The sequence below is a fragment of the Pseudomonas muyukensis genome, from assembly GCF_019139535.1.
Taxonomy (GTDB): Bacteria; Pseudomonadota; Gammaproteobacteria; order Pseudomonadales; family Pseudomonadaceae; genus Aquipseudomonas; species Aquipseudomonas muyukensis.
Genome location: NZ_CP077073.1, coordinates 5483766 through 5527654 on the forward strand (window position 1 = coordinate 5483766; position 43889 = coordinate 5527654).

General features: G+C 66.9%; 40 protein-coding genes and 1 pseudogene (1 of these 41 only partly in view). 17 read left to right on the plus strand and 24 right to left on the minus strand.

Annotated features, from left to right (window positions below; genetic code table 11):
• Window positions 1-1155, minus strand: the 5' portion of a protein-coding gene (gene gabP / locus KSS95_RS24310) for a GABA permease (protein ID WP_217850403.1). 231 nt of this gene lie to the left of the window's left edge; 1155 of the gene's 1386 nt are visible here — the first part of the coding sequence; it begins with the start codon at window positions 1153-1155; the stop codon falls past the left edge of the window.
• A 427-nt stretch (window positions 1156-1582) separates the two neighbouring features.
• Between gabP and KSS95_RS24315 the strand changes: the two genes are divergently transcribed.
• Window positions 1583-2476: a GNAT family N-acetyltransferase gene (locus tag KSS95_RS24315; RefSeq protein ID WP_217850405.1), complete on the plus strand. Its 894-nt coding sequence runs from the start codon at window positions 1583-1585 to the stop codon at window positions 2474-2476.
• Between the two features lie 142 nt (window positions 2477-2618).
• Here KSS95_RS24315 and KSS95_RS24320 read toward each other — a convergent pair whose 3' ends face one another.
• The 4 genes from KSS95_RS24320 to KSS95_RS24335 form a co-directional block, all read right to left on the minus strand.
• The gene (locus tag KSS95_RS24320) at window positions 2619-3629 is read right to left on the minus strand and encodes a zinc-dependent alcohol dehydrogenase family protein (RefSeq protein WP_217850407.1); all 1011 of its coding nucleotides are present in this window, start codon (window positions 3627-3629) and stop codon (window positions 2619-2621) included.
• 553 nt (window positions 3630-4182) lie between these two features.
• Complete coding sequence (locus KSS95_RS24325; RefSeq protein ID WP_217850409.1) at window positions 4183-4782, minus strand: HAD family hydrolase; 600 nt, start codon at window positions 4780-4782, stop codon at window positions 4183-4185.
• Window positions 4779-5648: an acyl-CoA thioesterase II gene (gene tesB / locus KSS95_RS24330; RefSeq protein ID WP_217850411.1), complete on the minus strand. Its 870-nt coding sequence runs from the start codon at window positions 5646-5648 to the stop codon at window positions 4779-4781. Before tesB ends, KSS95_RS24325 begins: the two co-directional genes overlap by 4 nt.
• A gap of 90 nt (window positions 5649-5738) precedes the next feature.
• Window positions 5739-6308: a GNAT family N-acetyltransferase gene (locus KSS95_RS24335; protein WP_217850413.1), complete on the minus strand. Its 570-nt coding sequence runs from the start codon at window positions 6306-6308 to the stop codon at window positions 5739-5741.
• 173 nt (window positions 6309-6481) lie between these two features.
• Between KSS95_RS24335 and pmrG the strand changes: the two genes are divergently transcribed.
• The 3 genes from pmrG to KSS95_RS24350 all read left to right on the plus strand — a co-directional run bounded on the left by pmrG (window position 6482) and on the right by KSS95_RS24350 (window position 9644).
• Entirely contained in the window at window positions 6482-7168 is a 687-nt protein-coding gene (pmrG, locus tag KSS95_RS24340) for a lipopolysaccharide core heptose(II)-phosphate phosphatase PmrG (protein ID WP_217850415.1), read from the plus strand.
• A 169-nt stretch (window positions 7169-7337) separates the two neighbouring features.
• Window positions 7338-8252 (plus strand): histone deacetylase family protein, encoded by a 915-nt coding sequence (locus KSS95_RS24345; RefSeq protein ID WP_217854080.1) that lies wholly within the window; start codon window positions 7338-7340, stop codon window positions 8250-8252.
• A 150-nt stretch (window positions 8253-8402) separates the two neighbouring features.
• Window positions 8403-9644 carry a TIGR03862 family flavoprotein gene (locus tag KSS95_RS24350; protein ID WP_217850423.1) on the plus strand — a complete coding sequence of 414 codons (1242 nt, stop codon included), beginning with the start codon at window positions 8403-8405 and terminating at the stop codon, window positions 9642-9644.
• A 70-nt stretch (window positions 9645-9714) separates the two neighbouring features.
• Here the strand turns inward: KSS95_RS24350 and rhlE1 are convergent, their stop codons facing one another.
• Both rhlE1 and yedA read right to left on the minus strand, forming a co-directional pair.
• Window positions 9715-11046 carry an RNA helicase RhlE1 gene (gene rhlE1, locus KSS95_RS24355; RefSeq protein WP_217850425.1) on the minus strand — a complete coding sequence of 444 codons (1332 nt, stop codon included), beginning with the start codon at window positions 11044-11046 and terminating at the stop codon, window positions 9715-9717.
• 55 nt (window positions 11047-11101) lie between these two features.
• Window positions 11102-12022 (minus strand): drug/metabolite exporter YedA, encoded by a 921-nt coding sequence (gene yedA, locus KSS95_RS24360; protein ID WP_217850427.1) that lies wholly within the window; start codon window positions 12020-12022, stop codon window positions 11102-11104.
• Window positions 12023-12176: 154 nt separating this feature from the next.
• Here yedA and KSS95_RS24365 point away from each other — a divergent pair, with 154 nt between their 5' ends.
• Window positions 12177-12632 (plus strand): Lrp/AsnC family transcriptional regulator, encoded by a 456-nt coding sequence (locus KSS95_RS24365; protein ID WP_217850429.1) that lies wholly within the window; start codon window positions 12177-12179, stop codon window positions 12630-12632.
• Window positions 12633-12794: 162 nt separating this feature from the next.
• Here KSS95_RS24365 and KSS95_RS24370 read toward each other — a convergent pair whose 3' ends face one another.
• Entirely contained in the window at window positions 12795-13271 is a 477-nt protein-coding gene (locus KSS95_RS24370) for an NYN domain-containing protein (RefSeq protein ID WP_134692319.1), read from the minus strand.
• Between the two features lie 80 nt (window positions 13272-13351).
• Entirely contained in the window at window positions 13352-14095 is a 744-nt protein-coding gene (locus KSS95_RS24375; RefSeq protein WP_217850431.1) for a DUF2076 domain-containing protein, read from the minus strand.
• Between the two features lie 157 nt (window positions 14096-14252).
• Between KSS95_RS24375 and KSS95_RS24380 the strand changes: the two genes are divergently transcribed.
• Window positions 14253-14909, plus strand: a complete 657-nt coding sequence (locus KSS95_RS24380; RefSeq protein ID WP_217850433.1) for a YciC family protein — start codon at window positions 14253-14255, stop codon at window positions 14907-14909.
• Window positions 14910-14928: 19 nt separating this feature from the next.
• On the opposite strand, the gene hrpB is transcribed toward KSS95_RS24380, so the two are convergent.
• Window positions 14929-17457: an ATP-dependent helicase HrpB gene (gene hrpB / locus KSS95_RS24385; protein WP_217850434.1), complete on the minus strand. Its 2529-nt coding sequence runs from the start codon at window positions 17455-17457 to the stop codon at window positions 14929-14931.
• Window positions 17458-17575: 118 nt separating this feature from the next.
• Here hrpB and pmcY point away from each other — a divergent pair, with 118 nt between their 5' ends.
• Window positions 17576-17995 (plus strand): periplasmic Zn2+ metallochaperone PmcY, encoded by a 420-nt coding sequence (gene pmcY, locus KSS95_RS24390; protein ID WP_217850436.1) that lies wholly within the window; start codon window positions 17576-17578, stop codon window positions 17993-17995.
• Window positions 17996-18020: 25 nt separating this feature from the next.
• Window positions 18021-18890, plus strand: coding sequence for a cation diffusion facilitator family transporter (locus KSS95_RS24395; RefSeq protein WP_217850438.1), 870 nt, complete (start codon window positions 18021-18023; stop codon window positions 18888-18890).
• An 8-nt stretch (window positions 18891-18898) separates the two neighbouring features.
• On the opposite strand, the gene KSS95_RS24400 is transcribed toward KSS95_RS24395, so the two are convergent.
• Complete coding sequence (locus KSS95_RS24400; protein ID WP_217850440.1) at window positions 18899-19711, minus strand: DUF6515 family protein; 813 nt, start codon at window positions 19709-19711, stop codon at window positions 18899-18901.
• Between the two features lie 164 nt (window positions 19712-19875).
• On the opposite strand from KSS95_RS24400, the pseudogene KSS95_RS24405 reads away from it, so the two are divergent.
• The 3 genes and pseudogenes from KSS95_RS24405 (at window position 19876) to KSS95_RS24415 (ending at window position 22115) form a co-directional block, all read left to right on the plus strand.
• A pseudogene (locus KSS95_RS24405) lies at window positions 19876-21069 on the plus strand (MFS transporter).
• 312 nt (window positions 21070-21381) lie between these two features.
• Window positions 21382-21858, plus strand: coding sequence for an Lrp/AsnC family transcriptional regulator (locus KSS95_RS24410; protein WP_011535815.1), 477 nt, complete (start codon window positions 21382-21384; stop codon window positions 21856-21858).
• Window positions 21859-21911: 53 nt separating this feature from the next.
• A complete protein-coding gene (locus KSS95_RS24415; RefSeq protein WP_023631482.1) occupies window positions 21912-22115 on the plus strand; it encodes a DUF2788 domain-containing protein in 204 nt (67 codons plus the stop codon).
• An 86-nt stretch (window positions 22116-22201) separates the two neighbouring features.
• On the opposite strand, the gene KSS95_RS24420 is transcribed toward KSS95_RS24415, so the two are convergent.
• The 5 genes from KSS95_RS24420 to leuS form a co-directional block, all read right to left on the minus strand.
• Window positions 22202-23518: a lytic murein transglycosylase gene (locus tag KSS95_RS24420; protein ID WP_217850441.1), complete on the minus strand. Its 1317-nt coding sequence runs from the start codon at window positions 23516-23518 to the stop codon at window positions 22202-22204.
• 62 nt (window positions 23519-23580) lie between these two features.
• Entirely contained in the window at window positions 23581-23745 is a 165-nt protein-coding gene (arfA, locus tag KSS95_RS24425) for an alternative ribosome rescue factor ArfA (protein ID WP_134692271.1), read from the minus strand.
• A gap of 196 nt (window positions 23746-23941) precedes the next feature.
• Complete coding sequence (gene holA, locus KSS95_RS24430) at window positions 23942-24979, minus strand: DNA polymerase III subunit delta (RefSeq protein ID WP_217850443.1); 1038 nt, start codon at window positions 24977-24979, stop codon at window positions 23942-23944.
• 37 nt (window positions 24980-25016) lie between these two features.
• Entirely contained in the window at window positions 25017-25622 is a 606-nt protein-coding gene (locus KSS95_RS24435) for an LPS-assembly lipoprotein LptE (protein WP_217850445.1), read from the minus strand.
• Window positions 25623-25683: 61 nt separating this feature from the next.
• Window positions 25684-28290 (minus strand): leucine--tRNA ligase, encoded by a 2607-nt coding sequence (leuS, locus tag KSS95_RS24440; protein ID WP_217850447.1) that lies wholly within the window; start codon window positions 28288-28290, stop codon window positions 25684-25686.
• Window positions 28291-28528: 238 nt separating this feature from the next.
• On the opposite strand from leuS, the gene KSS95_RS24445 reads away from it, so the two are divergent.
• Window positions 28529-28843 (plus strand): hypothetical protein, encoded by a 315-nt coding sequence (locus KSS95_RS24445; RefSeq protein WP_134692278.1) that lies wholly within the window; start codon window positions 28529-28531, stop codon window positions 28841-28843.
• A gap of 115 nt (window positions 28844-28958) precedes the next feature.
• Window positions 28959-29720 (plus strand): YdcF family protein, encoded by a 762-nt coding sequence (locus tag KSS95_RS24450; RefSeq protein WP_217850449.1) that lies wholly within the window; start codon window positions 28959-28961, stop codon window positions 29718-29720.
• 143 nt (window positions 29721-29863) lie between these two features.
• Here KSS95_RS24450 and lnt read toward each other — a convergent pair whose 3' ends face one another.
• From lnt to KSS95_RS24490, 8 genes are all read right to left on the minus strand, one after another.
• Entirely contained in the window at window positions 29864-31381 is a 1518-nt protein-coding gene (gene lnt, locus KSS95_RS24455; protein WP_217850450.1) for an apolipoprotein N-acyltransferase, read from the minus strand.
• Between the two features lie 8 nt (window positions 31382-31389).
• Window positions 31390-32229, minus strand: a complete 840-nt coding sequence (locus KSS95_RS24460; RefSeq protein ID WP_134692284.1) for a CorC family transporter — start codon at window positions 32227-32229, stop codon at window positions 31390-31392.
• A gap of 27 nt (window positions 32230-32256) precedes the next feature.
• Complete coding sequence (ybeY, locus tag KSS95_RS24465) at window positions 32257-32730, minus strand: rRNA maturation RNase YbeY (protein WP_217850452.1); 474 nt, start codon at window positions 32728-32730, stop codon at window positions 32257-32259.
• On the minus strand, window positions 32723-33721 hold the full coding sequence (locus tag KSS95_RS24470; protein ID WP_217850458.1) for a PhoH family protein: 999 nt from the start codon (window positions 33719-33721) through the stop codon (window positions 32723-32725). Before KSS95_RS24470 ends, ybeY begins: the two co-directional genes overlap by 8 nt.
• 183 nt (window positions 33722-33904) lie before the next feature.
• On the minus strand, window positions 33905-34450 hold the full coding sequence (locus KSS95_RS24475) for a tetratricopeptide repeat protein (RefSeq protein ID WP_217850459.1): 546 nt from the start codon (window positions 34448-34450) through the stop codon (window positions 33905-33907).
• Between the two features lie 289 nt (window positions 34451-34739).
• Complete coding sequence (gene hemL / locus KSS95_RS24480) at window positions 34740-36023, minus strand: glutamate-1-semialdehyde 2,1-aminomutase (RefSeq protein WP_217850461.1); 1284 nt, start codon at window positions 36021-36023, stop codon at window positions 34740-34742.
• Window positions 36024-36040: 17 nt separating this feature from the next.
• Window positions 36041-36664 carry a thiamine phosphate synthase gene (gene thiE, locus KSS95_RS24485; RefSeq protein ID WP_217850463.1) on the minus strand — a complete coding sequence of 208 codons (624 nt, stop codon included), beginning with the start codon at window positions 36662-36664 and terminating at the stop codon, window positions 36041-36043.
• A gap of 14 nt (window positions 36665-36678) precedes the next feature.
• Entirely contained in the window at window positions 36679-37476 is a 798-nt protein-coding gene (locus KSS95_RS24490) for a hydroxymethylpyrimidine/phosphomethylpyrimidine kinase (protein ID WP_217850470.1), read from the minus strand.
• A 265-nt stretch (window positions 37477-37741) separates the two neighbouring features.
• On the opposite strand from KSS95_RS24490, the gene KSS95_RS24495 reads away from it, so the two are divergent.
• The 4 genes from KSS95_RS24495 to KSS95_RS24510 all read left to right on the plus strand — a co-directional run bounded on the left by KSS95_RS24495 (window position 37742) and on the right by KSS95_RS24510 (window position 43864).
• Complete coding sequence (locus tag KSS95_RS24495) at window positions 37742-39733, plus strand: sensor histidine kinase (RefSeq protein WP_217850472.1); 1992 nt, start codon at window positions 37742-37744, stop codon at window positions 39731-39733.
• Between the two features lie 272 nt (window positions 39734-40005).
• The gene (locus tag KSS95_RS24500; protein ID WP_217850479.1) at window positions 40006-41658 is read left to right on the plus strand and encodes an acyl-CoA dehydrogenase family protein; all 1653 of its coding nucleotides are present in this window, start codon (window positions 40006-40008) and stop codon (window positions 41656-41658) included.
• Window positions 41659-41764: 106 nt separating this feature from the next.
• Window positions 41765-43228 carry an AMP nucleosidase gene (amn, locus tag KSS95_RS24505; protein ID WP_217850481.1) on the plus strand — a complete coding sequence of 488 codons (1464 nt, stop codon included), beginning with the start codon at window positions 41765-41767 and terminating at the stop codon, window positions 43226-43228.
• Window positions 43229-43234: 6 nt separating this feature from the next.
• Window positions 43235-43864 carry a pseudouridine synthase gene (locus KSS95_RS24510; RefSeq protein ID WP_225935546.1) on the plus strand — a complete coding sequence of 210 codons (630 nt, stop codon included), beginning with the start codon at window positions 43235-43237 and terminating at the stop codon, window positions 43862-43864.
• The last annotated feature ends 25 nt before the right edge of the window (window positions 43865-43889 follow it).

The window sequence follows — 43889 nt, forward strand, 5'->3', positions numbered from 1 at the left end:
GCGCAGCTGCGAAATGGCGATCACCAGGTACACCAGCAAGGCGATGGCGCCGGAACTGGCCAGCAGGAACTCGAACACGCCCTTGGGCGCGAAGTAGTTGAGGATGGCGATGGCCGCGCCGATCAGCGTGCTGCCGAACACCGCCGCGCGCGGTACGCCAACCTTGGAGGTGTGCTTGAGCATGGCCGGGGCGTCACCACGCTTGGCCAGCGAATACATCATCCGCGAGGCGATGTAGATCGATGAGTTCATGCAGCTGGTCACCGCGATCAGCACCACGAAGTCGACCATCAACGCGGCGTTGGGGATGTTCATGATTTCCAGCGCCCGCTGGTACGAACCCACCACGGCCAGCTGCGGATCGTTCCACGGCACCACCGAAATGATCACGAAGATCGACAGGATGTAGAAGGTGCTGATGCGCCAGATCACCGAGCGGGTGGCCTTGGCGATGTTGCGCGCCGGGTCGCTGGACTCGGACGCCGCGATGGTCACCGCCTCGGTGCCGATGAAGCTGAACATCACGGTGATGAACGCCCCCACCACCGCCGACCAACCCTTGGGCGCGAAGCCGCCGTGCTCATCCATCAAGCTGCTCAGGCCGCTGACCTCGCGCGCGGGCAGCCAGCCCATCAGCGCGGCGAAGCCCAGCCCGATGAAGCCGAGGATCGCGGTGACCTTGAGGATGGCGAACCAGAACTCGAACTCGCCGTACTTGGCCACGCTGAACAAGTTGGTGCAGGCCAGCAGCAGCACCGAGCCCAAGGCGAAGATCCAGCTGTCCACCTGGGGGAACCAGGCATTGAGCACATGCCCGGCGGCCAGCGCCTCGATGGGGATCACCAGCACCCAGAACCACCAGTACAACCAGCCGATGGTGTAGCCGGCCCAGCGGCCGATGGCCTGGTCGGCATAGGTGGAAAACGAACCGGTATCGGGGTGGGCCACGGCCATTTCGCCGAGCATGCGCATCACCAGCACCACCAGGGTGCCGGCCACGAAATAGGAAAGAATGGTGGCGGGCCCGGCGGCCGCGATAGCGTGGCCGGAGCCTACGAAAAGTCCGGCACCGATGATGCCGGCGATCGACAGCATCGTTACATGACGTGGCTTGAAACCTTGTGCAAGGTTGCCATCAGTTCCCACGGTGTTCATTGATATTGTTCTCTTTTTGCGGACACAAGGACGGGATGGGCAGGCGTAGGCGAAACAGTATCTCCTTGAAAAGCAATAAGAATGACACGTCGCTCACGCTCTGTTGTTGACCTTGTTCACGCTTTCACAGAGCAACGCACCGGCGATTTCGGGGTTCATTTAAGCCCCCCAGGCGGTGGGAAAATTGTTCGAGAACGTCCCATAGGTGCGCGATCACGACACCCCATGCTTGATCGCGGCAGATGTCGCGTTCGGCTTGTCCATTTGCGTCAATCCGGGTCGCGCCAGGGGTTCCCTCGTCAAGAATGGCTGGCGATGAGCACGCTGCCGGCACTGTCTCGGGGCAAGCCCGCCGCACAAAGCCTTACAGTTTTACAAACGCGCGGCAGGTAACGTTCATCCCACTTCACCGACAGCAAGGGATGCCATGACCGTCATTCTCGATGACCCCAGCCTGCGCCTGGTCGAGCACTACCGCGACGACCCGCACCTGCGCGGCGCACTCAATGCCCTCACCCGGCAGACCTACGGCTTCGATTTCGAAGCCTGGTACCAGGCCGGCTTCTGGCCGGACGACCACCAGCCTTGCTCGCTGGTGCGCCAGGGCCAGATGCTGGCCAACGCCTCGAGCAACCGGCTCGACTTCAGCCTCGACGGCCAGCACCTGCGCACGGTGCAGATCGGCACGGTGATGACCGCGCCCGAGGCCCAAGGCAACGGCTACAGCCGCTACCTGATGGAGCGCCTGGTGTCGCGCTGGGCCGAGCGCTGCGACCTGTTGTACCTGTTTGCCAATGGCACGGTGCTGGAGCTGTACCCCAAGTTCGGTTTTCGCCGGGTACTCGAGCATGAGCATTACCTGCCGTGGTCGGCCTCCCCGCGTGCCAGCAGCTTCAAACCGGTCGACCTCGATGACAACGATCAACGCCGCCATTTCATGGCCACGGTCGCCAGCAGTTGTCCACAGGCACGCTTGAGCCTGCAGCCCCATGTGTCGCAGACCATGTTCTATTGCCAGGGCCCCTACCGCGAAGCGTTGCACTATTCGACGACGCACGACGCCTATGTGGTGGTGGAGCACGAGCAGGGGCAGATGCTGCTGGCCGAGGTGTACTGCGCGCGACCGGTGGTGTTGCTGGCGCTGATCGGGGAACTGGTGCGCGACACGACCCGCGAGGTGGTGCTGGGTTTCACCCCGTTGCAGGCCGACGGGTTCGCCACCCGGGTTGTGGATAACGACGATGCGTTGTTCGTCTGGGGTTCGACCGCCACCGCCCTGGACGCGCAGCCGCTGATGTTCCCACGGCTCTCACATACCTGAAGCGCTCCACCTGTAGGAGCCAGCCTTGCTGGCGAACCAGGCGCCGCGGTGTCTGCCACCCGCCGCGCCGGTGTTCGCGGCCCGCTCCTGCAGGCATTGCGCCAGCAACGCCGACAAGATCGCCCGCAAGCCATCTGCGGCATCACCAGGTCAGGCAGATCTTGCCGAAATGCCGGTTGCTCTCCTGGTAGCGGAACGCCTCGACGATCTGCTCCAGTTCGAAGTGCTTGTCCACCACCGGCCGCAGGCCGTTGGCGTCGATGGCGCGGACCATCGCCTGCTGCTGCGCCCGGCTGCCCACCAGCACCCCTTGCAGGCGGATCTGCCGCACCAGCGCCTGGACCAACGGCAACTGCCCGGCAACACCGGTGAGGATGCCGATCAACGACACATGCCCACCGATGCGCGCGGCGATCATCGATTGCTCCAGAGTGGCCGGGCCGCCGACTTCGATCACATGGTCCACGCCACGGCCGGCGGTGAGCTCTCGCACTTTCTCGCCCCAGGCCGGGGTGGATTGGTAATTGATCAGGTGGTCGGCGCCCAGCGCCTTGAGGCGCTCGAGCTTGGCATCGCTGGACGAGGTGGCGATCACCGTGGCACCGGCCAGCTTGGCGAACTGCAAGGCAAAGATCGACACGCCGCCGGTGCCCTGCACCAGCACGCTGTCACCCGGCTTGAGGTGGTCATCGCTCATCAGCGCGCGCCAGGCGGTCAGCCCGGCGGTGGTCAGGGTCGCCGACTCGGCATGGCTGTAGCCCCGGGGTGCATGGGTGAAGGAGGTGGCGCGGGCGGTCACCTGCTCGCGGGCGTAGCCGTCGATGCCATCGCCCGGCACGCTGGCAAAGCCTTCGACCTGGGCCTGGCCGTCGAGCCAGTCGGGGAAGAAGGTGCTGACCACCGCGTCGCCGACCTGGAACTCGCTGACACCCGCGCCCACCGCGATGACCTCGCCGGCGCCGTCGGCCATGGGGATACGTCGCTCACTGGGGCCCCACATGCCGCTGACCACGGCGAAGTCGTGGTAGTTGAGGGAGCTGGCGTGCAGGCGCACGGTGATCTCACCGGCCTTGGGCGCGGCGGCCTCGCTGGTGCCGACCTGGACCTTGTCGTAGCCGCCGCCTGGTTGGATGTAGATGGCTTTGCTGCTCATGAGAGGCGTCTCCATCGGGGGGAAAGGTGCAGTGCAGCTTAGACAGGTCTTCAGCCTGGTGTGCGGCCATCGCCAATGGCGAACCGGCACGGTCCCTGGAGGAGCGGCTTTAGCCGTGAACACCGGCATAGCCGGTGCCATCCACCGCGTCGCCTGGTTCGCCAGCAAGGCTGGCTCCTACAGGTATTGCAGGTCGCAGACGGCGTAGGCGCCGGCCTTGCCGGCGAACACCGGCGCAGCCGGTGCCATCCTCCGCGTCGCCTGGTTCGCCAGCAAGGCTGGCTACAGGTGTTGCAGGCCGTACGCGTTGTAGGAGCCGGCTTGCCGGCGAACACCGGCGCAGCCGGTGCCATCCTCCGTGGCGCCTGGTTCGCCAGCAAGGCTGGCTACAGGTGTTGCAGGCCGTACGCGTTGTAGGAGCCGGCTTGCCGGCGAACACCGGCGCAGCCGGTGCCATCCACCGCGTCGCCTGGTTCGCCAGCAAGGCTGGCTCCTACGGGTATTACAGGCCGAAAGCGTTGTAGGCGAACACCGGCGCCAGGAAAACCCAGTGTCACTGAGCGTCCAGCAGCAACCCCTTCAGCGCCCGGCAGTCCGCCGCATGCCAATCGGTCAAATGCGGCCAGGGATTGTCCGGCAGATTCACCAGCACAGTGCGGGTGCCAGCGGCGCGGCCGCAATCGAGGTCGAAGCGGTAGTCGCCGACCATCACCATCTCGCCAGGCGCCACGCCCCAGGCCCGGGCAATCTGCAGCAGCCCATCCGGGCTGGGCTTGGGCGCGGCCTCGTCACGGCCAAGAATCTGCTCGACCGGGAAGCAGTCGGCCAGGCCGATGGCTTGCAGGGTCACGTGGGCCAGCTCGCGGGCGTTACGGGTGAGGATCGCCAGCCGGCAATCGCGCGCGGCCAACTCACGCACCAGCTCCACCGCCCCGACCGCAGCCTGCGAGGCCAGCGCCAGGTCGCGCTCGTGCTCCAGCAGCCAGGCATGCTTGGCCGCCGCCTCGTCCGCCGGCAACGCGGCCAGGTGGGTGAGGATGTCGTGCGCGGCCGGGATGCCCAGGGCTTGGCGAATGGCCGCGAAATCATGCACGGCCACGGTCAGGGTGCCGTCCATGTCGAACACCCAGTGACGGATATCGCCCAGGCTCATGCCCAGTCCTGGCGATGGCGGATCAGCCCTTCCTGGGTCGACGAGGCCACCAGCTGCCCGGCGCGGTTGAAGATGCTGCCGCGGCAGAAACCACGGGCATTGCCGGCCCAAGGGCTGTCGGTGGCGTACAGCAGCCATTCGTCGGCGCGCAGGTCGCGGTGGAACCACAGCGAGTGGTCGAGGCTGGCGATCTGCATGTCCTTCTGCCACACCGAGCGGCCATGGGGCAGCAGCGAGGTGGTCAGCAGGCCGAAGTCCGAGGCGTAGGCCAGCAGGTACTTGTGCAGCGCGGGGATGTCCGGGAGCGTGCCGTCGGCACGGAACCAGGCGTACTTGACCGGGTCGCCCGGCTTGGGGTCGAACGGGTCGCGCTCGGTCACCGGGCGGATCTCGATGGGCTTGGCGCATAGCACCTTCTCGCGGATGCGTTCGGGCAGCTTGTCGGCCAGCTTGTGGGCCAGCTCGACCTCGCTGGGCAGGTTCTCCGGGCCAACCACATCAGGCATCTGCGCCTGGTGCTCGAATCCCTCTTCGTCGTACTGGAACGACGCGCTGCAGGTGAAGATCGGCTGGCCCTTCTGGATCGCCGTCACCCGCCGGGTGCTGAAGCTGCCGCCATCGCGCACGCGGTCCACCGAGTAGACCACCGGCATGCTGGCATCGCCTGGGCGCAGGAAATAGCCATGCAGCGAATGTACATGGCGCGCGTCCTCGACCGTCTGGCTGGCCGCCGACAACGACTGGCCGAGCACCTGGCCACCGTACAGCTGGCGAAAGCCCAGGTCCTGGCTGCGTCCGCGGAACAGGTTCTCCTCGATGGACTCGAGGCTCAGCAAATCGACCAGATCGTCGAGTACATGGCTCATGGGCATCTCCTGGCAAGGCGTCACGGTGCTGTTATGTCGGCAAATGATACAAGGTTTGTCATACAACCCGTCGATTGGATGGCCCTGCACTCAACCGCGCTGGTTCTCCTGCCAGCAGGCGCGGTCAATGCGGTACAGCACATGCGGGCGCAACGGGTCCCCCGCCGGCAGGCGTGGGTGTTCGAAGCTGCCGGCCGGGTCATGGCGCATGCCGATGGCTTGCATGACTTTCTGCGAGGGCACGTTGCTGGCGGTGGTGAACGACACCACCTCGTCCAGCTGCAGCTGGGCGAAGGCGCAGCGCAGGCAGGCCCACGCCGCCTCGCTGGCAAAGCCCAGGCCCCAATGGCGACGGGCCAGGCGCCAGCCGATCTCCACGGCCGGGGCGAAGGCGGCGTCGAAATTGACGTTAAGCAGCCCGGTCATGCCGATGAAGGCGCCAGTGTCCTTGCGCTCCAGGGCCCACAGGCCGAAGCCGTATTCGTTGAAGTGGCCGCGGATCCGACCGATCAGCGCGGCGGCCTCGACCCGCGTCATCGGTGCCGGGAAGTAGCGCATCACCTGCGGGTCGGCGCACAGCGCGGCGAATTCGCGCAGGTCGTCGTCCTGCCATTGGCGCAACACCAGGCGCGGGCTTTCCAGTTCGAGGATGGGGGGCATCGCAGGGCTCCAGAATCGCAGTGCGCCAGTGTACAGCGTAGGCCGATCCGCGCGCCCGTACCCAGAGCGATGCTTTTTTCACATCGGCTTCACCGCCCTCCGACAGCCGGCTGCGCAGAATGCCGGCAGACACCGCGGCCACCGTCGACGCCGCACTGCCATCGGAGTGACGCATGCTTCCCAGCAACACCTTGCCCAACCCGGCCATCCTGGCCCGCCCTCGGCGCCGCCGTTCGCCCATGACCCTCGGCGCCGCCTTCGGCCTGGTTCTGGCCCTGGTCGGCGGCGGGGCGTGGCTAGCGACGAGGACACCCATCGTGAACCTTGGCAACGAGCAACAATTGAGCGACAGCGGCCTGCTGCAAGCCTGGAAGGACGGCGCGGTGATCGTGATGATCCGCCACGCCGAGCGTTGCGACGCCGCCCCCGGGCCGTGCCTGGCTGAACCCGACGGTATCACCGTGGCCGGCAGCCAGGCGGCGCAGCGGGTCGGCCAGGGGCTGCACGAACTGGGGCTCAACGGCGCCGACCTGCTCAGCAGCCCCAAGCTGCGCACCCGCCAGACCGCGCATTTCATTCTCGGCCAGGCGCTGGCCAGCGCAGACTGGCTGGGCACCTGCGACCCGCAGTTCCCCGCCGAAGCCATGGCCCACAAGCGGCCGGGGCACAATTTGGTGCTGGTGACCCACAACGGCTGCATCGACCATTTCGCCCGCCAGCAGCATGTCCCCGGTGGCGAGCGTGCAAGCGGCTATGCCAGCGCGCTGTTCGTTTCGCTGGATGGCAGCGGCAAGGCGCGTATTCTCGGGCGCCTGAACGAGCCGGACTGGCAGCGGGTGCTGGCCTCCAGCGGCCGCTGAGCTCACCTCCCCTGTAGGAGCCAGCTTGCTGGCGAGCCCCTCGACGCGGCGGGTAGCACCGGCTGTGCCACTGTTCGCCGGCAAGCCGGCGCCTGCCACGCTCGATTGCATTGGCATCGGCGCCAGCAATACTGGCAAGATCGGCACTCGCCCTCACCGCGCCGACACCATGCCCCTGCCGCTGATCTACCACGACGACTACAGCCCTGAATTTCCCCCCGACCATCGCTTCCCGATGGACAAGTTCCGCCTGTTGCGCGATCACCTGGTGGACAGTGGCCTGACCACCGATGAGGCCTTGCTGCGCCCGCAGGTCTGCCCCAATGACATCCTCGCCCTGGCCCACGACCGCGGCTACATCGAGCGCTACATGAATGGCGAGCTGTCCCGCGAGGACCAGCGCCGCCTGGGCCTGCCCTGGAGCGAAGCCCTGGCCCGGCGCACCGTGCGCGCGGTCGGCGGCTCGCTGCTGGCCGCCGAGCAGGCGTTGCAGCATGGCATCGCCTGCCACCTGGCCGGCGGCACCCACCATGCCCATTACGATCACCCCGCAGGCTTCTGCATCTTCAATGACCTGGCGGTGATCAGCCAGTACCTGCTGCAGGCCGGGCGGGTGCAGCGGGTGCTGATCTTCGATTGCGACGTGCACCAGGGCGACGGCACCGCGCGCATCCTCCATGACACCCCCGAGGCGGTGACCGTGTCGCTGCACTGCGAGCAGAACTTCCCGGCGCGCAAGGCCCACAGCGACTGGGACATCCCCCTGCCGCGCGGCATGAACGACCAGGCCTACCTCAAGGTGGTGGAAGACGCGCTGAACTACCTGCTGCCGCTGTACCAGCCCGACCTGGTGCTGTACGACGCCGGGGTCGACGTGCACCAGGACGATGCCCTGGGTTACCTGCAGTTGACCGACGCGGGCCTGGCCGCCCGCGACGAGCACGTGCTGCGCCAGTGCCTGGGCCGCGACATCCCGGTGGTGGGGGTGATCGGCGGTGGCTACAGCAAGGACCGCCTGGCCCTGGCCCGGCGCCACGGCATCCTCCATCACAGCGCCGCGCGGGTCATGGGTTGTTCACAATGACTGTGGAACCGCCTGTGGATAACCTGCGGGAAAGCCGCGCCAGCCCTTTAACTACCTGAGCTGCAAAGGCTTGATCATTTTTTGAGCAGTACCTGGGCAGGGCGCGCTGGGGTAGAATGCGCGCTCTTTTCCACAGCCTGTCGCCCCGCCATGAACGATCCCCGCCCCAGCTCCCGTCCCCTTGTCGCCGTGATCGGTGGCGGCCCTGCCGGCCTGATGGCCGCCGAGGCCCTGGCCCGACGCGGGGTGGCGGTCGAGGTGTTCGATGCCATGCCTTCGGTGGGCCGCAAGTTCCTGCTGGCCGGGGTCGGTGGCATGAACATCACCCATTCCGAGCCCTACCCCGCCTTCATCGGCCGCTACGCCGAACGCCAGGGCGACATCGACGCGCTGCTGCGCGGCTTCGACGCCCAGGCCCTGCGCCAGTGGATTCACGGCCTGGGCATCGAAACCTTCGTCGGCACCTCGGGCCGGGTGTTCCCCCGCGACATGAAGGCCGCGCCGCTGCTGCGCGCCTGGCTCAAGCGCCTGCGCGAGGCCGGGGTAGTTATCCACACCCGTCACCGCTGGCTCGGCTGGAACGCCGACGGCACCTTGCAGATCGCTTATCCACAGGGTGAATTGCAGCTGCGCGCCGACGCCGTGGTACTGGCCCTGGGCGGTGGCAGCTGGGCGCGCCTGGGGTCGGACGGCGCCTGGGCGGCGCTGCTGGCCGAGCGCGGTGTGGATATCTCGCCGTTGCAGGCGAGCAACTGCGGCTTCGAGGTGGCGGGCTGGAGCGACCTGCTCAAGCACAAGTTCGCTGGCGCGCCGCTGAAGAACATTGCCCTGGCCGTGCCGGGCAGCGCGCCGCGCAAGGGTGAGTTCATCCTCACCGCCCAGGGCGTGGAAGGCAGCCTGGTGTATGCCTGGTCGGCGCCGTTGCGCGAGGCGATCAATCGCGACGGCCAGGCGACCTTGCTGCTCGACCTGCTGCCGGACCGGCCTGTGGACAAGATTGCCCAGGCCCTGGCCAAGCCCCGGGGTTCGCGGTCGATGGCCAAGCACCTGCAAGGCCAGCTGGGTATCGACGGGGTGAAGGCTGCGCTGTTGCGCGAGCTTACCGACCCGGCGACCTTCGCCGAGCCACAGCGGCTGGCGGTGGCGATCAAGGCATTGCCGATCACCCTGGTGCGCGCGCGGCCGCTGGACGAAGCGATCAGCAGCGCAGGTGGCGTGCGTTTCGAAGGGTTGGACCCAGGCTTGATGCTGACGGGCTTGCCCGGGGTGTTCTGCGCCGGCGAGATGCTGGACTGGGAGGCGCCGACCGGCGGGTACCTGCTGACGGCGTGTTTCGCCAGTGGTTTGCGCGCGGGAAATGCCGCGGCGGATTGGCTGATGCGCCCGGCGTAAGGCCCTGTTCGCCAGCAAGGCTGGCTCCTGCGCAGTCACCTGCAGGAGCCAGCCTTGCCGGCGAAGCGCTTCAGGGCTTGCGCTTGCCCGGCTTGGCGCCGAAGCTCGGGACCTTGCGCACCGCTTTCACCGGCGGCTGCGCAGCGCCGCCCTCGGCGCTGTCCATCCAGCGCCCCAGGCCGCGCTTGGCGCTGTTCTCCTTGGGCTTTTTCGGCTTCTTCGGTTTCTTCACCACCTGGCCGCTGGCGTCGATCTGCGGCACCCGGTGGTCGGGGATGAAGTCCGGTTCTTCATGGCGCGGCAACTGCTGGCGAATCAGCGTCTCGATCGAGGCCAGCAGGTTCACCTCATCGGCGCACACCAGCGAAATCGCCTCGCCCTTGTTGCCGGCACGGCCAGTGCGGCCGATACGGTGCACATAGTCCTCGGCGACAATCGGCAGATCGAGGTTGACCACCAGCGGCAGATCGTCGATGTCCAGGCCGCGGGCAGCGACATCGGTGGCCACCAGCACCTGGATTTCACGGGCCTTGAAGCTGTCCAGCGCCCGCTGGCGAGTCGCTTGCGGGCGGTCGCCGTGGATGCCGTCGGCATTCACGCCCTCGGCCAGCAGGCGCTCGACCAGTTGGTCCACGCCATTGCGGGTCTTGGCGAACACCAGCACCTGCTTCCAGCGCTGCTTGCGCATCAGGTGGATAAACAGGTCGGCCTTGCGCTTTTTATCCACAGGCACCAGCCACTGCTTGACCGTGGTCGCGGCGGCGTTGCGTGGGCTCACTTCGATGCTCAGCGGATCGTTCAGCGCAAGGCCTGCGAGCAGGCGGATCTGCTCGGAGAAGGTGGCGGAGAACAGCAGCGTCTGGCGCTTGCGCGGCAGCGCGGCGTACACCGCCTGCAACTCTTCGGCGAAGCCCAGGTCGAGCATGCGGTCGGCTTCGTCGAGCACCAGGGTCTGCACCTGGCCGAACTTGATGGCGTTCTGACGGAACAGGTCGAGCAACCGCCCTGGGGTGGCCACCAGCAGGTCGACGCCACGACGCAGGCGCATCATCTGCGGGTTGATGCTGACCCCGCCGTATACCGCATAGGTGGACAGCGGCAGGTTCTCGGCATACTCGCGCACATTGGCGTGCACCTGCTCGGCCAGCTCGCGGGTCGGCACCAGCACCAGCGCGCGGATCGAATTACTGGCCACCTTCTCCCCTTCCAGGGCCAGGCGCTGCAACACCGGCAGGGCGAAGCCGGCGGTCTTGCCGGTGCCGGTCTGGGCCGCGGCCATCAGGTCGCGGCCGGCGAGCACGGCGGGAATGGCCTTGGCCTGGACCGGGGTGGGGGTGGTGTAGTCCAGCGTCTGCAGGGTGCGCAGCAGCGGTTCGATCAGGCCGAGTTGGGCGAAGTTCATGGCAATACCGTCAGGGGGTTCAGCGAAGGCGGCAAGTTTACCGCAACGTCCCTGCCTACTTGCACATTTCGCCTTTCAACGCTGCCGGCGGCTGCGGCGCCTTGCGCCATTGCGGCAGGCCGATCAGCACCACCGCGCCGATGATCACCGCCATGGCTACGCACTCTTCGGCGCCGATCTGCTCGCCGGCGAACACAATCCCCAGCAGCACCGCCACCGCCGGGTTGACGTAGGCGTAGCTGGTGGCCGCCGCCGGGCGCACGTGCTTGAGCAGGTACAGGTACGAGCTGAACGCCAGGATCGAGCCGAAGAACACCAGGTAGGCCAGCGCGCCCCAACCGGCGGCGGTGGGCATCTGGGTCAGGCGTTCGCCGCTCACCGCGCTGCCGATCAGCAACGCGGCGCCGCCCACCAGCATTTGCGCGGCGCTGGCCATGGCGCCCTGGGGCAGCGGCAGGCTCTTGCTCCACACCGAACCGAAAGCCCAGGCCGCCGCGGCGAACAGGATCAGCGCCGCGCCCATGGGGCTGGCCTGCAGGTTGGAGCCCAGGTTGAGCAGGCCGATGCCGACCAGGCCGAGGACGATCCCCGCCCACTCCAGGCGTGAGTTGCGATGGCCGAACAACAACCCGAACACCAGGGTGAACAGCGGCACGGTGGCCACCGCCAGGGCGGCCACGCCCGAGGCCACCCCAGCGTGCTCGGCCAGGGTCACGCCGCCGTTGCCGCAACTGAGCAGCAAGAAGCCAATGGCCCCGGCCGCACGCCATTGTGGCCAGGTCGGCGCCGGCGCCCCGCGCCAGCGCAAAAAGCCATAGAGCAGGCTGCCGGCGATGACGAAGCGCACCCCGGCCATCAGCAGCGGCGGCCAGGACTCCACGCCGATGCGAATGAACAGGTAGGTCGAGCCCCAGACCAGGTACAGGGCAAGGAAGGCACCGATAAGCAACAGTGGAAAGCGACGAGAGGCAGGCATGGAGAAGGGCTCGAAATCCGTTTACGGGTGACTTAGTTTAGAAAGGGTCACCGGCAAACTTAAGTTACAAAACGGCTTTAAAACACCAAAACACTTTTAAATGAATGGTTGTGCACGCGCTTTACCATCGATTGCAAAGCCACCAGGAATCGCCATGGACAAATATGACCGCATGCTCCTCGCCGCCTTGCTGGAAAACGGCCGGGCCACCTACGCGCAGCTGGCGCGCCAGGTCAACCTGTCGGCCCCGGCAGTGGCCGAGCGGGTGGCCAAGCTTGAGGCCAGCGGGGTGATCAGCGGCTACACGGCCAAGGTCGACCTGGAGAAGATCGGCCTGCCGATCCAGTGCGTGATCGAATTGCGCCTGGCCAGCCATGGCAACCAGCAGGCCTACGAGGCATTGGAGAAGATCCCCGAGTTGACCGAGTGCCACCGGGTAACGGGCGACCCCTGCGTGATCATGCAGGCGGCGGTGGCGTCGATGGGTGAGCTGGAAGCCTTGATCAACCGGGTGTCGCAACTGGGCTTCAGCAAGACCTCGATCATCCTCTCGAGCGCGGTGCAGCGGCGGGTGCCGCTGGGGCATCTGGACAGCAAGTCGAGCCGATAGGCGGTGCCGTCGAGGGTGATAGCGCGGCGCCTGCTTCGCCAGCAAGGCTGGCTCCTACGGGCCAGGCCGGTCGCACGCCCCGTAGGAGCCGGCCTTGCCGGCGAACACCGGCGCAGCCGGTGCCATCCTCCGCGTCGTCTGGTTCGCCAGCAAGGCAGGGGGTCAGCGCAGCAGCAGCTTGCCCTCGATCGGCACGTAGCGGCTGGCCGCGCGAATCACCGACAGCGCGGTCAACCCCGGCACGCCGTACACCACGGTTTCCACGCCATGGCGCTGCATCGCCCGCTCCAGCAACAGGTCGAAGTCACCGTCGCCGGAGGCCAGCACCACCTGGTCGACCCGCGCCGCTGCCTCGATCACATCCAGGGTGATGCCGACGTCCCAGTCGCCCTTGGCCGAACCGTCGGCACGCTGGATATAGGGCTTGAGGCGCACCTCGAAGCCGAGGTTGCGCAAGATCTGCTGGAACTGTTGCTGCTTGCTGTCGCCACGGTCGATGGCATAGGCCAGCGCCTCGACGATCTGCCCTTCGCGGCTGACCTCGGCCCACAGCGCGGCATAGTTGAAGTGGCAGCCATGGCCCTGGCGAACCGTGTAGTAGAGGTTCTGCACGTCGGCGAACAGCGCGATTTTCTTCACGTGGGCTCTCTCTGGCGGTGGAGCAGTATCGCCGGGCAAGCCACTGCCCCGCGATCTGGACCGGCAGTATGCCAGAGCCCTCAGACGTAGTCGTCGTCCGAGAAGAAGCCGCCGCCGTCGCCACTGTAGTCGCTGTCGGCGAAACCGCCCTGGTCACTGCCCCAGCCACCGTTGTCGGCCACCTGGCGCTGGCTGTCCTGGTCGTTCCAGGCGCTTGGTTCGCTGGCCGGTGCCGGCTCTTGCTTGATCACCTCGACCACCTCTTCAGGCTGCGAGTGATGGTTGAACAGGCTGCTGATGCCCTGGGCCAGCAACACACCACCGGCCACCCCCGCGGCGGTCTGCATGGCGCCGCCGAGGAAGCTGCTGGCCCCGCCGCGCGCCGGCGCGGGCGCCGCACCGAACCCTTGTGGCGCAGCTGGCGGGGCATAGGCCTGGGGCGCCGGCTCACGCCAGCCACCGCCGGTGGATGAGGTCGGCGCCACCGCGCGCTGCGGCTCTGGCGCCGGGCTGCGGGCGCCGGCACCGAAGATGCTCGAAAGGAAACCGCCACCGCCACTGGGGCTGCTGGCGCGGGTCGCCTCGAGCTGGGCACGGGCCTGCTTGAGCTCGGCCTCGAGCTGCTTGTTCTGTTCGTCCAGGCGCTTGATCGCCGCTTCCTGCACCAGGATCGCCTGGGCCATGTAGTAAGGCGCGGCCGGCTGCTCGCGCAGGTGCTCCTCGATCCGCGCCTGGGCCTGGGCATCGCGCGGCTGGGCCGGATCCTCGGCGTGCTTGAGACGGCCGAACAGGCCATCGATCAGGGTTTGTTCTTCAGTGTTCATCGGGGCAACCTCGTGGGCCGAACAGGACATCGGACAGCGTCAAAGATGGGGGCCGGGAGCCGGCGTTGCAATTGCCTGGGCCATGAAACTTTTTTCAGCAAGAGGGCCGACTGGGCTACAGTTACGCCCTGCTTTTTCTGCCATGCGATGTTGACCGATGAATCCGCTGAGCGTTCTGCGCGACTCCCTGTACTTCTTCCGCCGCCACCTGGCGAGCATCCTCCAGCTGTGCCTGCCGCTGGTGGTGCTCGAGGCCCTGGCCAGCCAACTGCTCTACCGGCAACTGGGCGAACAGGCCTCGCCGGCCTACGGCATGCTGGTCAGCCTGCTGTTCTACCCGCTGTACAGCGCCGCGCTGATCCTTTACCTCGATACTCGCAGCAACGGCCAGAGCATCGCCAAGCGCGACCTGTTCGCCCGCGCCTTGCAGCTGTGGCCGGCGCTGGCGCTGCTGGTGGTGATCAGTTCGCTGCTGATCATGGCGGGCCTGGCGTTGTTCATCTTCCCCGGCGTGTGGATCATGGTGAACCTGGTGTTCGCCGAGTACCTGCTGATACTGCGCGGCCTGCCGGTGATCGAGGCGATGCGCACCAGCGCACGCATGACCACCGGGCACTTCCTGCGCATCATGGTCTGCATGCTGTCGGTGCTGGCGCCGCTGTGGCTGCTCGAAGGCCTGCTGCTGGGCCTGTTCCCCGAGCCGCAGCCCGGCGTGCAACTGGCGCTGGACAGCCTCAATGGCTTCCTGCAGTTGTTCAGCACCGTGGTGCTGTATCGCCTGTTCATGCTGCTGGAGAGCGAAGCGAGCGCCTGAGCCCCCGGGCCATGCAGGGTCAAGTCCCCCGCGGCTTGGCCCGGGCAGTGGCCTCGGCCACCAGCGGGTCATCCGGCCAGTAGTGCTTGGGATAGCGCCCCTTGAGGTCTTTCTTCACCTCGGCATAGGTGGTGCGCCAGAAGTTGGCCAGATCCTGGGTCACCTGCACCGGGCGGCGCGCCGGTGACAGCAGGTGCAGCTTGACCTGCTGGCGACCGTTGGCGATGCGCGGGGTGTCGGCCAGGCCGAACAGCTCCTGCAGGCGCACCGCCAGGATCGGCGGCTGCTCGCTGTAGTCCAGGCGAATGCTCGAGCCCGACGGCACGCTCAGGTGCGCGGGGGCCAGTTCGTCCAGGCGCTGGGGCAGCGGCCAGGGCAACAGGTTGCGCAGCAGCGCCGGCAGGTCCAGGGCGGCGAAGTGGCTCAGGCGCGAAACCTTGCCCAGGTAGGGTTGCAGCCAGTCTTCCAGGTTGGCCAGCAAGGCGTGGTCGCTCAGGTCTGGCCAGGGGCTGTCGCTGTCCTTTTCCAGGTCGAGCTGGCGCAACAGCGCAACCCGGGCCTGCCACTGGCGCAGTTCGGGGGTCCAGGTCAGCAGGTTCAGGCCCTTGCGCCGCACCAGGCCAAGCAATGCCTTGGCCCGCGCCTGGTCATCCAGCCCAGGCAGGGGTTCGCGGCTGAGCACCAGTTCACCGACCTTGCGCTGGCGCTCGGCGCGCAGCACTTGCTCGCGATCATCCCAGTCGAGCAGGTCGAGCTGTTCGACTTGCTCGGCCAGTACATCGTCGAGCAACGCCGGGTCGAACTCGGCGGCCAGGTAGATACGCTCCTCGCGCTGGCCCTGCCGGCTGCCCAGGTCGGCAATCACCAGCCATGGGCTTTTCATCAACGCGTCGACTTCACCGAACAGCGCCGCACGGCCATTGGCCAGGCGGTACTCGGCACCGCCTGGGCGACGCTGTTGCGCCACCCGGTCGGGATAGGCCAGCGCCAGCAACGCCCCCAGCCAACGGGGATGGTCAGGCTCGGCCACCGGGCTGCGCGGTTGACCGCGCAGTTGCCCGCGATACTGCCGGGCCAGTTGCCGGGCGCGCTGCACGCCGCCCTGGCCGCCCCGCGAAGCGCGGGCTTCACCGCTGAGCAGGGCCAGCCGGCTGTGCAGGTCGGCGCCGCCACCGCGCAGGATGTCACGCTCGCCAAGCAGCGCGGCGAGGTCGCAGGCCATGTCGGCCAGGCCCAGGTCTTGCCCGCGCAACAGCAGGTGGGCGATGCGCGGATGTGCCGGCAGTTCGGCCATGGCCTGGCCGTGAGCGCTGAGGTTGTCGCGGCTGCCCGGCTTGAACGCGCCAAGCCGGGCCAGCAGGTCCTGGGCCTGGGCGTAGGCGGTGGCCGGCGGCTGGTCGAGCCAGCTCAACTGCTCCGGCGGAACGCCCCAGCGCGCCAGTTGCAGGGCCAGCCCAGCCAGGTCGGCCTGGAGGATCTCGGCGCTGCCGTGGGCCGCCAACTGCTCGTGCTGGGCCTCGGACCACAGCCGGTAGCACACCCCCGGCTCCAGGCGCCCGGCCCGGCCGGCACGCTGGGTGGCGCTGGCGCGGGAGATACGCTGGGTGTCCAGGCGGGTCATGCCGCTGCCGGGGTCAAAGCGCGGCACCCGCGCCAGCCCGGCGTCGATGACCACACGCACGCCATCGATGGTCAGGCTGGTCTCGGCGATATTGGTCGCCAGCACCACCTTGCGCTGGCCCTTGGGCGCCGGCTCGATGGCGGCGCGCTGGGCGTTGAGGTCAAGTTCGCCATGCAGCGGGCACAGCAGGATGCCGGGGCGCTCGCCGAGCGCTTCCTGCAAGGCTTGGTGCACGCGGCGAATCTCGGCCTGGCCCGGCAGGAACACCAGCAGGCTGCCGCTTTCGTCGGCCAGGGCCTGGAGCACGCCATCGACCACCCGCGGCTCGACGAACTCACCGGGCTGGAACGGCCGCCCCCAACGGATATCCACCGGGTGCATGCGCCCCTGGCTGCTGACGATCGGCGCGTCGTCGAGCAAGCGCGACAGCCGTTCGCCCTCCAGCGTCGCCGACATCAGCAGGATCTTCAGCGGCGGCTCGTCACGCAGCAGGGCCCGGCCATTGAGGCTCAGGGCCAGGGCCAGGTCGGCATCCAGGCTGCGCTCGTGGAACTCATCGAAAATCAGCAAGCCCACCCCTTCCAGCGCCGGATCGGCTTGCAGGCGGCGGGTGAGGATGCCCTCGGTGACCACCTCGATGCGCGTGTTCGGGCCGACCTTGCTGTCCAGGCGGATGCGATAGCCCACGGTCTGGCCGACCTTTTCGCCCAGCTCGCTGGCCAGCCGCTCGGCGGCGGCGCGGGCGGCCAGGCGCCGGGGCTCGAGCATGAGGATGGTCTGCCCGGCCAGCCACGGCTCGTCGAGCAGCGCCAGCGGCACGCGGGTGGTCTTGCCGGCGCCAGGCGGCGCCTCGAGCACCGCTTCGTCACGGGCGCCCAGGGCCAGGCGCAGGTCGGACAGTACGGCATCGATCGGTAATGAAATCATGGTGGTCCTCGAACAGTCGTCCGAGTATAACGGCGAACCGAGGCTGGCCTAACATGGTCTTAAGCTCAGGCGCGGACGTTTGCCGCGCCCTTGCAGTGCTACCTTCCCGGAGATTTACATGCGCATCCCTTCCCGCGTCATCGGTGGCGTCCTGATCGCCACCCTGCTGACCCAACTGACGGCCTGCGGCACCCTGTTCTACCCGGACCGCCGTGGTCAGATCGAAGGCAAGATCGACCCCGTCGTCGCGGCCATGGACGCCATCGGTATCCTGTTCTACGTGCTCCCTGGCCTGATTGCCTTCGGCATCGACTTCGCCACCGGCGCCATCTACTACCCCGGCGGCAAGACCGCCCAGGTCGATCCGGCCAAGCTTGCCCCTGCGGTGGACGCCAACGGCCAGGTCGACAGGCTCAAGCTGCAGGCGATCCTGGAAACCGAACTGGGCCAGCGCCTGCCGCTGAACGACCCACGCCTGATCCAGCAGCGCGGCAGCGTCGAGCAACTGGCCAGCCTCGGCCTGGTGCCGGCGGCCTGATCCCCTCAAGGAAGACACCCAAGGCATGACCACCTCGGCCGAACACCAACGCCTGCTGCGCCTGGCCACCCGCGCCTCGCTGACGGTGGCCAGCATCCTGGTCCTGAGCAAGGCCGTGGCCTGGTGGCTCAGCGGCTCGGTCAGCCTGCTGGCCGGGCTCACCGACTCGGCGCTCGATGCGGTCGCCTCGTTGCTCAACCTGCTGGCGGTGCATTACGCACTGCGCCCGGCCGACGACGACCACCGCTTCGGCCATGGCAAGGCCGAGGCCCTGGCCGGCATCGCCCAGGCCCTGTTCATCGGCGTCAGCGCGGTGCTGATCGGGGTGCAGGCGGTGCAGCGCCTGCAAGCGCCAGAGCCGTTGGGCGATACCGCCGCGGGCATCGCGGTGATGCTGCTGTCACTGGTGCTGACCGTGGCGCTGCTGGCGTTGCAGCGCAAGGTCGTGCGCCTGACCGGCTCCACCGCGGTACGGGCCGATTCCCTGCATTACCGCTCCGACCTGCTGCTCAATGGCAGCATCCTGCTGGCGCTGCTGCTGGCACGGTTTGGCTGGCCGCAGCTGGATGCGCTGTTCGGGCTGGGGATCGCCTTGTACATCCTCTGGAGCGCGGTGCAGATTGCCCGGGAAAGCACGGCGATCCTCATGGACCAGGAGCTGCCGACGGATGTCAGCGAGCGCATGCGCGAACTGGTGCTGGCGATCCCCGGGGTGCAGGGCGCGCACGACCTGCGCACGCGGGTATCGGGCAGCCACTGGTTCGTGCAGTTGCACCTGGAGTTGCCGGCGCAGTTGCCGCTGCACGAGGCCCATGCGTTGTGCGTGCAGGCGTCGCAGGCGATTCGGGCGCGCTACCCACGGGCCGATGTGATGGTGCATGCCGACCCCGTGTAACGACGGCGTCAGTGAGTGCTGTACCCCCGCCCGCTCAAGCATGCCGCCAGTGCCCGCCGGTAGTTGCCCGCCACATTCGCCGGCGGCGCATAGCTGGCCGTGGCCGGGTCGAACCCCGACTGGCTGACCGCCCAGCGGTGGCACTGGAAGCGGTCCTGCTCCTGCTGCTCCGGCCCCTGCCCGTACATCGGGTAGGCCACCACGTCATAGCCCTGGGGCTGCTGCGCAGGCGGCGCAGGCGCCAGCGAGGGTGGGTTGACCACCACATAGTCGCGGCTGTCGGCCTGGTACTGGTAGTAGGTGTCCGCCATCAGGAAGAACAGTGCCCCATCCAGCCACACCTCGCGGGCATAAGGCGGCAAGTAGCCGATCCTCACCCCATAGGGCGGCGTGACCACCACATAGCCGCCGCTGTGCGGGCGATACCAGTAGCCGCCGGAATAGTAATAGTCCTGCCCACGATAGGGCACCTTCCAATGGCGATCCGGGAAGTGTTCGACCTGGTGCCCCGGATGGTATTGCGGCCCCGGCCCCCAGCCATTGCCATGGCCGTCCGGCCGGCCCGACCAGTCTCCGCCCGGACGCTGCCCTGGGCCGCCGGCCTGCCAGTAACGGTTGTCGCCATAGCGGCGGGGGATGTCCTGGTAGTAACCCTGGCGCGGCGGCTGGGTCTGGCGCACTTCGTCGCGTGAGGTAAGCGGCGAGCCGCGTTGCGCGCCTTGGCCGTCATGCCCTGCCCCGGGCTCTTGGGCCAAGGTGCCCAGGCTGATGCCCATGCCCAGCAAACCAACGCCGGCCCACTGCCAGATGCGCAACCTCATGATCTTCCTCTCGATGAAAACACTTGCCCTTGCAGGCCCACAGTCTACCGCGAGCGCCCATACCAACAGATGAAAGTGACGACAGCAACGGCTGGCTTGCAGCCTTTACATACATAGCGTATGAATACTTAATCATACGGAATGAATGTAAAGGAATCCCGCCCATGCCCAACCCTTATCGCGCGTTATTTGCCCCCGCCGGCACCCGCGCCTTCACCGCCGCCGGATTGCTGGCGCGCCTGCCGCTGCCCATGAGCGGAATCGGCATCATCACCCTGCTGGCCCAGGCGCGTGGCAGCTATGCCCTGGCCGGGTCGGTGGCGGCGACCTTCGTGCTGGCCTACGCCCTGCTCTCGCCCCAGGTCTCGCGCCTGGTGGATCGCCTGGGCCAGCGCCGGGTGCTGCCGCCGGCCGCCTTGCTGAGTGTGCTGGGCCTGCTGCTGATGGCCGCTTGCGCCGGGTTGGGCAGCGCCAGCTGGATGCTGTTCGTGGCGGCCCTGCTCAGCGGCTGCATGCCGAGCATGTCGGCCATGGTCCGGGCGCGCTGGACCCAGCTGTATCGCGGCCAGCCGCAGTTGCAGAGCGCCTATTCGCTGGAGACCGTGCTCGACGAAGTCAGCTTCATCACCGGGCCACCCCTGGCGGTCGGGCTCAGTGTCATGCTCTGGCCCCAGGCCGGCCTGCTGGCCGCCGCCACATTGCTCGCCGTGGGTACCACCGCGCTGGTGCTGCAGACCGCCAGCGAACCAACGCCTGCGGCCAGCGCCCCCTCGACCCCGCTGCCCGCGGCTTGGCGCCTGGCCAGCGTGCGCCGGCTGAGCCTGCTGATGGCGGCGATGGGGCTGATCGTCGGTACGGTGGATATCGTCAGCGTGGCCTTCGCCAGCGAACAGGGCCAGCCGGCTGCCGCCAGCCTGGTGCTGTCGGCCTATGCCGCGGGCTCGTGTAGCGCCGGGTTGCTGTTCGGCGCCCGGCGCTGACCGTTGCCCTTGCCGCGGCAACTGTTGCTCGGCGCCCTGGCCACCGCCCTGAGCACCTTGCCGTTGCTGCTGGCGAGCAATCTCGCCTGGCTTGGCGTTAGCGTATTGCTGGCCGGGGTGTGCTTCGCCCCGACCATGATCGTGGCCATGGCCCTGGTCGAGCGCAGCGTGCCGGCCCGGCAATTGACCGAAAGCCTGACCTGGCTACTGGCCGGGCTGAACGTCGGCGTGGCGATCGGGGCGGCCAGCGCCGGGCAGTGGCTGGACCTCGCCTCGCCGCGCAGTGCGTTCTGCATTGCGCTGGTCGGCGGGCTGCTGGTGCTGCTGGTCGCCGCATGGGCACGCAGGCCTGCGCTGGCGGTGAATCTGGCGCAATAAAAAAGGGAGACCTGATGGTCTCCCTTCTGCAATTGTCGTCCGTGCTCGGCGCTTGTGACACCGGCTCACCTCGCGCCGTCTTCTGGACGGTGCGTAGCCCGGGGGCCTGGCGGATCCTGTTGGATGGCTGGCCGCGACCGCCCGCCTAGGGCGCGTCGCCGTGGACTGATGTCCGGGCAGTGATTCTGTTGATAAAGATAGGCCAGGCGCCGGGGCAGAGGATTGCGAAGATTGCTCTGATAAATAGCGCTTGCGCAATTTTTCACTCAGGATCGATAATTCGCCGCAATCCGAACAGAAAAGGCCTTTTCCATGAGCAAGCTCGACCGCTACGACCTGAGCATCCTCGCCGAATTGCAGCGCGATGCGCGCATCTCCAACCAGGAGCTGGCCGAACGTATTGGCCTGTCGCCGTCGCCCTGCTCGCGCCGGGTCAAGCAGCTCGAGGACGATGGCTACATCTCGCGCCAGGTGGCGCTGCTGGACCGCAAGAAGCTCGGCCTGAGCCTGACCGCCTACGTACTGATCGGCATGGACCGCCACACCCCCGAGCGTTTCGAGACTTTCGAGGCGGCGATCCGCAGCCTGCCCCAGGTGCTCGAGTGCAGCCTGGTCACCGGGATGGACGCCGACTACCAGCTTAAAGTGGTGGTGCCAGACATGGACCACTACCAGAAACTGCTGCTCGGCAGCCTGACCCGTATCGAGGGGGTGACCAGCGTGCGTTCGAGCTTCGTGCTCAACCAGGTGCTGGCCAGCACCGAGCTGCCCTTGACCCACCTGCGTTGAATCCCTGCGCGCCCGGCGTATGATCGTGGGCTCAATCTGCCTGGAGTGAACCGATGGATCCCGCAGTATTCGAAGAATGGATGATGATCATCCTCGTCACCGTGCTGATCGCCTTCATGGGCTTCATCGTCTGGGACCTGGCGAAGAAGTCCAAGGCTGGACGCTTCGGCACGCTGATCCTGTTCTTCGTGCTGGGCCTTGGCGTGCTGGCGTTCATCATCAAGAGCGTGGTGGTGGGGTTTCTGGAGGGCGTTTAGGTACCTGCCTCGCGCGCCCTGGCAAACACTCATCTTGTAGGAGCGGCCTTGTGTCGCGAAAGGGCCGCGCAGCGGCCCCAAAATGCTCAGCGCGGACGCAGGCTGTCGAGCAGCTTGTGCGTCGGATAGCCATCGGCCGGCCAGCCCTGGGCCTGCTGCGCATTGCGGATGGCCTTGCGGGTATTGGCGCCGATGATCCCATCGGGGTTGCCCGCCTCGTGGCCGCTGGCGTTGAGCAGGGTCTGCAGTTCGATCCGCTCGCTGCGGCTAAGCGGCAGGTCCTCTTTTGGCCAGCTGCCAGCGATGAAGCCCCAGCCCGAGAAGCGATCGCCCAGCAGGCTCACCGCCAGCGCATAGGACGACGAGTTGTTGTACTTGAGGATCGCGCGGAAGTTGTCCAGCACCAGGAACGCCGGGCCACGGGCGCCGGCAGGCAGCAGCAGGGCGGCGGACAGCTGGTTGCTGCCGGCCGGCAGTTGCGTGCCGGTGGGCAGCTTCACGCCCAGTTGCAGCCAATCGCTGACGCTCTTGCGTTGGCTGCCATCGGCCAGCCACCAGTCGAACCCGGCCGGTACCTGCACCTCGAAGCCCCACGGCTGGCCACGCTTCCAGCCGGACGCCTGCAGGTAGTGCGCGGTCGACGCCAGGGCGTCGGCGGTGCTGTTCCAGATATCGCGGCGCCCGTCGCCGTCGAAGTCCACGGCGTGGGTGAGGTAGGTGGTGGGGATGAACTGGGTCTGGCCCATGGCGCCAGCCCACGAGCCGCGCATGGCCTCGGGCTGGATGTCGCCGTTCTGCAGGATTTGCAGGGCGGCGATCAGCTGGTCCTGGGCGAACTGCGGGCGACGGCCCTCATAGGCCAGGGTGGCCAGCGAGCGGATCACCGACTTGCTGCCCTGGAACTGGCCAAAGTTGCTCTCCATGCCCCACACCGATACCAGCACCTGGCGATCGACCCCGTAGCGCTGCTCGATGCGGCTGAGCAACTCGGCATTTTGCTCCAGCAGCTTCTTGCCGTTGCGCACGCGCAGAGGCGACAGGGCGCCGTCGAGGTATTCCCAGACCGGGCGGGTGAATTCGGGTTGGCTGCGGTCGGCCTTGATCACGTCCATGTCCGGGGTGACGCCGAGGAAGGCGCGATCGAACAGGCTGGGGCTGATGCCGGCTTGCAGGGCTTGCTGGCGGAAATTCGCCTGCCATTGGGCAAAGGTCTGCAGGGGCTGGATTTCATTGCTGGTATCGACGCTGGCGGACGGCAGCGTGACGACCGGGGCGGGCTGGGCGGGTGCCAGCGGCAAGGCGTCGGCGGCGGTGGGTTTCTCGGCGCAGGCGACGAGCAGGATGAAGCTGGTGGCCGCGATCAGCTGGCGAGGTTGCCAGCGTAGAGTGGGACGAGAGGGCATGCACAGATCCAGAATTGCAGGTCAGGTGCCGACCATACCATGCTTGCGCCTTTCATGCCTTTTCAGGCCGCCATAAAGCAGGAAGCCTCCCAATCTCTCGATTGGAAGGCTTCGCGGCGGTAGCTGCCTTTGCCTTTTTCGGCCCGTTCCTGGCGGCAGCGGAACAGGGGTTGGGCGATGATCGACTTGGCCTTGTTGGGGCCGTGCTTTTTCGGCTTTTTGCTCATGGTGGGGGTCCCGGTTGGGTTGGATTCGGGGCGGACTTTAGGCCTTGGGGCAATGTAGGGCCAATTGATTGTGTTTATGGCTGAGATCCTGGGGCCGCTTCGCGCCCCTTTCGCGACCCAAGGCCGCTCCCACAGGGACGCACGCACTCCTGTGGGAGCGGCCTTGTGTCGCGAAAGGGCTGCGAAGCAGCCCCAGCTATTGCGAAGGAAGCCCCAATCGCTGGCCAGCCATCAACAGCGACAGCCGCGCCAGGCTGGTCCAGGGCGAGCCTTCGGCCTGGCCCTTGATCTGGGCATCGATGCGCTGGGCATCCTGCAGCAGCATGGCCCAGCGCTGCGCCGAGAGGCGTTGCAGGGCCTTGCTGACCAGCGGCCGGCGTTTGTCCCACACCGGCGGCCGGGCCTGGCTGAACGCCTTGTCCAGCGGCACGCCCTGGCTGAACTGTTGCGCCAGCCCGGCCAGCAGGCGCAGTTCGCGGGCCAGTGCCCAGAGGATCACCGGCGGTTCGACCCCCTCGCCACGCAGCCCTTCGAGCATGCGCAAGGCATGCGCGGCCTCGCCGTTGAGGATGGCATCGACCAGGCCGAAGACATCGAAGCGGGCGCTGTCGGCCACGGCCGCCTGCACCGTCTCGACAGTGATCTGGTTGCCTTCGGCGAGCAGCTTGAGTTTCTCGATCTCCTGGGCCGCCGCCAGCAGGTTGCCCTCGACCCGCGCGGCGATCAGGTCCACGGCGTCGCGCTGGGCCGACAGGCCCGCCTGGGACAGGCGCTGGTTGATCCATTGCGGCAACTGCTGGGCGTCCACCGGCCAGATCTGGATGAACTGGCACTGGCCACCCTCGATCAACGCCTTGCCCCACTTGGTCTTCTGCGCGCTGCCATCGAGCTTGGGCAGGCTGATCAGCAGCACGGTGTCCTCGGCGGGCTTGGCGCAGTATTCGATCAGCGCGGCTGCGCCTTTGTCACCGGGCTTGCCGGAGGGCAGGCGCAGCTCCAGCAGGCGGCGCTGGGCGAACAGCGACAGGCTGGCGCCGGCCAGCAGCAGGTTGCCCCAGTCGAAGTTGGCGTCGGCGCTGAACACCTGGCGTTCATCGTAGCCTTGCTGGCGCGCCGCGCCGCGAATGGCGTCGGCGGCTTCCTGGCACAGCAGCGGGTCGTCGCCGCTGACGATATAGACAGGCGCAAGCGTGCCTTGCAGGTGCTTGTTGAGTTGGGCGGGGGCGAGCTTCATGGCGAAGGGCGGGGCACCTCAGGTGCCCCGTTCGGGCTCAGGGAGCCGGGATTTCCAGCGGCGATTGCTGCGGCGTCTCGTCCTGGACGCGCTGGGCTTCGCGCAGGGCGCGGGCCTCGGCCTCGGCGCGGGCGTTGGCCTTGCGTTGCAGGTCGTCGAGATGGGCAGGAGTCAGTTGCTGCAGGCGGGCCATCATGCCTTGCACCAGGTCACGACGGATTTCTTCGCGAACCTGGATGGCTTCCTGGCCGGAGCCGTTGATGTTGTTGCCGTCGTACACGTAGTACTTCTGCACTTGCAGCTTGTCTTCGAGCAGCAGGGTGTCGTTCTGGCCTTGCAGTGCGTAGTTCAGCACGGTGGTCAGTTCGTATTCCGCCGAACGGGTGCCGCCGGTATAGCTCGCGGCGCGCTGGGTTTCCTGCTCGTTGGTCAGCACCAGCTTGTAGGGGGCCGAGGCATACACCTTGACGCCGCTGCTTTCCAGGCTGCGACGCAGTTGCATCACGGTGGCGCCGTACTGGTTGCGGGCGCTGAGGTCCAGCTCCTTGATGCTCAGTTCGTTGGTGCCGGTGCCGCGCAGCTGGAAACCGCAGGCGCTGAGCATGACGGCCAGGCCCATTACCAGCAGATTGCGTTTGATCATGTTGTTGCTCCCTCGTGGACCGATTACGCCCGCCTGCGCTTTGCGCCGGCGGGCGTTGCCATCAGTTGGCGACGATATTGACCAGTTTGCCCGGTACGACGATGACCTTGCGGATGGTCAGGCCATCGATGAAGCGCAGGACATTCTCGTTGTTGCGGGCAGCGGCCTCGACTTCCTCGCGGCTGGCGGCGGCGGGCATTTCCACCTGGCCGCGCAGCTTGCCGTTGACCTGGACCACCAGGGTGACGGTGTCCTGCACCAGCGCAGCGTCATCCACGGCCGGCCAGCCGGCGTCGATGACGGCCTGGTCGTGGCCCAGCTGTTGCCACAGCTCGTGGGAGATGTGCGGGGTGATCGGCGCCAGCAGCAAGGTCACGGCCTCGAGGCCCTCCTGCAGCAGGGCACGGTCCTGGGCGGTGGCTTGCGGGGCTTTTTCCAGCACGTTCATCACGGTCATCACCTGGGCGATGGCGGTGTTGAACTTGTGGAACTGGCCCACATCGGTGCTGGCCTGCTTGATCGCGGCGTGAATGGCGCGGCGGATGACCTTCTGCGCGTCGTCCAGCGCGGCGACATCCAGCTGGCCTGGCAGGCCCTGGGCCACGTGGGCCTGGGCCAGGCGCCAGACACGGCGCAGGAAGCGGCTGGCACCCTCGACGCCGGAGTCGGACCATTCCAGGCTCATGTCGGGCGGCGAGGCGAACATCATGAACAGGCGGCAGGTGTCGGCGCCGTACTGGTCGATCATCGATTGCGGGTCGACGCCGTTGTTCTTCGACTTCGACATCTTCTCGGTGCCGCCGATTTCCACCGGCAGGCCGTCGGTCTTCAGGCGTGCGCCGATGATCTTGGCCTTGGCGTCGCGCTCGACTTCGACGTCGGCCGGGTTGAACCAGTCCCGACCGCCATTGCTGGCGACACGGTAGTAGGTTTCGGCGACGACCATGCCCTGGGTCAGCAGGTTCTTGAACGGCTCGTTGGAGGTCACCAGGCCTTCGTCGCGCATCAGCTTGTGGAAGAAGCGCGCGTACAGCAGGTGCAGGATCGCGTGTTCGATACCGCCGATGTACTGGTCCACCGGCAGCCAGTGGTTGGCCGCTTTCGGGTCGACCATGCCGCCCTCGTAGTTGGGCGAGGCGTAGCGGGCGAAGTACCAGGACGACTCGACGAAGGTGTCCATGGTGTCGGTTTCGCGCTTGGCCGCAGCGCCGCATTTCGGGCAGCTGCAGGCGTAGAACTCAGGCATGCGCGCCAGGGGCGAACCGGCACCGTCCGGCACCACGTTCTCCGGCAGTACGACCGGCAGCTGGTCTTCGGGCACCGGCACGTCGCCGCAGGCTGGGCAGTGGATGATCGGGATCGGGCAGCCCCAGTAGCGCTGGCGGCTGATGCCCCAGTCGCGCAGGCGGAACTGGGTGCGCGACTTGCCGAGGTCCTTGCGGATCAGCGCAGCCTCGATGGCGTCGAAGGCGCCCTGGAAGTCCAGGCCGTCGAATGCGCCGGAGTTGATCAGCTGGCCGTGCTCGCCATAGGCGGCCTGCCATTCGCTGCCGACCTGGTCACCGGCGCTGGTGCGCACCACCGCCTTGACCGGCAGGTTGTACTTGTGGGCGAACTCGAAGTCGCGCTCGTCGTGGGCTGGCACCGCCATCACGGCGCCATCGCCGTAGTGCATCAGCACGTAGTTGGCGACCCACACCGGCAGTTTCTCGCCGGTCAGCGGGTGCTCGACGCACAGGGAAGTGGGCATGCCCTTCTTCTCCTGGGTGGCCATGTCGGCCTCGGCGACGCTGCCGCCTTTGCATTCTTCGATGAACGCCTGCAGCGTTGGGTTGCCCTGGGCCGCCTGGGTAGCCAGCGGGTGCTCGGCGGCAACCGCGACGTAGGTGGCGCCCATCAGGGTGTCCGGACGGGTGGTGAAGACCTTGAGGGTGCCTTCATGGCCAATGCTGGCCTGGTCGAACGGGAACTGCACTTCCATGCCGCGCGACTTGCCGATCCAGTTGCGCTGCATGGTCTTGACCTGTTCAGGCCAGCCCGGCAACTCGTCGAGGCTTTCCAACAGCTCGTCGGCGTAGTCGGTGATGCGGAAGTAGTACATCGGGATTTCGCGCTTCTCGATCAGCGCGCCCGAACGCCAGCCACGGCCATCGATGACCTGCTCGTTGGCCAGGACCGTCTGGTCGGCCGGGTCCCAGTTGACGGTACCGTTCTTGCGGTAGATCACGCCCTTTTCGAACAGGCGGGTGAACAGCCACTGCTCCCAGCGGTAGTAGTCCGGCTTGCAGGTGGTGACTTCACGCGCCCAGTCGATGGCCAGGCCCAGGCTCTTGAGCTGGGTCTTCATGTAGTCGATGTTTTCGTACGTCCACTTGGCCGGTGCGACGTTATTCTTCATCGCGGCGTTTTCCGCCGGCATGCCGAAGGCATCCCAGCCCATCGGCTGCAGCACGTTCTTGCCCAGCATACGCTGGTAGCGGGCGATCACGTCACCGATGGTGTAGTTGCGCACGTGCCCCATGTGTAGCTTGCCGCTCGGGTACGGGAACATCGACAGGCAGTAGTAGGTGTCCTTGCCTGGCTGTTCGGTAACAGCGAACGATTGTTGCTCGTCCCAGTAGGTCTGGGCGGCGGCTTCGATATCACGGGGTGTGTATTGTTCGTGCATGGCTACTTTGCATTTAGGGATAAGAGACATGTTCCAGGCAGCGCAACCTCGCTGCGTCCGGCACTCCGGTGTCGTGTAAGAGTGAACGCCGTAGCATACATGAGCGTCGCGCGTCGTGGGAAACCCAGTTTGCATTGGCGCTCGCGCGGGCCGTTGGTCGCGGCGCCCGGTCGCTTTTGCGAGTGACGCTAAGCTCAGGTGTGGGGGGAGATATTCTTACCTTCAATGAGGTGAACGGATGGGAGAGTCGCAGCTAACCACGAGCAAACCGGAGCTTTACGAACGCCTGATCGACCGCCTGGGCCTGGCGCTGGAAGTGGCCAGGACCTCGGTCAGATTGCGCGACGAGATGCCCGCCGAACTGGAGTTGCGTGGCCTGAGCCATGCCGAGTTCGAAGTGATCAAGGCCTACCTGGAATCCCTCCCGGAGGGCCGTTTTGCCAGCGCCGGTGCTTATCCGCAGCCGCAACCGTCCTCGGCCAGAATCGTCTGGCTCAAGGACCGCAAGCGTTCCGCCGCCCCAGCAAGCGCGCGGACACTGCCGTCCCGATAGTCGATCAGGGTTGTAGCCGCTGGTACTTCACAGTTGTCGCTATCGATCGGCGCCGGTTGCCCTTGAGGCCCGGTGCCGATCCTCTTAGGCTGCACGCCTTCCATGGAGGTGTGTGATGCCGTTTCGCTTTTTTCTCAAACAATGGCTGATGCCGCCCGGCGTTCTGTTGCTGTTGCTGCTGGCTGCCTGGTGGTGGCGCCGGCGTCGACCACGGTTGGCGGCGGCCTGCTTCGCCCTGGGCCTGGGCGGCTTGTGGCTGATGAGCTTGCCGTGGGTCGTGGAGCATGCCGCCCGGGCGCTTGAAACCGAGCCGGCGTTGCGCGTCGATGACTGGGCGAACCTGGCGTCCAGGGCCGATGCCATCGTGGTGCTCGGGGCCGGGCGTGATCGCGGTGACCCGGCCTGGGCCGATGCCGACCAGCCGAGCTACATGGCGCTGGAGCGCATGCGCTATGCGGCCCAACTGGCCAAGGCCTCGGGCTTGCCGGTGCTGACCAGCGGCGGCCTGCACTACGGCACGCCGCCCAGCGAAGCGCAGTTGATGGCCGAGCGCCTGCAGGCCGATTTCGGCGTGCAGGTCGCCTGGAAAGAGCAGGCCAGCCGGACCACCTGGGAAAATGCCGCGTTCAGCGCCAAGTTGCTGCAGCCCCTGGGCATCCGCCGCGTGGTGGTGGTGACCCAGGCCTGGCACATGCAGCGCTCGCGCTGGAGCTTCGAGCGGGCGGGCCTGGAAGTGGTGCCCGCGCCTGTCGGCTTCCTCGGCCGCGACCACGCCCGCCCATTCGCCGGCTTGCTCCCGGAAAGCCGGGCGATGTGGCAGAGCGGGCAGTTGCTCAACGAGGCGGTGGGGTTGCTGGGGTATCGGTTGTTCTATTGATGTCCAGCGTACAGGGCCCCTGTAGGAGCAGCGATCGGAAAGGGGGGCGAAGCACCCCCAGGATTTGTGCATCGGCTGGTATCGCCGGGGCCGCTGCGCGGCCCTTTCGCGACACAAGGCCGCTCCTACAGGGGTATCTTCGCTTAGACGGTCCTGGCGATTCGCCCGGCCAGCAGCGCCCAGCCCAGCAGCAGCGCGCAGACGATCGCCAGCGGCCACGAACGCCATTGCAGGTAGGGCGTCAGCTGTTGCATCGGCACCACTTCGCCGTACAGCACCGCGCGCTGGAACTGCGGGACCTGAGCGGTGATCCTGCCGAACGGGTCGATCAGCGCGGTCACGCCGTTGTTGGTGGCGCGGATCATCCAGCGTCCGGCCTCCAGGGCACGCATCTGGGCCATCTGCAGGTGCTGCAGCGGGCCGATCGAGGTGCCGAACCAGGTGTCGTTGCTGATGGTCAGCAGCAGGTCGCTGCGTGCGGCAAGGCCGGCGGCGAACTCCGGGTAGACCACTTCGTAGCAAATGTACGGGGCAACCTGGTAACCCTTGGCCTGCAACAGTGGCTGGTCCTCGGGGCCGCGGGCGAAGTCCGACATCGGCAGGTTGAAGAACTCGATCAGCCCGCGCAGCATGTCCTGCAGCGGCACGTATTCGCCGAACGGCACCAGCTTCTGCTTGAGGTAGGTGCCGTCGCCTTCACCGCTGACGGTGACGCCGTTGTAGTAGCGGCGCTGCTGATGCACCACCTGGCGTACCGGCACCCCGGTGATCAGCGCCGAATGCCGCTCGGCGGCAAAGGCGCCCATCATGTCGATGTAGCCCTGGGCCTGGTCCTTGAGCACGGGCACGGCGGTTTCCGGCCATACCAGCAGGTCGACCGGTTTCGAGCTGAAGCTCATGTCGCGGTACAACGCCAGTTGCGCGTTGACGTGCGCCGGGTCCCATTTCAGATCCTGCTCGACGTTGCCTTGCAGGGCGGCGACCTTCAGCGGGTCTCCGGCGGGGACGGTCCAGGCGTGGTCCTTCAGGGCCAGGCCGACAGCCCAGGGCGCCAGCAACAGCAGCACGCCCACGGCCAGGAACGCGCGACGCTCGCGCAGGCGGTACAGGTTGCACAGCAGGGCGGCGCTCAGGGCCAGGGCGAACGACACCAGCCACACGCCGCCCAGCGGGGCAAGCCCGGCGAGCGGGCCATCGAGCTGGCTGTAGCCGGCGTAGAGCCAAGGGAAGCCGGTGAGGAACCAGCCGCGGAACGCCTCCTGCAGCAGCCACAGGGCGGCGAAGCACAGGGCGTCGGCCAGCGGCGCTTCGTCCCGGCGCAGCCAGCGCGCCCAGAGCCAGGCGGGCAGGGCGAAGAACAACGCCAGGCAGGCGAAGAACGCCAGCAGCAGCAGGATCGCCAACAGTGGCGAGGCGCCACCGTAGGTGTTCATGCTGACGTAGATCCACCAGGTGCCGGCGCCATACAGGCCGAAACCGAAGCACCAGCCACGGCCCAGGGCCTGGCGCGGGGTCAGTGTGCGCAGGCCGGCGTAGAACAGGGCGATGGACAGCAGCGCCAGCGGCCAGATGTCGAACGGCGCCAGGGCCAGGAGGGTGGAGGCGCCGGCCGCCATGGCCAGCAGGTTACCGGGCCAGCCGGGGCGGGTGATCCAGCGCATGGTGTTCCTTAACGGTTGATCGGGGTCAGACGCAGCAAGTGTATCCGCCGGCTGTCGGCGTTGAGAATACGGAAGCGGTAGCCGCCGATCTCGGTGGTCTCGTTGCGCTTGGGCAGGTGGCCGAAGGCGCTCATCACCAGGCCGCCGACAGTGTCGAACTCGTCATCGGAGAACTCGCTGTCGAAGAACTCGTTGAAGTTCTCGATCGGGGTCAGCGCCTTGACCAGGAAGTCGCCACTGGGCAGCGGCTTGATGTAGCTGTCTTCCTCGACGTCGTGCTCGTCCTCGATGTCGCCGACGATCTGCTCGAGCACGTCCTCGATGGTCACCAGGCCCGCCACGCCGCCGTATTCGTCGATGACCACGGCCATGTGGTTGTGGTTGGCGCGGAACTCGCGCAGCAGCACGTTCAGGCGCTTGGACTCGGGCACGAAGGTGGCCGGGCGCAGCAGGTCCTTGATGTTGAAGCTGTCGCCGTTTTCCTTGAGGATCAGCGGCAGCAGGTCCTTGGCGAGCAGGATGCCGAGCACATCGTCATGGCTCTCGCCGATCACCGGGTAGCGCGAGTGCGCGGCGTCGATCACCGCCGGCAGGAACTCGCGTGGCGACTGGCTGGCCTTGATGCTGATCATCTGCGAGCGCGGCACCATGATGTCGCGCACCTGCAGGTCGGCGACCTGGATGGCGCCTTCGACGATGGTCAGCGCTTCGCTGTCGAGCAGCTTGTTCTGATGGGCTTCGCGCAGCAGCTCGAGGAGCTCCTGGCGGTTTTTCGGCTCATGGGCAAAAGCCTGGGTCAGTTTACCCAGCCAGGACTTTTGCCCGTTGCTCGATCGATCTTCGCTCATGGCGGTTACTCGTGATCCTTGCAGTGTTCAGTGTGTGATTGAATCGGTTTCGTCGTCGGCGTACGGGTCCGGGTGACCCAGTTCCGCAAGCAATTGCCGTTCCAGCGCTTCCATTTCCTCGGCTTCCTCATCGTCAATGTGGTCGTAGCCGAGCAGGTGCAGGCAGCCATGGATGACCAGGTGCGCCCAGTGTGCCTCCAGGGTTTTTCCCTGTTCGGCGGCCTCGCGCTCGACCACCGGCACGCAGATGACCAGGTCGCCCAGCAGCGGGATATCGAGCAGGTCGTCGGGCACATCGGCGGGGAAGGACAACACGTTGGTGGCGTAGTCCTTGTGCCGGTAGGTGTGGTTCAGCTCGCGGCCTTCGGCTTCGTCCACCAGGCGGATGGTCATTTCCGAGTCGGCGCTGCGCTGGCGCAGGGCCAGCTCGCACCAGCGGCGGAAGGCGGCGTCATCGGGGGCAGCGGCGTCGGTGGCCCGTTGCAGGTCGAGTTCAAGCATCTTTGCCGGGCGCCTCGGGCTTGGCCTGACGGGCGTCGAAGCGGTCGTAGGCTTCGACGATGCGCTGTACCAGCGGGTGGCGCACCACGTCCTTGGGCTGGAAATGGGTGAAGCTGATGCCCGGCACGTCCTTGAGCACCTCGATCACATGGGCCAGGCCCGACTTGGTGCCGCGTGGCAGGTCGACCTGGGTGATGTCGCCGGTGATTACCGCGGTCGAGCCGAAGCCGATGCGGGTGAGGAACATCTTCATCTGTTCCAGCGTGGTGTTCTGGCTTTCGTCGAGGATGATGAAGCTGTTGTTCAGCGTGCGACCGCGCATGTAGGCCAGCGGGGCGATCTCGATCACCTGGCGCTCGATGAGCTTGGCCACGTGCTCGAAGCCGAGCATTTCGTACAGCGCGTCATACAGCGGGCGCAGGTACGGGTCGATCTTCTGCGCCAGGTCGCCCGGCAAGAAGCCCAGTTTCTCGCCCGCCTCGACCGCCGGGCGCACCAGCAGGATGCGCCGCACCTGCTCGCGCTCCAGCGCGTCGACGGCGCAGGCCACGGCCAGGTAGGTCTTGCCGGTACCGGCCGGGCCGATGCCGAAGTTGATGTCGTTGGCCAGGATCTCCTTGACGTAGCGCTGCTGGTTGACGCCGCGCGGGCGGATGTTGCCCTTGCGCGTGCGCAGCGAGACGCTGACTTCATTGACGGCGGGGTTTTCGAGGGTCTCGACCGTCGATTCCTGGAGATACAGGTGCACGGTTTCCGGCGACAGGTCGGTGGCCTTGGTCTCGCGATAGAGGCGGCGCAGCAGCTGTTCGGCGGCGGAGGTGGTTTTCGGTTCGCCAATCAGTTCGAACTGATTGCCGCGGTTGCGGATTTCGATGGCCAGGCGCTGTTCGATCAGGCGCAGGTGCTCGTCGAACTGGCCGCACAAGTTGGCGAAACGGTGGGCCTCGAAGGGTTCGAGGATGAAACGATGGGGTTGTATGGGTGCGTTCAAGGTCGTTTTTAGCCGCTCGACGGCAATGAATGTGAACTCAAGAATAACCCTTGCGTGGCAGTGGCGAAAGCACTGAAACGATCAAGGGTTGCTGCGTGCCTGTCGCCGGCAAGCTGGCGACAGGGCCGGAACTGGCAGCATGCATGGCTTGCTTTACACGGATGTGTCGGTCGCTGAGGCAGGTCAGGGCAGGGGCGAGAACGGCGTGCGCCCTTCGGCGTTCTGCAGTTCCAGCAGGTATTTGCGGAAGATCTGGCCGAGTACCTGGGTGGCGTGCTCGAGCTCGTCGCGGGGCATCTGCTCGGTGACCTCGTCGGCCATGTCCAGGGCATCCTCGGCGCCGTTGACCGCGGCGATCTTCAGCAGGATATAGGCCTGCACGTTGTTGGCCTTGACCCCTTCGCCATGGAAGAACATCGAGCCGAGCCGGTACTGGGCCTGGGCCTGGCCTTGCAGCGAGGCTTTTTCGAACCACTTGAGGGCGTTGTCCAGCTGCCGTGGCGTGGCGCTGTAGTAGAACTCGCCGAGTTCGTACTGGGCTTCGGCATCCCCGCTTTGCGCCGCTTGCTCACAGGCTTGCAGCGCGCTCTCCCGGTCCTCGGGCGCAGCATCGAGGGTGCAGCGGCCCGCCGCCGGAATCAGCAACGAGTTACCGCCCTCCGCCAGGGCCAGCAGGGGCTGAAGAAGCAACAGGCAGCCCAGGGTCAGGGCGCGGCCGGTGCGGTTCATGGGGATCGACTTACCTCTGCAAAGCTGCGGCCAATGTCTCTGGTGGCACATTATGGGATAAGCAGCGCCTACCTTACAAAGTTTTACTCAGATTTCTACTTGGCTGGGGACGTCAGCGGGTTGTGCATGGGTACTTATTGCCTGTACTGGCCCCTGTGGGAGCGGCCTTGCGTCGCGAAAGGGCTGCACAGCAGCCCCAGCAATCCATGCATTTTTGCTGAAATCCTGGGGCCGCTCTGCGGCCCTTTCGCGACGCAAGGTCGCTCCCACAAAGGCGCGGTGCAGCGACTTACTTCAGGGCAGCAAAAGCCTTTTCGGCTGCATCCAGGGTGATCTGCAGCTCCTTGTCGCCGTGGGCGATGGAGGTGAAGCCAGCCTCGAACGCGCTTGGCGCCAGGTACACGCCACCTTCGAGCATCAGGTGGAAGAAGCGCTTGAAGCGCTCGGCATCGCTGGCCATCACGTCGTCGAAGGTGACGATGTCGTCGGCACCGCTGAAGTACAGGCCGAACATGGCGCCGGCTTGGGTGGTGACGAACGGCACGCCTGCAGCATCGGCACGCTGTTGCAGGCCGTCGAGCATGCGGCTGGTGAAGGCACTCAGCTCGTCATGGAAGCCCGGGCGGCTGATCAGCTTCAGGGTGGTCAGGCCGGCGGCCATGGCCAGCGGGTTGCCCGACAGGGTACCGGCCTGGTAGACCGGGCCGAGCGGGGCGATGCAGCCCATGATCTCGCGCTTGCCGCCGAAGCAGCCGACCGGCATGCCGCCGCCGACGATCTTGCCGAAGGTCGACAGGTCCGGGGTGATGCCGTAGTAGCCCTGGGCGCCGCCCAGCGACACACGGAAACCGGTCATCACCTCGTCGAAGATCAGCACCACGCCATGCTTGTCGCACAGGCTGCGCAGGCCTTCGAGGAAGCCTGGCGCCGGCGGCACGCAGTTCATGTTGCCGGCCACCGGCTCGACGATGATGCAGGCCACGGTCTGGCCGACCTCGGCCAGGGTCTTCTCGACCGCGGCGATGTCGTTGAACGGCAGGGTCAGGGTGTGCTTGGCGAAGTCCGCCGGCACCCCGGCGGAGCTCGGCACGCCCTGGGTCAGCAGGCCGGAGCCGGCCTTGACCAGCAGGCTGTCGGAGTGGCCGTGGTAGCAGCCTTCGAACTTGATGATCGCGTCACGGCCGGTGTAGCCACGGGCCAGGCGGATGGCGCTCATGGTGGCTTCGGTGCCGGAGCTGACCATGCGCACCATTTCCATCGACGGCACGATCGAGCAGACCAGGTCGGCCATCTCGGTTTCCATGGCGGTCGGCGCGCCATAGGACAGGCCGTGTTCCAGCTGCTTGCGTACCGAATCCAGGACCTGTGGATGGGCATGGCCGAGGATCATCGGGCCCCAGGAGCCGACATAGTCGACATAGCGCTTGTCGTCTTCGTCGATGACATAGGCGCCTTCGGCGTGCTTGAAGAACAGCGGCGTGCCGCCGACGCTCTTGAAGGCGCGGACCGGCGAGTTGACGCCGCCGGGGATGTGTTTCTGGGCTTGGGCGAACAGGGCTTCGGAACGGGACATGGGATTTTCTCTCGAAATCAGCAAGCGAACAGGGCGTTGAAGGCGCGGGCGCGGCGGGTGACTTCCTGCGCGCTGTCGGCACCGAACAGGCCGTGGATCACCGCCAGCAGGTCGGCACCATGGGCGACCAGCGGGGCGGCGTTGTCGAGGGTGATGCCGCCGATCACGGCGATCGGCAGCTTGACCTGGGCGCGGGCTTGCTCGAGCAAGTCGACGCCGGCAGCCGGGGCGCCCGGCTTGGTCACGGAATTGAAGAAGCGGCCGAAGGCAACGTAGCTGGCGCCTTCGCTGGCGGCCTGCTGCGCAAGCGCCAGGCTGGCATGGCAGGTGGCGCCGATGATCGCCTGGCGGCCGAGCAGGGCGCGGGCCGGCGTCAGCGGACCATCGGTCTGGCCCAGGTGCACGCCGACGCCCAGGCGCGCGGCCAGCTCGGCGTCGTCGTTGATCAGCAGCTGGGTGCCGTAGCGCTCGCAGAGCTTGCGCAGCGCTTCGCCCTCACGCAGGCGGCGGGCCGCGTCGTCGCTCTTGTCGCGGTACTGCAGCAGGCAGACGCCGCCCTCCAGCGCCGCTTCGACATGGGAGAGGAAACGGCCGGCAAGCAGCTGGCTATCGGTGATCGCATACAGACCGCGGAGCGTCATGGGGTGGCCTCGTGTCAGGAGCAGAAATCCAGGGGCAGGCGGCGCGGCACGTACTGGCCCTTGCCCAGCTGCTCGGCGTCACGCAGGGTGCGCCAGGTGTAGTCCAGGGCGCTGCGCACCGCGCTGCTCAGCGCCTCGCCCAGGGCCAGGCGGCCGGCCAGGGCGCTGGCCAGGGTGCAACCTGAGCCGTGGTAGCTGCCCGGCAGGCGCTGGCAGGTCCAGGTGTGCTGCTGGCCGTCGCGGCTGTACAGGCGGTTGTGGATTTCCACTTCGTCGCCGTGACCGCCGGTGATCAGCAGGTGTCTACAGAACGGCAGGAGCTTCTCGGCGCACTGGTCTGCGGTGCCTTCGGGCAACTCGGCGAGGATGCGTGCTTCCGGCAGGTTCGGCGTGGCAATGGTGGCCAGCGGCAACAGCCGTTCGCGCAGCGCATAGCCAACCTCGTCCTTGCCCAGTCGACCACCGCCGCCGGCACGCAGCACCGGGTCGCAGACCAACGGCAGGTGCGGGTGGGCGGCCAGCAGTTCGGCGACGGTGTCGACCATCTTGATCGAGCCGAGCATGCCCAGCTTGACCGCGGCCACCGTGGAGTCGGCCAGCACGGCGTTGGCCTGGGCCAGCACCCACTCGCGGTCGAGCACGCGGAAGTCGGAAACGTTGACGGTATCCTGCACGGTCAGGGCGGTCACGGCGGGAGCGGCGTGGCAACCTTGGGCGATCAGGGCTTCGATATCTGCCTGCAGCCCGGCGCCACCACTGGGGTCGTGGCCGGAGAGACAGAGGACAACGGGGCGGGAGCTGTAGGTATTCATGGTCGGCGAGCTTATCACCAAACCTTTTTGCGCGGATCAGCCACGCGGGGTTAATTCCTGATCGAGTGGTCAAAAGGTGTTGGTGGTTGACTCTGTAATGCCCGTGCTAGAGCCTTTCATGGCAAAAATGATGTGGCCTCTGGTCGGGCTGGAAAGCTATGCTAGAGTGCTCGGATAACTCGATGAACGGCACTGCCGGATCACGTCGTCTCAAATGGACAGGAGGCAACCGCGACGCGACCGTGACAGGCCAGGCTGGGGCTGTATGCGCTATTTGCTGATTGTGCTGCTGGGCTGTGTGCCCCTGTTCGCTGGGGCGGTCGCTTTCGACGACAGTACCGGGCGTCTGCCGTTGGGCCGGTTCATGCAGGTCTATGAAGACCACGACGGCAGCGCCAGTATTGCCCAGGTCAGTTCGGCCGCGTTCGCCAACCGCTTTCAGGCCCATGAGCACGAGGTGCTCAATGCCGGCTATTCGACCTCGGTGTTCTGGCTGAAGGTCGACCTGGCCTACGCCGCCGCCCCCTCCGCCGCGCCGCGCCAATGGTTGCTGGAACTGGCCTACCCGCCGCTGGACCACCTCGAACTCTACCTGGCGGACGCCCAGGGCGTGTACCGCCTGGCCGGGCGCACCGGCGACGCGCTGCCCTATGCCAGCCGGCAGATCCAGCAGAACAACTACCTGTTCGAACTGCCCCTGCACCCAGGCCAGGCCACCACCGCCTACCTGCGCCTGCACAGCCAGGGCTCGATCCAGGCGCCGCTGACCCTGTGGTCGACCGAGGCCTACCTGCAAGACCAGCCCACCCGCCTGTACCTACTGGGCATGATCTACGGCGTGCTGCTGGTGATGCTGGTGTACAACCTGTTCATCTACCTCAGCGTGCGCGACACCAGCTATCTCTACTACATCCTCTATATCGGCGCGTTCGGGCTCTACCAGGTGTCGGTCAACGGCGCCGGCATCGCCTATTTCTGGCCCAACAGCCCCTGGTGGGCGAATGCCGCGACGCCGCTGTTCATCGGCGCCGCCGGCGTGTTCGGCTGCCAGTTCGCCCGCCATTTCCTGCAACTGGGGCGCCTGAGCCGCGGCTTCGATCGCCTGCTGCTGCTGCTGATGGCGGCGGGCGCGCTGGTAATGCTGATGGCGCTGACCCTGCGCTACGGCGTGGCCTTGCGCATGGCCACGCTGCTGGCGCTGCTGTTCACCGTGAGCATCTTCAGCGCCGGGCTGTACGCCTGGTGGCGTGGGGTGCGGGTGGCGCGCTGGTTCATCATCGCCTGGACGGCGTTTTTGCTCGGCGGCCTGGTCAACACCTTGATGGTGCTGGGCTACCTGCCCAATGTATTCATCACCATGTATGCCAGCCAACTGGGTTCGGCGCTGGAGGTGGCGCTGTTGTCGCTGGCCCTGGCCGACCGCATCAACAGCCTGCGCGAGCAACAGGCGCAAACCCTGCGCGACACTGGCCGCACGCTGGAGCAACTGAACCTGCAACTGGCCCGCAGCAATCGGCTCAAGGATGAGTTCCTCGCCACCGTGACCCACGAACTGCGCACGCCGATGAACGGCGTGATCGGTTCGCTGGAGCTGCTGCATACCCTGCCGATGAGCGCCGAGCAGGCGCAATACCATCGCACCGCCACCGGCTCAGCCCAGGACATGATGGCGATGGTCGACGATATTCTCGTGCTCACCGAACTGCAGGCTGGGCGGTTGCGTAGCCATGGCGTGCCGTTCAGTCTGCGCCGGTTGCTCCAGGAACTGCGCGCCGGCTATGCCGGGCAGGCCCTGGCCAAGGGCCTGTACCTGAGCCTGGACATCCCCGCCGAGCTGCCCGACAACCTGCTGGGCGATGCCCAGAAACTGGCGCGCTGCCTGGCCTGCCTGGTGGACAACGGCTTGAAGTTCACCCACCAGGGCGGCGTCACCGTGCAGGCCCGGGGGCGGCGGACCGGGCCCGACACCCTGGCCCTGAGCCTGACCGTCAGCGACAGCGGGATCGGTTTCGACGACCTCGACCAGGCGCTGTTGTACCAGCGCTTTTCCCAGGTGGACGGGTCGATGACCCGGCGCTACGGCGGCCTGGGGATCGGCCTGTCGATCTGCCGGCAGCTGAGCGAGTTGATCGGCGCGAGCTTGTCTCATGAATCCACGCCCGGGCTGGGCAGCCGCTTCGAGTTGAGCCTGGTCCTTGCCGTGGCGCAGGTGCAGGTAGCACCGACGCCTGTCGCATCGGGCCTGGAGCGCTTCTGACGAGTGATGGCGGTCACGCGTTCCCGGTAGGAGCGGCCTTGTGTCGCGAAAGGGCCGCAAAGCGGCCCCGGCGATCTTTGTTTCATGCTCGATTCTGGGGCCGCTGCGCGGCCCTTTCGCGACACAAGGCCGCTCCTACAGGGGCAGTGCAGGGTTTGAGGGGGCGGTCAGGGCGCGAAGCGCCCCCATGTAGTCCGTTTTGTCACTTTGACTGACCGGCCTGCGGTGCTTCACTGGGTTATCCAGGCATGAGCGGATCCAGGAGGCCCCCGATGAACCTGCACCAGTTCGCCGAAACCCACGAAGTCACCAACCAGCCACCGCCCCTCGACGGCGCCAACCTGTATCGCCTCGACCTGCCGCTACAGGCGTGGTCGCGGCGTTTCGGCGCTGGTTGGGCCGAGGCGCGGATCGACGCCTATGGCGCGCTGGCCGGTGGTCCATTGATGGCGGCGGGCTTCCTGGCCAATGCCCACAAGCCCGAGTTCAGCAGCCATGACCGCTATGGCCGGCGCATCGACCTGGTGGAGTTCCACCCCGCCTACCACGAGCTGATGCGCACCGCCGTCGAGCATGGCCTGCCGTCGCTGCCCTGGGCCGAGCCGCGGGCCGGCGCCCATGTCGCCCGGGCCGCGATGACCTACCTGCACAGCCAGGCCGAAGCCGGCACCGGCTGCCCGTTGACCATGACCTTCGCCGCCGTGCCGGCCCTGCGCCTGCAACCGGAGCTGGCGGGCTACTGGCTGCCGAAGATCCTGGCCCGCGAGTACGACCCGCGCAATGTCGGCGACCGGCACAAGGCCGGGGTGACGATCGGCATGGCGATGACCGAGAAGCAGGGCGGCACCGACGTGCGCGCCAACACCACCCGCGCCTACCCGGTGGGTGCGCCGGGGCCGGGCCAACCCTACGAGCTGGTGGGGCACAAGTGGTTCTGCTCGGCGCCGATGTGCGATGCCTTTCTCACCCTGGCGCAGACCGACAAGGGGCTGAGCTGCTTCCTGCTGCCGCGTCATCGGCCGGACGACCAGCGCAACCAGTTCTACATCCAGCGCCTGAAGAACAAGCTCGGCAACTGCTCCAATGCCTCCAGCGAGGTGGAGTTCCGTGGTGCCTTGGCCTGGATGGTGGGCGAGGAGGGCCGTGGCGTGCCGACCATCATCGAGATGGTCGCCATGACCCGTTTCGACTGCATGGTCGGCTCCAGCGCCCTGATGCGCCAGGCCCTGACCCAGGCCGCGCACCATTGCGCGCACCGCAAGGTCGGCGGGCGGGTGCTGGCCGAGCAGCCGCTGATGCAGAACGTGCTCGCCGACCTGGCGCTGGAAAGCGAGGCCGCCCTGGCCCTGAGCCTGCGCATGGGCCAGGCGCTGGACCAACTGGACGATCCGCAGCAGGCGCACTTCGCCCGGCTGGTGACAGCCGTGGGCAAGTACTGGATCTGCAAGCGCGCCCCGGGGATGATCAACGAGGCCGCCGAGTGCCTGGGCGGCGCCGGCTATGTCGAGGACAGCATCCTGCCCCGGCTGTACCGCGAGGCCCCGGTCAACTCGACCTGGGAAGGCTCGGGCAACGTGCAGTGCCTGGACGTGCTGCGGGCCCTGTCGAAGGAGCCCGGGGTGCTCGAGGCGTTGTTCGTCGAACTGGGCGATGGCCATGGCGACCCACGCCTGGCGGCGTTTATCGGCAACCTCAAGGGCGCGTTCGCCGATACCGACGACATCCAGTACCGCGCACGGCAACTGACCGAGGACATCGCCGTGGCGCTACAGGCCAAATTGTTGCTGGAGGCGGGCAACGCCACGGTGAGCGATGCATTCATCGGCAGTCGCCTGGGCGCCGGCGGGCGGGTGTATGGCGCCTTGCCGCGCGGGGTGGATGCCGTGGCGCTGGTGGCCAGGGCCACGCCTGTCTGGGCGGGTTGAAAACCGCTCGGGCAAGCAATTGCACGGCACCGACACTGGGGGTGTATTTGCCTGGCAACGCAGGCAAGATGGCTGGCATGCATGTTCCCAAGACAGGAAGCCCAGCGTGAGCCAAGCGTTTGAAGTCGTAGCTACCCCCGAACAGGCCGTCGACCGACTGGCGGCCTTGCATGCACAGGCCACCGGGGCCCTGAGCCAGGCCCTCAAGCGTTACCTCAAGGACCGCACCGAACCGGGCGACGACGAGCGGGCATTGTTCCGCTACCCGGCGCTGCGCCTGACCTACTTCAGCCAGGGCGAAGTCGCCGCTACCACCCGCGCCTATGCCAAGGTCCAGGTGGCCGGCACCTACAGCGTCACCGTGACCCAGCCCGCGGCGTTTCGCAGCTACCTGCTTGAGCAACTGCGCCCGCTGATGCACGACTACACCGTGACCGTCGAAGTCGGTGTCAGCGAGCAGAACATTCCCTACCCCTACGTGGTCGACCAGGGCGACGAACTGGCCGGCAGCGGCATCACCGCCGCGCAACTGGCGCGGGTGTTCCCCAGCACCGACCTGTCGGCAGCCACCGACAACATCGCCGACGGCCTGTACGACTGGGAAAGCGCCCAGACCCTGCCGCTGGCGTTGTTCGATGCTGCCCGCGTCGACTTCTCGCTGCGCCGCCTGGTGCACTACACCGGCAGCGACTGGCGGCATGTGCAGCCGTGGATCCTGCTGACCAACTACCACCGCTATGTCGACCAGTTCATCGCCCATGGCCTGGAGCAACTGCGCGACGACCCGCGCTTCGTGCGCATGGTGTTGCCGGGCAACGTGATCATCGACAAGGGCATGGACAACGGCGAGGCCCAGGCCCTGGTGGCCGGGGTGGTCTGGCACCGCTACCAGATGCCGGCCTACCACCTGATCGCCGCCGACGGAGATGGCGTGACCCTGGTCAACATCGGTGTCGGCCCGTCCAACGCCAAGAACATCACCGACCACCTGGCCGTGCTGCGCCCGCACTGCTGGTTGATGATCGGCCACTGCGGTGGCCTGCGCCAATCGCAAACCATCGGCGACTATGTGTTGGCCCACGCCTACATGCGCCGCGATGGTATTCTCGACCGCGTGGTGCCGCCGAACATCCCGATCCCGGCCCTGGCCGAAGTGCAGCTGGCGCTGCAGGAGGCTGCGGCCCAGGTTACCGGCCAGCGTGGCGACCAGCTGAAGAAGCGCCTGCGCACCGGCACCGTGCTCACCTACGACGACCGCAACTGGGAACTGCGCTGGGCCCAGGAACGGCCGTTGATCAACCTGTCCCGCGCGGTGGCGGTAGACATGGAAAGCGGCACCATCGCGGCCCAGGGCTATCGCCTGCGGGTGCCGTACGGCACCTTGCTGTGTGTTTCGGACAAGCCGCTGCACAGCGAGATCAAGCTGCCTGGCTCGGCCAACGCCTTCTACAACCGCGCGGTCAGCCAGCACCTGAAGATCGGCATTGCCGCCCTCGACCTGCTGCGCACCGAGCTCAACTCGCTGCACTCGCGTAAACTGCGCAGCTTCGATGAGCCGCCGTTCCGCTGAGGATCCATGTCCCTGCCCCCCCGCAACACACCGCGCCGCCCGGCGGCGCGTCCTGCCGGCCCGCGTCGCCAGCCCAAGGCGCCGCCGGCCGAGCCGCGCCTGATCCTGTTCAACAAGCCGTTCGATGTGCTCACCCAGTTCAGCGACGGCGAGGGGCGCGCCACGCTCAAGGACTATATCGACATCCCCGGCATCTACCCGGCCGGGCGCCTGGACCGTGACAGCGAAGGCCTGTTGCTGCTGACCAACGACGGCCGCCTGCAGGCGCGCATCGCCGACCCCAGGCACAAATTGGCCAAGACCTACTGGGTACAGGTGGAGGGCGAGCCGAGCGCCGAGCAGTTGCAGCGCCTGCGCGAGGGCGTCGAGCTCAACGACGGGCCGACCTTGCCGGCCGAGGCGCGCCTGCTCGACGAGCCAACGCTATGGCCGCGTAATCCGCCGGTGCGCTTTCGCAAGAGCGTGCCGACTGCCTGGCTGGAACTGGTGATTCGCGAAGGGCGCAACCGCCAGGTGCGGCGCATGACCGCGGCGGTGGGCTTGCCGACCTTGCGCCTGGTGCGGGTGAGGATTGGCGACTGGACCCTCGAAGGGCTCGACCAGGGCTGCTGGCGCGAAGTGCCGGCCAAGCTCTGAATCGCACGCGCGCCCCGTGTAGGAG

What these genes read in the sequence shown, in the direction of transcription:
- KSS95_RS24315 (WP_217850405.1), top strand. Translation starts at nt 1,583, where the DNA reads ATGACCGTCATTCTCGATGACCCCAGCCTGCGCCTGGTCGAGCACTAC.
- KSS95_RS24320 (WP_217850407.1), bottom strand. Translation starts at nt 3,629, where the DNA reads ATGAGCAGCAAAGCCATCTACATCCAACCAGGCGGCGGCTACGACAAG.
- KSS95_RS24325 (WP_217850409.1), bottom strand. Translation starts at nt 4,782, where the DNA reads ATGAGCCTGGGCGATATCCGTCACTGGGTGTTCGACATGGACGGCACC.
- tesB (WP_217850411.1), bottom strand. Translation starts at nt 5,648, where the DNA reads ATGAGCCATGTACTCGACGATCTGGTCGATTTGCTGAGCCTCGAGTCC.
- KSS95_RS24335 (WP_217850413.1), bottom strand. Translation starts at nt 6,308, where the DNA reads ATGCCCCCCATCCTCGAACTGGAAAGCCCGCGCCTGGTGTTGCGCCAA.
- pmrG (WP_217850415.1), top strand. Translation starts at nt 6,482, where the DNA reads ATGCTTCCCAGCAACACCTTGCCCAACCCGGCCATCCTGGCCCGCCCT.
- KSS95_RS24345 (WP_217854080.1), top strand. Translation starts at nt 7,338, where the DNA reads ATGCCCCTGCCGCTGATCTACCACGACGACTACAGCCCTGAATTTCCC.
- KSS95_RS24350 (WP_217850423.1), top strand. Translation starts at nt 8,403, where the DNA reads ATGAACGATCCCCGCCCCAGCTCCCGTCCCCTTGTCGCCGTGATCGGT.
- rhlE1 (WP_217850425.1), bottom strand. Translation starts at nt 11,046, where the DNA reads ATGAACTTCGCCCAACTCGGCCTGATCGAACCGCTGCTGCGCACCCTG.
- yedA (WP_217850427.1), bottom strand. Translation starts at nt 12,022, where the DNA reads ATGCCTGCCTCTCGTCGCTTTCCACTGTTGCTTATCGGTGCCTTCCTT.
- KSS95_RS24365 (WP_217850429.1), top strand. Translation starts at nt 12,177, where the DNA reads ATGGACAAATATGACCGCATGCTCCTCGCCGCCTTGCTGGAAAACGGC.
- KSS95_RS24375 (WP_217850431.1), bottom strand. Translation starts at nt 14,095, where the DNA reads ATGAACACTGAAGAACAAACCCTGATCGATGGCCTGTTCGGCCGTCTC.
- KSS95_RS24380 (WP_217850433.1), top strand. Translation starts at nt 14,253, where the DNA reads ATGAATCCGCTGAGCGTTCTGCGCGACTCCCTGTACTTCTTCCGCCGC.
- hrpB (WP_217850434.1), bottom strand. Translation starts at nt 17,457, where the DNA reads ATGATTTCATTACCGATCGATGCCGTACTGTCCGACCTGCGCCTGGCC.
- pmcY (WP_217850436.1), top strand. Translation starts at nt 17,576, where the DNA reads ATGCGCATCCCTTCCCGCGTCATCGGTGGCGTCCTGATCGCCACCCTG.
- KSS95_RS24395 (WP_217850438.1), top strand. Translation starts at nt 18,021, where the DNA reads ATGACCACCTCGGCCGAACACCAACGCCTGCTGCGCCTGGCCACCCGC.
- KSS95_RS24400 (WP_217850440.1), bottom strand. Translation starts at nt 19,711, where the DNA reads ATGAGGTTGCGCATCTGGCAGTGGGCCGGCGTTGGTTTGCTGGGCATG.
- KSS95_RS24410 (WP_011535815.1), top strand. Translation starts at nt 21,382, where the DNA reads ATGAGCAAGCTCGACCGCTACGACCTGAGCATCCTCGCCGAATTGCAG.
- KSS95_RS24415 (WP_023631482.1), top strand. Translation starts at nt 21,912, where the DNA reads ATGGATCCCGCAGTATTCGAAGAATGGATGATGATCATCCTCGTCACC.
- KSS95_RS24420 (WP_217850441.1), bottom strand. Translation starts at nt 23,518, where the DNA reads ATGCCCTCTCGTCCCACTCTACGCTGGCAACCTCGCCAGCTGATCGCG.
- arfA (WP_134692271.1), bottom strand. Translation starts at nt 23,745, where the DNA reads ATGAGCAAAAAGCCGAAAAAGCACGGCCCCAACAAGGCCAAGTCGATC.
- holA (WP_217850443.1), bottom strand. Translation starts at nt 24,979, where the DNA reads ATGAAGCTCGCCCCCGCCCAACTCAACAAGCACCTGCAAGGCACGCTT.
- KSS95_RS24435 (WP_217850445.1), bottom strand. Translation starts at nt 25,622, where the DNA reads ATGATCAAACGCAATCTGCTGGTAATGGGCCTGGCCGTCATGCTCAGC.
- leuS (WP_217850447.1), bottom strand. Translation starts at nt 28,290, where the DNA reads ATGCACGAACAATACACACCCCGTGATATCGAAGCCGCCGCCCAGACC.
- KSS95_RS24445 (WP_134692278.1), top strand. Translation starts at nt 28,529, where the DNA reads ATGGGAGAGTCGCAGCTAACCACGAGCAAACCGGAGCTTTACGAACGC.
- KSS95_RS24450 (WP_217850449.1), top strand. Translation starts at nt 28,959, where the DNA reads ATGCCGTTTCGCTTTTTTCTCAAACAATGGCTGATGCCGCCCGGCGTT.
- lnt (WP_217850450.1), bottom strand. Translation starts at nt 31,381, where the DNA reads ATGCGCTGGATCACCCGCCCCGGCTGGCCCGGTAACCTGCTGGCCATG.
- KSS95_RS24460 (WP_134692284.1), bottom strand. Translation starts at nt 32,229, where the DNA reads ATGAGCGAAGATCGATCGAGCAACGGGCAAAAGTCCTGGCTGGGTAAA.
- ybeY (WP_217850452.1), bottom strand. Translation starts at nt 32,730, where the DNA reads ATGCTTGAACTCGACCTGCAACGGGCCACCGACGCCGCTGCCCCCGAT.
- KSS95_RS24475 (WP_217850459.1), bottom strand. Translation starts at nt 34,450, where the DNA reads ATGAACCGCACCGGCCGCGCCCTGACCCTGGGCTGCCTGTTGCTTCTT.
- hemL (WP_217850461.1), bottom strand. Translation starts at nt 36,023, where the DNA reads ATGTCCCGTTCCGAAGCCCTGTTCGCCCAAGCCCAGAAACACATCCCC.
- thiE (WP_217850463.1), bottom strand. Translation starts at nt 36,664, where the DNA reads ATGACGCTCCGCGGTCTGTATGCGATCACCGATAGCCAGCTGCTTGCC.
- KSS95_RS24490 (WP_217850470.1), bottom strand. Translation starts at nt 37,476, where the DNA reads ATGAATACCTACAGCTCCCGCCCCGTTGTCCTCTGTCTCTCCGGCCAC.
- KSS95_RS24495 (WP_217850472.1), top strand. Translation starts at nt 37,742, where the DNA reads ATGCGCTATTTGCTGATTGTGCTGCTGGGCTGTGTGCCCCTGTTCGCT.
- KSS95_RS24500 (WP_217850479.1), top strand. Translation starts at nt 40,006, where the DNA reads ATGAACCTGCACCAGTTCGCCGAAACCCACGAAGTCACCAACCAGCCA.
- KSS95_RS24510 (WP_225935546.1), top strand. Translation starts at nt 43,235, where the DNA reads ATGTCCCTGCCCCCCCGCAACACACCGCGCCGCCCGGCGGCGCGTCCT.